The sequence below is a fragment of the Sporosarcina sp. Y352 genome, from assembly GCF_056786535.1.
On record NZ_JBXCJE010000006.1, the window covers coordinates 172,283 to 229,953 of the forward strand.

Sequence of the window (57,671 nt, forward strand, 5' to 3'; positions counted from 1 at the left end):
CTCAGTGTACGTACGATTGCATATATCTGTACTTTCACTTACGAAAACCCTTTCCCAAGGGACCAATACATTTTCAAATGAAATGATTGCGTCCCCCTCATCAAACCTAGCGCCTAGTGGATGATCCCATCTGCTTTTCCCATAGTCGAATGATTCGCGAGATAGAAATTTTAAACCTGCCGTATTATTTGGTATTGCAAATGCAAATGCGAATGGATCATCCGTCGTTCCCGGTGTCCTGTTGATAGTCGACGGGAAAACGACTAGCTCATCAGTAATGCCGCCTAGCGTTGCCAAGAGCCGGCAACCATTTACAACAATCCCATCAGGCGTTTTTTTCGTTATACGTGCAGAGAGAAATGGATCTTTTTGTTCTGCTTGCGTAAGCATCGACCTATTCACTTGTGGGTGAATTAATGTATGGGTTAAACTAATATCATTTTCCCTTGCATATTCATAGTAGTTTGCTGCATTTTTAGCGAATTGTTCACTTCCCCCGCCTTCTTGTGCAAAAAATTGACTAGCAGTACCGAAGGCCATAATGCTCGTGTTCAAATAATCTGGAGTTCGTCCCATCATCCCCCCAGAGAATGTGGCCCACTCCATATGCATTTCACGTCTTTTAAACAAATCATCTTTCGTTTTAGGAGCAATAAAGGAAAGCCCCACCTTGTTCCCTGATGACGGTGATGTATATAACATTTTTTCCGGTTTCTCATGTTGTAAATCATATAGACCTGCAACACTTTCCACTACATTTTTAAATGCTGGATGTATGGTTACATCTTCTACTTTTTCTCCGTGAATCCATACTTCTGCATTTCGTTCTTTAATACCGTCCACATATTCTTTACCCGTTCGTGCACCCATTCGATTCCCTCCTCATTTCGGATAACAGTTTGGCGGTCTACTTGGCAATAGATGTCTACTTTTTATTAAACCTTGAGTGAATATTATTTTGTTTGTACGTACCAGCATCACTAAATTCAACCAATTCCATAGATAATGCTAAATAACGTCTAGACATTAAAAGCGCGAAATGTTCTTTCATCACCTCAAATAGAGCTTCACAAATTTCTTTCTTTAATTCCTCCGAACGTCCAGCACCAATTTTCAACACTGCATGGATGAATGCGTCATCTTCTAAACCATCTGCAACTCGATAGTCATTAAGTTCAATCGCTCTTGAACGAAGACCACCTATCGGAAAAATAGAGTCCCGTGCAATAAGTACATTATGAATATCTTCAAATAACTTTGCCATATTCGATTCTTCTTTAATATTATCTGTGTACTCAACAATAAAATGTGGCATTCGAGTCCCCCTGTTCCACACTATCGGTTTGTAAAGAATTCATCTCCGATAATGGTATTTATCAAACGTCCAATCCCTTCCACTTCTGTGACCACAATATCTCCAACGACCGTATCAACCGAACCTTTTGGAGTACCAGTAAGGATTAAGTCATTTTCACTCAATGTCATAAAGCTACTTAAATACTCAATCAGTGTTGGAATATCAAAAATCATATTCGATGTACTTCCTTCCTGAACAAGTACATCATTGACATGTGTTGTTAGCTTTAAATTCATTGGATTTTCAACATCGATTGCATCGACAATCCACGGTCCAAATGGGGTACATCCATCACGGTTTTTCACTCGTAAGTTAGGACGATAATAGTTTTCCAAGTAATCTCTGATTGCATAATCGTTCACGACGCTATACCCTTTAATATAGCTATATGCATCTTCTTTTTTCACATTTCGTGCCGTTTCACCGATGATTACAGCCAATTCGCATTCATAATGCATATACGTTACATCTGCGGGACGATGAGTAAATGCTTGGTGCCCAATCAACGTATTCGGACCCTTTAGAAAGACTAGCGGTTCGGATGGTGCAACAAATGAAAGTTCTGCTGCATGATCCGCATAGTTAAGCCCCAAAGCAAACACCGTACGAGGTTCTATGGGTGTAAGCCAAGTTACTAAACTCTCATCTACTATTCGGCCATCCTCTAATTTGAGTTGCCCTTCCCATTCAACCGCATCAAAAATGGCACCTCCATATGCTAATCGAGCTCTTCTCATATCGGCTCCCTCCAAGTGGATTTACTTTCTTCTACAATTACGTTCTCTAAACTTCCTATACCTGCTATTTCGATTCGAACTATATCGCCAACTTCGGCTAGTGGCGCATCTTCAGGGACACCTACCAGTAATACATCTCCTGGACTTAATGTCATAAACTCAGTTACATCTGCAATTAAACGGGAGACTGAACGGATCAAATTCGATGTTGAATTTTCTTGTTGAAGGTGATTATTGATGAAAACACGGATATCTAAATCATCGGGATTATCCATTTCACGCCTATCAATAATCCATGGTCCGATGGGACAAAATCCATCACGTCCATTATGTTGAACCGCCGGGCGGTATACGCTTTCATGCGGCACACTGATATCGTTTACAATCGTATAGCCTGCAACATAGGTCAATGCATTTTCTTCATCCACAGCGACGGCTTTCTTTCCAATTACTATTCCAAGTGCCGCACCCATTTCTAATTTTGATATCCCAATTGGCATCGGGATATCTGCACCATGTCGACTTAATGTATTCATCGGTTTTATATAAAGAACAGGTGAAATTGGAGGTGAATTATATGGTTCTTCATGAACTGCATCGCCGAGTTTATCAAGCACCCCCTTGTAGTTCAGCAACGTACCAAAAACCGTACCTGTAACGGGGGTGTCGAATTGTATTTCATTTGCACTTTTTACAATCCCCCCTTTCACAACGGAATTTGTTCCAGTAATCACATTCACTGATATTAGTTCACGTGCTCCTAACACTTTAACTTTTGCTCTTCGCAACCATTTCACCCCATAAGTTTGTAGACTTTTTTTCATAGTGCAAAAACGGCAATTCAAAATTGACCCTAAAATTGATGCACAAAAGGGCACCCTTTTTGTAGATTGGAGTATTCAAACCACAAACTAGCTAAAGAAGCGCCCACACATTTCTGAACTCGTATTTTCAATGTCTTCATCGTTAATATTCTGTCTCTATTTACAATTGGAAATAAATCATACTGATAATAAAGCTTTATCACTGGTTAATTTTTCACCACGTATGCGTTGGAATTCATCCATCAGTTTTTGAATCGTTAATCCCTTCTTTTCTTCGGCATCTATTTCTAAGATAATTTGTCCTTTATCCATCATAATAAGTCTGTTACCTAGGTCTAATGCTTGTTGCATATTATGTGTGATCATCAGCGTCGTTAGTTGATCCTTTTCAACAAGTTGTTTGGTTAAATTCGTAATTAACTCTGCCCGCGATGGGTCTAGCGCCGCAGTATGCTCATCAAGAAGCAAAATTGATGGTTGAGTAAATGTTGCCATCAATAAAGAAAGAGCTTGCCTCTCCCCACCAGAAAGCATTCCTACTTTTGCATTCAATCGGTTTTCAAGGTTTAAATGAAGCGTTGCAAGTGATTCACGAAACAGTTCACGACGTTTCTTATCAACAGCTCGTTTTAATACTCGTTTTTTGTTTCTTGAATAGGCCATAGCAAGATTTTCTTCAATTGTCATTGTTGGAGCTGTTCCCGCCATTGGATCTTGAAAAACCCTTCCGATCATTTGTGAACGCTTATATTCCGGTAATTTTGTTACATCTTTATCGGCAATTTCAATTGTTCCAAAGTCAGGAGATAGTGCACCAGAAATCATATTCAGCATCGTCGATTTTCCTGCGCCATTGCTCCCGATTACAGTCATGAAATCACCGATTTGTAACTTAAGATTAATTTGGTCCAATGCGATTTTTTCATCAGGTGTTGCTTCATTAAATAGTTTGTTAATCTGACTGAGTTTTAGCATCGGCATTTCCTTCTTTCATCAGCAAATGTGTATGCTCTACTAAGCGCTCAGCATGGCGTTTTGCTTTTCTGCTCTTTTCTCGTTTCTTTTCCAAGTATTGCGGCAAGATCAATGCGCCGATTACAATGACAGCGGTAATTAGTTTCATATCACCCGTATCGAGAAAGTCGACTCTAAGCGCAAGACCGAGTACTATTCTATAAATAATTGCACCTGCAATTACGGCAAAAGTGGTTCGCATAATCGTTTTTGTTCCAAATATTGCTTCACCTATAATTACGGAAGCCAGTCCGATAATAATCATTCCAATTCCCATTCCAATGTCAGCAAACTTCGAGTATTGAGCGATTAGCGCCCCAGAAAAAGCTACGAGTGCATTGGAAAAGCCTAAACCTATAATAACGAGTGTGTCTGTATTAGCAGATAAACTTCTAATCATTTTTTTATTATCACCGGTAGCTCTTATTGCAAGACCGACTTCCGTTTTCAGAAACCAATCGACGACAAATTTAATTAACAAAACAATGATTATCATGATGAACACTGTTCCCCAGGTGGAAGGCAAGAATTGAATCCCAAGCTTGCTGAAGAAATTATTAATAGCGTTGTCAATACCTAAAGAACCCCAAAATGTCTGGAATTGAACAAATAGTGTTTCGGCATTTAATAATGGTATGTTTGGACGACCAATTGAATTCTCAGAGGTTAAACCCATTATGCGTAAATTTATGGAATACAAAGCAATCATCATTAATATTCCAGCCAGGAGTGCATTAATCTTGCCTTTTGTATGTAGGAGGCCTGTTACACATCCAGCAAGAAAACCAATAACAATGGCTACTGTAGTAGCTACCACTGGATGATATCCAAAGATAATCATAGTGGCAGCTACTCCAGCTCCTGTTACAAAACTTCCGTCAACTGTTAAATCTGGAAAGTCCAAAACTCGGAATGAAATATAAACACCAAGTGCCATAATCGCATAAATAATTCCTTGCTCTACTGATCCAAACACAGCTGAAAACATATTGATTTACCTCCAATCTATTCACTAAACTCAACTTTCCATTCGTCTTTAATCTCGAGACCGAGAGTAGAAGCAGTATCTTTATTCATGATTAACTTTAAGTTTTGTGGGATTTGAACAGGTAAATCAGCCGGTTTCTTTTCGCCATTCAAGATTTTGACTGCCATTTGCCCTGCTTCATAGCCAATGTCAAAGTACTCGAAGCCATATGCTGCTAAGCCGCCTCTTTTCACAGAGTCAAATTCACCTACCATCATTGGAATTTCATTGGCATTGGCAACTGAAATGACAGATTCAAGTGCAGAGACAACTGTATTGTCTGTAATAATGTACATAGAGTCTACTTTACCTAGCAATGACTCAGTTGCTTGTTTCACATCAGCAGATGTAGCGACCGATGCCTCCACTACAGTCATGTCCATCTCTTTCAGCATTTCTTTTACTGCATCTACCTGGGCACGAGAGTTTTGTTCTCCAGAGTTAAACACCATTCCCACGTTTTTTGCACTTAATTCTTCTTTTAGAAACTTCATTGTGTTTGAAATGGCGTCAGGATGAGCGTCAATTGTACCCGTTACATTTCCTCCTGGGCTTTCCATTGAGTCAACAAGCTCTGCTCCAACTGCATCTGTTACTGAAGTGAAAATGATAGGTATTTCTGATGTCGCGCTGGCTGCCGCCTGCGCACTAGGTGTTGAGTTTGCGAATATTAGATCTACATCTGCACTGACCAGATTCGTCGCAATGGTCGTGTTGGCGCTGTTATCACCTTGAGCAATTTGAACATCATATTCCGCATCGATTCCTGCGTCTTCTAACGCTTTCTTAAAGCCGTCATAAGCTGCATTTAGTGACGGGTGCTCTACAATTTGGCTGACACCTATTTTATATGTCTTCGAGGATGATTCACTTTCCTTCACTTCTTCATCGCCACATGCCGAAAGTATTAATGCAGTGCCAAGAATAATAGCCACCACTTTTTTCCACCCATTATTCATTCCATTTCCCCCTTATTTAACTATTTTAGGTAGTATTTCTTGAAGATTCCGTCTATTTAAATGTTTATTTTATACTAGATGCAATTTCAAAATTATTAATTTTAATTAAAAACCCTGACATTAACTATATTTTATTATTGATTTTTCGTTTGCATGGATGAGTTCCGTCGATTGTAACGGAAGTCGGAGACTCCACGTTTAGGGTCATAAGATTTTTAATAGGTTCTTCTTTTAGCAGGCGAAGCGTGAATTGCTTGTCCGATTAACCCCTCAACCGCTTCAAGGAGTCCTTCATTGAAACCTGGATGTGCATAGTGTGGGAACTTTATATCTTCTTCTTTTGCCGCCATTTCAAGCAACTGCACGAAGGAGCCTGCCATTTCAACAGCTCCTTCTCCAATCATATGAATGCCTTGAATGATTTCTGTTGTTGAATCAGCTATAACCTTAATAAACCCATCTTTTTTACCGGTAATCGTTGCATAACCATTGCCGCCAAGTGCAAATTGACTGACTCGAATCTGAAGACCCAAATCCTTTGCATTTTGTTCTGTTATCCCTACAGAAACGATGGGTGGAATTGTATGGGCAACTATTGGCATAAAAGTAAGATCTACTTCCGTTTTTTCTCCTACAATTGATGCAACAGCAGCTTTTCCTTGTTTAATGGCTTTTACAGCAAGCATTGGACCTTCCGTTACATCACCAATTGCATATATAGAAGGTATCGATGACTGCATATTCTTATCTACTTTTATAAAGCCCTCAGCTGTTTGTTCAATTCCAAAACGACTTATTCCTAAAGTCTTCAAATTGGGTTGCCTAGTTCCGGACATGAATAGATGTGAACCTTGAACTGTCTCTTCTATATTTTTATCAGTTAAAAACCTTATTGTAATTCCGTCTTCAGTCTCATTTGATGAAATGAATTCATGTTCTTTATACACTTTAATTTTACGCTTTTTAAATAGACGAGTTAACTCTTTATTGATGGACTCATCGAAAGGAAAGCCAACTTTGTCATCAATGATTATACTGACTTGTGCCCCTAGTGCTGCAAAACTAGAGGCAACTTCCAGTGCAATGTAATCTTGACCTCTTACTACAAGATGCTTTGGTATTTCTTCCAGATTAAACAGCTTATGTGGCAATAGAATTCTTTCCCCTTTCTCAGTCAAAATAGCTGGCCACGTTGGGGAACTTCCTGTCGCAATAATTAGTTGTTCAAATTCAAAAATATCGAATTGATGTCCATTTTCCACACCGATTTTGTCTATTGCGAGAAATGTAACTTTTCCACGGATTATTTCAATTTTATTTTCATTACATAGACTTTCAATACCAGACCTTAGCTGATTGATAATTTGAGCTTTATAACCAAGTAGCTTTTTTAAATCGAAAAAGTTATCCGAGCTAACAATCCCAAGTTGTTGCAAATGAGCTGTTTCAGATCGTTTCATTGCTGCGTGTGTAAAAACTTTAGATGGGATACATCCTTCAGTCAAACAAACACCACCCATATCAGCCTGTTCTATTAAAGTGACCGAAAGTCCAAGCTGCGCGCCTCGTATGGCAGCCGAATAGCCACCAGGTCCGCCTCCAATAATAATTAGACTTCTTTCCTGAGTGATTTCGCCAACAACCATTTCATATCATCTCCATCAGCAGTTTGTGAGGTTGTTCAATTAGACTAGCAAAGCGATTCGTAAAAGCAACGGCTGTCGCTCCATCAGCAACCCGATGGTCAAAAGCCATGGAGAGTGTCATGATATGCCCAATAACGATTTCATCATGCTCATTGACAATTGGCTGTTTTTTGGTTTTATGGAATGCAATTAATGCAGTTTCTGGATAGTTGATAATTGGCGTTGCACCCGTACTTCCGAGTGGTCCAACATTACTTACCGTAATTGTACTATTTTGCATTTCAAATGATTGTAATTTACCTGCGATTGCTCTTTCTGTTAATCCTTTAATGCATTTGTTAATCTCCTTGATAGATTTCTTATCGGCATCATGGATCACGGGAACAATTAGTCCACTCTCAGTATTTGTTGCAATTCCAATATGATAGTTTTTCTTAAGGAGTATTCGATTATTTGCTTCATCTAGTTCGGCATTGAATATTGGGAAGTCCTTTAATGATATGACTAATGCTTTAATAAGAAATGCTGCTACACTAACTGATTCCCCAGCTGCTTTCATTTGTTCCCTTATCATAAATAAATTCGTCATACGGACTTCATCAAAATGTGTGACATGGGGAATGGTGAAAAGTGATTTTGTTACTTTTTCTGCAATCTTTTTTCGAATCCCATTGAAAGGGATTTCATCCGGAATCGAATGATTAACTGCTTCCTGCCTAACGTCTTCCACTGTTTCTATTTTAGAGTGCGCCCCTTTCAAAAACCGAACAACGTCTTCTTCAGTGACTCTTCCAGAGGGATCAGTAGCATGGACATCTTCAAGATAAATATTATTGTCGCGGGCCAATTTACGTGTGTACGGGGTTGCAAGTACTCGTTTAAATGGAAACGGTGAAGACTTTTCATCGTTATTAGTAGAACGTATCACTTTTTCCTCGGTAACTCTTTCCGTTTCCACTTGTGAACTTTGTACTGTCCCCTTGGCTCCATCAGCTTCAATATAAAGTAAACTCGTTCCCACTTGAACAGTTTCGCCTACTTCAATTCTAATCTCTTTCACAATACCTAAGCAGGGTGAAGTTAGTTCAGCTATCATTTTATCAGTTTGAACTACAACCAGCGGCTGATCTGTAATAACCTGCTCTCCAACTCTGACTAAGTATTGGAGCACTTCCCCTTCTGTCATGCCTTCCCCGATATCATGCAACTTTACCTCGTGCATTTCATTTCCTCCTTAAAAATGAACCACTTTTTCAATTCCTTCAACGACTCGAGCGGGTGTTGGCAAATAGTGTTCTTCCAATGTGAAGAATGGAACGGGTACGTCAAATCCTGTGACACGTTCAATTGGGGCACGTAGATAAAGGAATGCTGTATCATTTATAATCGACACAATATCATTTCCGAGTCCACCCGTATTATGCGCTTCATGAATAATGACAGCTCGCGTTGTCTTTTGTACGGACTCAGCAATCATGTCACGATCAATTGGATACAATGTTCTTAAATCGATAATTTCACAACTGATCCCTTTCTTCTCGGCCAGTTCAGCTGCTTTCTCAGCAATTGTAATCATAGCTCCCCAGGCAATAAGTGTGACATCCGTGCCATCACGTACGATTTTCCCCTTTCCGATTTCAACACTATATTTCCCAATCGGTACTTCTTCTCTTTTTGAACGATAGATTTTCATCGGTTCGAGAACAAGGACCGGGTCAGGATCTTCCATTGCCGCTATCAACAATCCTTTTGCATCATATGGATTAGAAGGACACACTACCTTGATGCCTGGCATGTGAGTAAATAAGATCTCTGTACTATCAGAATGTATTTCAGGCGCACGAATACCTGCTCCGTATGGGGCTCTAATGACCATAGGCACAGTAAAACGAGACATCGATCGCATTCGAATTCGAGAGACATGTGTCATTATTTGTTCATAAGCAGGATAAATAAAACCGAGAAACTGGATTTCCGCAACTGGTTTAAAACCATTCACAGCAAGACCAATTGAAGTTCCAATAATCCCTGCTTCTGATAACGGTGTATCGATTACCCGATCATCACCAAACAAATCCTGGAGTCCTTCTGTCGCACGGAATACGCCTCCATTTTTACCGATATCTTCTCCGAGTAAGATAGTTCGTTCATCCTCTTCTAACATTAAACGCATGCCATCATTAATCGCTTGAATTAGCGTCATTTTTTTTGTCGTTTCATTTTTATATTCAGACTCTTTCAATGTTGTATTCATTTACAGCCTCCCTAAATGTGCCAGGTATGCTTCTTTTTGTTCAACTAGGTGTGCAGGCATTTCAGCGTATACATGATCAAAAACGTCTTCTACGTTCGGCGGTGGAAACTGCTCCATCTCTTCCACAGCTAATTCGATTTCACGAGTCGTTTCTTCTATAGTCGTTTGAATCCATTCATCCTTCCAATAGCCATAATTTCTCATAAATAATTCCAACCGGGTAAGAGGGTCAACAAAGTTCTCTCCTCGTTTTTCAGAACGGTATTTAGTGGGATCATCTGCAGTTGTATGGGCTCCTTTACGCCATGTAACTGCCTCTATCAAAGTCGGGCCATTTCCACCCCTAGCATGGTCAAAAGCCTTTTTAGTTTCAAAATACACTGCGAAACAATCATTACCATCAATCCGAATCCCCGGCATTCCATAGGCAACTGATTTTTGTGCGATTGTTGCAGAATTCATCTGTTTTTCAATTGGAACTGAGATTGCATACCCATTATTTTGGTTAAAAAAAACGACTGGTACTTTGAACACGCTTGCAAAATTCAATCCTTCATGAAAATCGCCTTCCGAAGTAGCACCATCCCCGAAATATGCAATTGCTGCATTTTGTGTACCTTTCCTTTTTTCAGCCCATGCAGCCCCCGCAGCATGAGGTATCTGAGTCGCAATGGGGACAGCTGGTGGAAAGATATTTCTATCCGCGGGAGCAACACAACCTTCTGCTCTACCATTCCAGTACAAAAACGTTGTTGTCATATTTTTTCCGAACGTTAATGTTGCGCCATGATCACGGTACGTAGGGAAAACCCAGTCGTCAGGGTTTAATGCAAGTGCACTACCAACTTGAGCCGCTTCCTGCCCTTCAAAAGGTGCATAAGTTCCTAGACGCCCTTGTCTCTGCAAATTAACAGCTTTTCTATCAAATGTACGAATTCGTAGCATATGATAGTACAAATCTTTAACTAATTGCTCATCTATTTGTTTTTCAATACTCGAGTCTACAAGAAAGCCCAAGTCATCTATTATTCTTTTTATAGGGTAATCTTCCATTTAACTTGCCCCCGTCATGATAGATTTCGAATCGACCACTTTGGTTTTGCTGGTGCAGTGTAAAAGCTATTTCGTTTTCCTCTATATGCAATTCTTTTCTCACACATTGCATTTGCCGATTCCTCTGTTGTTTCCCCAGTGTTAGCAGCTTCCTTGTATACTTCCAAAATCGCATCGTAGATCTGTTTTGTTTTGGCAAGCACCCGTTCATGATTAATACCATACAATTCATCTGCCACCTGGATGAGTCCACCCGAATTGACGATATAATCCGGTGCATATACAATGCCTTTATCTCGCAACATTTTTCCATGTCTATTATCTAGCAGCTGATTATTAGCCGATCCGACGATTGCTTTTACTTTGAACTGAGGAATTGTAGCGTCGTTAATAATTCCTCCAAATGCACACGGAACAAATATATCTGCTTCCTGTGAATAAATATCTTCGTTAGCAACGAATTGTACTTTACCTGTTGTTTGTACGGCCACTTTTTCAATTGCCCTTACATTCTCTTTATTAATATCGGTTACATAAATGTGAGCACCTGCTTCGAGTAATCCACTTGCAACCTTGAAACCAACCTTTCCTAGACCTTGAACTGCATATATCTGTTGACCTAATTCATCATGACCATTGAGCATCTGATTGGTAGCTTTTATTCCGTACAAAACACCCTCCGCCGTGGGTATAGATGAATCGCCACCGCCTCCATATTCCTTAGGGAGACCGTTAACGAAATTCGTTTCTTTCTTGGCATGAATGAAATCATCCATCGTCGTTCCCATATCCGTTCCCGTATAAAAACGGCCACCTAGAGAATTCACAAACTGGCCGAATACGCGGAATAATTCCGGTGATTTGTCCGTTGTGGGATCGCCAATAATAACGGCTTTCCCACCCCCGAAATCGACATCTGCAGCTGCGCATTTATACGTCATACCTTTAGATAGGCGGAGAACATCCTCCAAAGCTTCTTCCATGCTGCCATAAGGTTGCATGCGACATCCACCGAGTGCGGGTCCTAGAGTTGTATCATGGATCGCAATAATTGCACGTAGACCTGTTGAAGGATCATTGCAAAAAACGACTTGTTCATGCTCACTCATTCGATCGAAAAGTTCAAATTCCTTAGTAATTGAAGTTCTATCAGCTAGCATCACTCAAATTTCCCCCTTAGGATTGGACATACAGTATCTCTATTAGGATGACGCCTCTTTCAGTTTCTCAGCAATCTTTTCCTTAGGCAAAATGACTTGCATCACTTCACCTTTTCCAATTACACCTAAATTGTTTTCTACTGTTACACTGGTTACAACCCTATTGGCATGAAGATTGACTAAAACTGCAGTTATTGTAATGACAGATCCAAGCGGAGATGCAGCAAGATGTTTCAACTGAATAGATGCACCCATTCCCTCTTCATTGTCTTCCAAAAATGGAAGAATTATTTTCCGCGAAACCCACTCCATATGATATGTCATCGCTACCGTTGAATAGACAGGATGTACAACTTGACCTTCAAATGAAGCAAACATATCTTCCGTTACAGTAATCTCAATCGATTCTTCTCTACCTACTTTCAAACCTTGCTTCATCTTCTATCCCCTACTAACGTTATAGTCTGAACAACTCAAATTAATACCGAAAACCAGTAAAAAGTAGATACATTCTTTATCCTATCCGAAACCAAATTGAAAGCGCTTACAAAAAATAAATTTGAAATAATGTAGTCAGTTATATGGAGTCTACGGAAATAGAAAATACAATACTCGAATTTTCTTATTCATAATTCAAGATTTTAGTAGAGCTACTTCTATTGGTTAGCGATTCATAAGATTTTTAGTTAGAAAAGTTACAGAGACAAAACTGGAAACCGCTCGGGTCATAAGCAATCAAGCTATGTGGCAAAGTGCGCCACGCCGTGCCTGCAAGGAGGCAGGTATGCAGTCGTTGCGACAGGACGTCGCGATCTTAGGCTGCCTTCCTTTTGACTTATGCCCGTCGTGGCTAAACTGCGCCTTACGCTTTTCAATTATAGTCCGAATGGATTTACTGGACGGCTGCCGAAGTACGACATGATGCTTTTTGTTTCAGTGTAAAGATCAAGCGATCCGACTGATAGTTCACGGCCAAATCCGGATTGTTTATAGCCACCGAATGGTGTACCTGGGAATGCAGAGAATGGTGTATTAATCATAACGATTCCTGCTTGAATTTGGTTCGCGACACGTGTTGTTGTTGCATTATTTGTTGACCAGATTGAAGAAGCTAGACCAAATTCCGAGTCATTCGCTAATGCAATTGCCTCTTTTTCGGTTTTAAACTTCGATACTACAACAACTGGTCCGAAGACTTCTTCACGCACAACCTTCATTTCTTGTGTTACGTTTCCAATAATTGTCGGCGCATACCAATACCCGTTTTCAAAGCCTTCTGGTTTCAATTCTTTCCCACCAGTAAGGATTTCCGCACCTTCATCAATCGCAGATTGAACATACATTTTCACTGTGTCCAACTGTCCTTGATCGATAACCGCACCCATATGTGTTCCTTTATCAAATGGATCTCCAATTGCTAGTTTTTCTGTTTTAGCAATAAACTTCTCAACGAACTCATCGTACACATTTTCATGAATATAGATACGCGTACGTGCATCACAAGATTGACCTGTGTTATTGAATGCACCATAGAGTGAACCATCAACGGCCGCCTCAATGTCTGCATCTTCAAAAACAAGGCTTGGAGATTTCCCACCAAGTTCTAGTGTTACGCGTTTTACAGTTCCTGCTGCTCTTGCCATAATGTCTTTTCCGATTGGTGTAGAACCCGTGAACGCAACTTTATTCACTAAATCATGTTCTACCAAGTAGTTACCAATTTCAGAACCAGAGCCTGGTAAAATGTTAACAACGCCGGCTGGAACGCCTGCTTCGAAACAAATTTCCCCAAGAATAATAGCTGTAAGCGGCGTTAGTGACGCCGGTTTAATAACAACCGAGCAACCTGCTGCAATCGCCGGAGCAATTTTCCAAGCAGCCATCATTAGTGGATAGTTCCACGGAATAATCTGCGCACATACACCTAGTGGTTCTTTTTCTGTGTAGTTATGGAATTGACCAGGTACATTGTTTACAGATCCACCGTGGCCAACAATTGCGCCCGCGTAAAATTCAAAGTCTTCAATTGCTTGTGATATCTGGCCTTTAGCAGCTGCGAGTGATTTACCTGTATTCAAAATTTCAAGTTCCACCAGCTCATTAAAGCGTGAGCCCATAATTGCTGCAATTTTGTTGAGTACACGTGCACGACGTCCTGCAGGCGTTATTTTCCATTTCCCATTATCAAATGAATCTCTGGCAGCTTGAACAGCTCTTTCAGCATCTTCTTGTGTTGCTTTTGCTACTTCCGCAAGAAGTTCACCCGTCGCAGGATTGTAAATTTTTGTGCGTTCGCCATTGCTACTTTCGACTTGTTCACCGTTAATGAAAAGTTTGTAAAAGTCACGTTTCATTGATTCTGGGTCTAATGTCCCTTCTTGATTTGTCGTCAATGGTTTTTCCTCCTATTGTCCTGTGAAAACAGGTTTACGTTTTCCCATAAATGCCGTGACACCTTCATGGTGATCATTCGTTAATCCAGCTAATCGCTCCCCTTGCGCTTCATGCCCAAGAAAATCCTCAAAAGATAATTCACGCGCTGCTTTCAATAAACGTTTAATCAAGCCAATCGCTTTTGTAGACATAGTTGCAAGTAGAACAGCAAACTTAGTAACATCTTTGTTCAATGTGCTCTCCGGTATATGTTTGCTTGCAAGACCCATTTCAACTACCTTAGGTGCTGTTATCTTTATTCCTAGAATCGCAAATTCAGTTGCTTTAGCAAGTCTAACGAGCTGGGTTAGGTTAGGTAATATAGATTACCAGAATCCGGAACGAGGCATGACGTCATGGCCAACTTCGGGAAATGTAAATTCTGTGCACTGGCTGAGATTAATAGGTCACAACAAAGGGCAAGCTCGAACCCTACACCAAAAACAAACCCTTTAACTACACCGACAATCGGCTTTTTAATAAGAGCTAAGCGGTCCCAATCAGCAAATTGATTCATCAGGTAAAGACTGATTGAATTATCATTCGCCATTTTATCAATGTCAGCTCCAGCTGAAAATGCGCGTCCTTTTCCAATCAACACGATGACGCGGACTTTATCATTTCGGTCAAACTCTTCCCAAGCAATCACTAGCTCATTAACCATTTTTCGATTCAATGAATTTAACTGGCGCGGGCGATTTAATTCAACCACCACAATACTTCCCGTTAATGTGGATTCATTGAATTCAAAACTGTTCATTACGCACCTTCACCAATCATTAATGTGACTAGATCTCCCGCGACTCCCATAAAGTCTTTGCCAAATGCTTTCCCTTCTGGAGAGCGTCATCCTTGTTGTAATGCTTCAAAATCGTCATACATCATTTCACAAGTGAGGTAGTATTTATATTCTCCTCCCTTTGGTATTCCCATTATTTTTGTAACTTTCATTTCACGTAGTCCAGAAATTTTTACCGTTAGCAGTGAGTGCATTGAAATAATGTTCATCAAAAGCCTCTTTGTTTTCAGGGTGATTGTATAATGAGATTAGCTTAGCCATTTTTCTTCTCCTCATTTTACATTAATGTAGATACCGGTTTCATTGCCTCAAATACGTTTTTACAGCTTTTGCAGTACAATATACTTCTGCAGGCTGTCGGTCCAAAGATGTTTTCCATCGTTACGTATTCAGAACCACAATATGCGCAATTCACATGCCATGAACCGTCTTCCTCGATATAGAGGGGCGGAGGGGCGATTCCAAACTTCCGCAAATTCACATGTCCTTGTTCCGTTATGCGGTCTGAAGTCCACGGTGGATGAAAAACGAATTCAACTTCAACACTCTCCGCTCCCGGCAGTTCCTTTACAGCATTTACCGTATTTGTCTTAATGAATTCTAACGCTGGACATCCTAAAAAAGTCGGTAATAGAATGATTCTGACGTTTTCCCCTTCGATAGTGACTTCACTTACCATACCAAGATCAATAATACTCACTGAATCAATTTCCGGGTCTTTAACATTCATTAGTACTTCAAAAACTTGTTGGGTTGAAAGATTAATAGAAGCAGTCATACTATTCACCTCTTTCTATTTGGAGCCAGTAAACTAAATTGGTAATGAAATGCTGAGTTCGGTGTTCGCATGCTAAAAACTTCATATTCTTGATAAAACGTTTTTTCATCATTCATTTTACTGACTCCTTCCATTATTCAACGACTGCACTTAATGCATCACGCACCCATGCATTATTTTCATAAGAAGTACGGCGTAAATTCAGACGTTCCTTTGACCGAGGGCCTTCATTTCGAATGATTTTCTTGAATTCATTCCAGTCCGGTTGTTTATACGTCCATATTTTACTTTTTGCATCGTAGTGTATTGACTCATCCGGAATTATCAAACCGAGGGATAAAATTCGAGGGATATATTTATCAAAAAATTTTTGCCTAAACTCCTCATTAGTTTTCGTCCGAATTTTATATTTTATAGTCAAGTCTTGTTTAGATGAACCCGTTGTTTCTTTGCTCGCGGGTCCAAAGAACATTAACAGCGATTCCCACCAATAATTGAGTGAATCCTGAATTATAGCTTTCTGATAATCTGTACCTTCCGCAAGTGCCATAATAATCGATTCACCATGCTGTGCGTGAAACACTTCCTCTGCGCAAATACGCTGTAATGCTCTACCATAAGGTCCATAAGAAGCGCCAAGCATATTTGTTTGAGTAATGATTGCTGCTCCGTCAACAAGCCAACCGATAATTCCGGCATCTGCCCATGTAGTTGTTTTCATGTGAAATACATTATGGAATTTCAAATCTCCATTGAATAAATCCTGCATTAAATCTCCACGATTCTTGTCATATGGCTTGAGTAAGTCTTCTGTAACTCGGAGAAGCAACTGACCATGTCCCATTTCGTCCTGCACCTTTGCCATAATGCCTAATTTTCGTGATAGGGACGGAGCTTTTGGTACCCATTCTTTCTCAGGGAGAGCCCCCATAATTTCGCTCATTCCATGCATCGATATCAATTTAATCAATGTTTCACGATATTCTTCGGGCATCCAATCGTCTGCTTCGATTTTATCTCCTGCTTCAATTCTTCGCATGAAATGGGCATGTTTTTCTTCCAAACTATACATTTCCATCATCTCTAACCCCCTCCTGTAAGGTATGTGTTTTAGTCACTTTATATAACAAAACAGTAACGTATATATTCGTGCCCGTTATGTCTAATCACATAAAGGCCCTTTATATCCGCATACATTTCCTACATTGAATTTCCACAAAATCACTATCTACCGCTTAAATTTTTATCAATTCTATAATGAAACTGATTTCAAACGACACTCTGCCTTAGAGTAATAAATATAGATTAATAGCCTTCAGTTCATAAGTCAATATTAATTTCTGAACGTTGTAAACATTCAGACACCAATTTAATCACAGTGGCTATGCATACATTTAGTCAGGACAATAAAAAGAGCTGTCTTTAAGTCTTCTTTCGACTAAAGACAACTCTTCTTATTGTGAATTTAAGATATCGTGCATATAATCCTAAAAATAGAATCTAGTTATTATCTGCGTAGTGCAGATTGCCAAAGGATGAAATTACAGCTACCATTAACTAGACTTGAGGTGCTCCTGTTCATACAGACAATTTAACAGGTCACTCACAGCTACTTCGCCTGCATGAATCCATCTGTTTTTATTTATGATTTTCCCGTCTTTATCAATCGGTTCCTGAAATTGACTAAACCCAGTAGCATCTAGTAATGAACTTCCATCGCTATCTAGACCGACATGGACGACATGTTTGATTACGTAAGGTGTTTCGAACTTGATAGAAGCATCGAATTGATCAAGTTCTCCTTGCGTGACAACAAATGGAATTCGGATATAGATGGTTTCACCGCCTTCGCTACATAAAATGTAGTCAAAACTGCCTTTATGGTAATCCCAGTTCCCGCCCAAATGGTAACCAAGCTCCCGTACACATTCGTTTACAAGCCCAAAAGAGGCACTTTGCCCTTCAAGCTCAGTTTGTAATTTCAACATATTTTTTCCTCCTTCTACTTCGTTCTTGTAACAGCATTCACATGATATGAAGGAAAAATACGTTAATGGCTACAATGTAAACATTTGGATGCCTTTCAATTCTTTCTAAATGCTTATTTTGATTTTTACCGATAAGAATGATTCTAGTCAATTAATTCATTTAAAGAGCAATGTCTCTCCCCTATTCTTCATTGGGAAAGGCATTGCTCAATTAGGAAATCTGAATAGTACTTCTGTGTTAAGTGTTCTACATGCAGTCTATTCTATTTAGTTCTTTTCGGTCCTGTGATACTCAGCCAGTTGAATAACTCTAACATCTGTCGTATTTAACTCATGATATATTCCTCTACTATCTTGGAATGTAATATATTGATCTCGTTCGCTTTGAATTAATTTTTCTGCTTTTTCTTGGGACTCCATATGGATAAATCTTCTGATGTAATGCTCTTCACAAAAAAAGTAAGTCACTTTAAATTCTTTCATGTTAGTCATCTCCTGTAACCCCATCTCCTTGAACATGTACTGGAACCCTTTCATTCATATTTGATATTCATTCTCCCACTTTCAACACCCACATATACCTATTCGAATGGAAAGGAAATAATATTGTTATGCTTTCAAAGGATTTTTTCAAAAATCGACTGTAAAGATATTTGCCAATCGTTCAAACGTGCACGCATTTTCTATATTAAACACTATCCTTCGAATTCCCGTACCAGTATGCGGCTCCTATGAACAAAGCTCCACCGATTATATTTCCTATTGACACGGGTACTAAGTTTGCTGCCAACCCTGCCAATGTTACCGTTTCAGGATGAGGTATCATCAACGAAATAGATAGCAAGGTCATGTTTGCTACACTATGTTCGAAACCTGAAGTGATAAAAGCGAATAAGCACCAAAAAATGACTATCAATTTTGCGGTTTCTTCTTTTAATTTAAATGCGCACCACACAGCTAAACAGACAAGTATATTACAAAGAATGCCGCGAACGAGTAATTCCATGAAAGGTAGACTCATTTTGTCACTTGCTGCCATATTAATAAAGTCGGCTGTACTACCGGTGGCCAAGCCCGAAAAGAAAAAAAGTGCTGCAATGAGAATCGACCCTGCGAAGTTGCCTACATAACTAAATGTCCAAACTTGTATTGTTTCAGTCCAAGTCGTTTTTTTGGTCAAAGTGCCAATGGTCATAATCATGTTATTACTTGTAAACAGGTCGGCTCCCGCCATTAAAACCAAGCTTAATGCGATTCCAAATGAAACTCCCATAATAATTTTCGTTCCTGGAAAATCTACTGGCGCTAGTAATCCCCCGATTGTAAAAATCAAAATGATTCCAAACCCAACAAATACTCCAGCCAACATTGTCATAGTTAAGTATCTACTTTTACTAGTATGTAATTGACTTACTTTTGAAACGGCTGTATCACCTAAAACAGCGATTGTTGATTTCATTTCTATTCCCTCCCGTATATCCTAACCCCAAACGATGGATATCTAACAATCTCCTAGGACTTGATTTTGTAGCTCACATTGCCTGTCGTGAATAAATTGCTATCTAACTAGTCCCCTAATCAACTACGATTGTATTCACATTCCTCAATTTTCCACCTCTCGAATACTTAATATCACTCGCTACAACTGTGAAAGCCTTTTCTTTCATCATTGACTCTTCCACAAGGAATTGTGCTCCCTGTATGGTCCTTTATTAATAACATAATGAATACAGTTCCCACTCTTATTGTATACCAGTGTCTTTCATTCGTATAATAAGGACAAATGGATTATGTCTATCTTTTAAGGAGTATTTCATGCCATGTGTTAGGATAAATGTCAAATACTACTCTTTTGTAATCCCATTAAATTGTTGGCTCAAAAGTTAAGATTAGATTCGTGATAAAACCCATAAATATCACCTGCATGGGGTAGACTTTTATTGTATTTAAGAAATACATATATAGACTGACTGAGACAGGAGGAATGACCATGAATATTTTAATCGAATGGATTTACAGAACACCAAAAGGCGCAGAAACAATCTTTCGTTCTGAAGAAATGCCGGCAGCACAAGCACTACTTTTTGCAGAAGACCTTGAGCGAATTGGGCGAGCTAAAAGCATAGCATTCATTGACCGATTTGACAGCATGTGGACGGTGAAAGAGATGAAGGGCTATTTGAAAGGAATCGAAACTGAACCCCATAACGTTAAGGTCTATTTCGATGGAGGCTTCGATCGGACAACGAGCAGTTCAGGTATGGGCTGTGTCATTTATTATGAACAAAGTGGAAAATCATACAGGCTCCGTCGTAATGCTCCTTCCGCCGAACTTATGTCGAATAACGAAGCAGAATATGCCGCACTCCACTTATGCCTGCAAGAGCTTGAACTGTTAAATGTCCATCATCTACCGGTTCGGTTCATCGGAGATTCACAAGTAGTCATCAACCAACTGACTGGAGAATGGCCGGCACTCGAAAAAGTTCTGTCAGGCTGGGCGGACCGAATTGAACAGAAGATGAAAGACCTCGGTATCCAGCCAGAGTACGAACTGGTGCAACGAAAACTGAATTCAGAAGCCGATCGACTGGCGACACAGGCGCTAAATGGAGTCTCTATTACAGCGACAAGTGAGGTTACAGGATAGGTCTATTTTCGGTAATTGACTTAACAAAAATCTTAGATTAGCAATCGGTTTTTCATAAATTCAGTACACTAATCCCTAACACAGATTCATTCATTTGAAGTCAAAAAAACACTCTATTTCCACATTTCCTGGAAATAGAGTGTTTAGTTAATGTTCATGCTTGCCGATGCATCGCTCACATTCATAAAGTACCGATTCATGCTTCTCAACGATTTCATTTCCACATTCTGTACACTGCTTTTCAGTATTATTTTTGATTTTCTCCATAATAGATCTCCTCCATTTTTTATTGTTGTACTAACCTTGTTGTGAAACAGTTAGTATTCTTAATAACTACTATATAACAGAGGTTTATTTTTGTCTTCACTTTCCGACAAAACGTCATATTAGTGGATGAAGAGCAATATACGGCGACGAACAGAGATTGTTTTTAGGACTTAATAAATAACTCTTCCGTTAACTATCTAGTTTGTTTCTCCTTTCAATCGTTTTACTTCTATTCGCCATGAAAAAAATCACCTCTCCTCCCTTTCACACACATTTTCAAAATAAAGAGACAACTAAATTCTACAAATAGTTTTTGTCGATTTGGGAACGCTATCTCATGAAGGTTTCTATAAAGAAGGAGGAAGTCGATTGTCCAAAGTCAATCCCAAACCGAACGATTCAGCCGACAATGAAGACAGGTTAAAGAAAACAATCAGTAACCTAGAAGCTGCAGAAGCTGCTATGGAATTCGCCGAGGGGAAAGAACTCGCTACAATCCAGGAAAAAAATGCACGACGCAAAGAAAGCATTGTAGATTTACAAAATGAAGTAATTGAAGAAGACAAATCACGAATTAACGGTTATCTATAACAGCACAGGTGATTGCTTTTCAAATGAGATTAGAGGTATTGAAAATCAGAAAAAAACGAGTCCATTCAATTATTTCATTATTGAATGGACTCGTTTTTTCAATATATACCCGACGTCATTTCGATTTTCAATCAGTCATCTGTAATTCATTTGTTTAAACGCTTTTGTCTTCAAACAAGTACAAGAAAGTAGAAGCAATAGTGCAGAACAATACCCAAGACGTTGCTGCTTCAGCTACAAATATGATCATTTTATGTACTGTTATTTATTAAGTTCTTTCTTAAAACTCTTCCTTCGTATTCCGTAAACGATAGGCAACAATAGAGGAAATATAATTCCAACGACCAACGATAGAGTTTTCCCCGTCGTGTTATCCCATTTTTGTTTTAACAGGGTGAGTTTTGTTTGAAGTAGTCCATTCACATTCTAGTAAGCTTAAAATACCAGCTTGTGACTATTCTTTCAGTCAATATTCGCCCCATTTCCAAAAAATACAACACTTTCAGAATGGAAATCTGAAAGTGGTGTATTTTTATTTCTGATTAATTAACTACAAAATATCTAGCATCTGGATGAGCGAATACCATTGCTGAAACCGAAGCTTCCGGTTCCATCATGAATTCTTCTGTTAGTTCTACGCCAATATCCTCGGGTTTTATCAAACCAAATAACTTAGCTTGATCATCTAGATTTGGACAGGCTGGATAACCGAAGGAGAATCGTTGCCCTTGGTATTTGGCAGCGAAACGATCTCTCATTGTAAAGTCCGTTGGATCTGAGAAACCCCACTGATCTCTAATTTCTTGGTGAATCCGTTCAGCATACCCTTCAGCTAGTTCAAGGGCAGTCGCCTGGAATGCATGGCTTTCTAAGAACTTTCCTTGTTCTTTTAGTCTAGCTGCTTCCGCACGCACGCCATGACCTGCAGTAACTTGCATGAACGCAACATAGTCCATTTCTCCACTTTCCACTGTTCTTAAGTAATCAGCTAGACATAGAAAAGGTTCTACAGATTGGCGCGGGAAAGTAAAACGTTCGATCTCTGTTTTAGCGTCTGCAGGATCATAAATAATTACATCATCTCCATCTGATTGCGCAGGGAAGAATTGATATATGCCCCGGGGTTTTAATAGATCCGATCGTAAGTAACCAGTTACTAGTTCATGGAGCCCACTTGCACGCTCATCTCCCCGTTCGATTAATTTATCATTATATCCTTTTAGACCCAAATGATGGCCAATCAATGTGCGCATATTTACATAAGGATGAAGGTGAGCAACTGAATAATCTTTCATCACATGACGACGAAGATCTTTCGGTATGTAAACTTGTACATCTTCTCGAACCGTTTTCACAGGCCTCTCCAAAACAGCAACTGCCTGTTTAGATGCACGAGTTGCCTCTGATATAATACGCTTCTCTGCTGAAATAACAAGTTCCTCTAACAAAAGCTCTTTATCTTCCTTATTTTGTAATCGATTGGCTAGGTCAAGTCCTTGCATCGCATCTTTTGCATATAACACTGGCCCATCATATTCAGCTGAAATCTTCGTTTCCGTGAAACGACGAGACAGCGCTGCTCCACCTACAAGTATCGGTACATCGATACCCGCTTCTTTGAAATCTTGCGCTGTAATAACCATTTGATGAGCGGATTTAACGAGTAACCCAGACAAACCTATCATATCGGGCTTTTCTTTACGAATGACTTCAATCAGTGTAGCAGGTGTCACCTTAATACCGACATCAATCACTTTGTAGCCGTTGTTACTCAGTATGATCTCAACCAAGTTTTTCCCAATATCATGAACGTCGCCTTTGACAGTGGCAAGTACGATTTTCCCCTTACCAGAATCATCTTCTTTTTTCTCCATGAAACCTTCTAAGTAGCCTACTGACGCTTTCATAACGCCTGCACTTTGGAGTACTTCAGCAACAATGAGTTTATTTTCATTGAACAACCGACCTACCTCAGCCATCCCTTTCATCAGTGGTCCGTTGATAATATCAAGCGGGGTATCATACATTTGAAGCGCCGCTTCCAAGTCAGGAATAAGCCCTTCTTTTGTTCCTTCAATAATATAATAAGCAAGACGATCAGGAACCGTTTTAGGAATATCATCTTCTGTTTTTTCTTTTTTCTTACCACGGTAAAAATCTGTGAAATCAGCGAGAGTTTGATCCGTTGTTGTGAATAAAAGCTCGTTCGCCATAGCAATTTCCTGTTCAGGAATAGAAGCAAAACGTTCTAGTTTCTCAGTATTCACAATCGCGTAATCAAGACCTGCTTGTGTACAGTGGTATAAGTAAACGGCATTCAATACTTCACGTCCAACCGGCGGAAGTCCAAATGATACATTACTTACACCTAGTGTCGTTAAACATCTGGGCATTTTTTCTTTTATCAATCGAATACCTTCTATTGACTCTACTGCAGCACCAATATATTGTTGATCGCCTGTTCCTACTGGGAATACGAGCGGATCGAAAATGATATCTTCCGGCGCTAACCCCCATTTATTCACAAGTAAATCATATGAACGCTCTGCGATTGCAAGCTTTCGTTCGCGTGTAACACCCATTCCAATTTCATCGATCGTCCCTACTACTACAGCTGCACCATACTTTTTCACAAGAGGCATCACGGCATCAAATCGTTCTTCCCCATCTTCTAAATTGATGGAATTAATAATTGTTTTACCTTGTGAATACTTTAACGCTTCTTCAATAACCTTTTCGTCAGTTGAGTCAATAACGAGAGGCACTTTCACTTTTTTCACAACTTCCTTCATGAATTGTGCCATGTCCTCCAACTCATCGCGATCCGGGTTCGCAAGACAAATGTCAATGACATGTGCCCCACTTTTCACTTGAGCGCGTGCAATTTCAGATGCTTCTTCAAACTTTCCTTCTATAATAAGCCGTTTAAATTTCCGGGAACCAATGACATTTGTACGTTCTCCGATTAATAAAGGACGCATCGATTCATCATATTGTAGCGGCTCAATTCCAGATATAACGTGACCATGACTTTCATCCACCGGTTTACGTGGAGCCAAATCTTTTACAGCTTCTCGCAAAGCTTTAATGTGAGCTGGAGTCGTTCCACAACATCCACCTACCAAGTTTAACCAACCCTTTTCTGCAAAGCCTCTTAGCTTTTGAGATAGTGATTCTGGTGACTCATGGTAATGTCCTTCTTCATCGGGTAATCCTGCATTGGGATAACAACTGACATAGCCGTCAGATATCTCTGATAGTGAACGGATATGATCTCGCATGAATTCAGGACCCGTTGCACAGTTTAAGCCTACAGAAAGTGGTTTCACATGCTCAATGGAAATATAGAAAGCTTCTATGCTTTGTCCGGCTAGCGTCGTACCCATTGGTTCAATTGTTCCTGAAATCATGATGGGAAGTTCTATTCCAGTCACTTCAAACGCCTCTTTAATACCAAGTGTAGCAGCCTTTACGTTCAGCATATCTTGACTTGTTTCTAGCAATATCAAGTCACTTCCACCATCAATCAATGCCTTCGCTTGGATATAAAAGTCATGTTTCAGCTCATCAAATGTAATGCCACCTGTTACAGAAAGTGTTTTTGTCGTCGGTCCAATTGCTCCTGCTACAAATCGAGGCCATTCATTTGTCGAGAATTCTGCAGTACATTTTTTTGCAAATTGGGCTGCACGATAGTTAATCTCATGCGCTTGGTCTCCTAAATTATAATCATTCAATACAACTGGCGTGCCACCAAACGTATTCGTAGAAATAATATCAGCACCTGCTTCTAAATATCCACGGTGTATGTTTTCAATAACTTCTGGATTTACGATATTTAAATATTCATTACATCCATCATATTCTTCCCCGCCGAATTCTTCCGGAGAAAGGTCCGCATTTTGAATCATCGTTCCCATTGCACCATCAATAATTAATATCCTTTTTTGAAGTTCTTTCTCAAGTAAACTCTTAGACATAACTGTGATCTCTCTCTTTCTGTGCATCTATTTCTTTAATATAATGAATCAATTCAAGTGACGTATCATATCTGAGGAAAGGCGTGATAATGTAAATTCCATTAAATAATTCTGCCGCTGTATCTATGAGTTCCTTCGCTATTTGAATACCTTCTGCAGTCGCTCTGTTTTTGTCATCTCCACACGCACGCATTCTTTCAAGTGCATCTTCTGAGAGCTTGATTCCGGGTACTTCGTTATGCAAAAACTCTGAACTTCTGATGCTAGTGAGTGGCATAATACCGATGAAAATAGGTGTAGGTAAATGCTTTGTCTGCTCGTGAATTTCTCGGATTTTTTCTTTTGTGAATACGGGTTGCGAGATGAAATAATCTGCACCCGCTTCAATCTTCTTCTCTAAGCGTTTTACTGCACGATCCAGTACACGTACATTCGGATTAAATGCTGCAGCTACAGAGAAATTCGCTTTCTTGCGGAGAGGTTTACCAGAGAATGAAATGCCCTCATTCAACTGTTTAATCAGTTGAATGAATTCCATACTAGACACATCGTATACACTTGAAGCCCCTGGGAAATCGCCCACTTTCGTAGGATCACCGGTTATTGCTAGGACTTCATGCAACCCAAGTGCATCTAACCCCATTAAGTGTGATTGGAGACCGATTAGATTGCGGTCCCGACATGTGATATGTACAAGAGGATTAATCTTATGCTCAAGTTTTAACATCGAACCCATCGCCAAATTGCTAATGCGCGGAGAGGCTAATGAATTATCAGCCATAGTGAGAGAGTCTATGCCTGCTTCGTTTAACGCCTTAGCACCTTCAATGAATCCAGTTATATCTAAATGACGTGGCGTATCCAACTCCACAATAATTGTTCGTTCTGTCATTACCTTGACATGAAGTGGCTTTGTTTTTTGCGGTTCTGCCTCTCGAATTACAATCGGCTTTCTTGGAGTCACTATTTTTTCCGAGATGGGCGCTAGATTTCCAATGTATTTTTTCGCAGCCTCAATGTGCTTTGTCGTCGTTCCACAGCATCCACCAATTAAGCGCACGCCCTCTTCCCGGAGTCGCAATGCAGCTCTCCCGAAATAATCAGCTTCTGATTCGTAGACAATCCGTCCATCCTCAACATCCATTAAACTTGCGTTTGGAGAAGCGGAAAGAAATGCTTTTTCAGGAAGTGTTACTTGTTCGAAAGCTTGAATCGTATGATGTGGCCCCAATCGGCAATTGACTCCTACTATGTCCGCACCCAGTGCTTCAAGCTGATGAAACGCTTCGTTAAGTTGCATTCCATTTTGCAAAATGCCTGGATCATGCATTGATACTTGGGCAATAATTGGCGTATTTGTTAGTTTGCGTAAATGCTTTACAGTAGCAACAAGTTCTTCAAAATCATAATAGGTTTCTAGGAGTAAACCGTCCGGATCCCCTGCCAATAAGTGATTGGCTTGCTGATCAATCATTTTTATTATTTCTTCAACCGTCGCATCACTTTTACGAATCCCACGGATACCGCCTATCGTACCAAGTACAAACTGTCCGCCTGGTGCAGCAGCTCTTTTTGCAATTTGAATTGCTGCTTCATTAATTTCTTTTACTTGATTTTCTAAACCATAACGCTCCAGCTTAAGAAGATTGGCTCCATATGTGTTGGTCTGAATAATATCTGACCCAGCCGTAATATAATCTAAGTGAATTTTCTCCACAATCTCCGGTTTCTGTAGATTCAGTTCTTCGTTACAGTACTCAATCCCATATGAATAGAGCAGCGTCCCCATAGCCCCATCCGCAATTAATATCTTTGTCTGCAGTTCTTCCAGTAAGCCCATTCCACCCAATCCCCCTTTAATACAAAAAAAGCCTTCCATGAAAAGAAGACTTAACGATTTAAAATTCGTTCTTCTTCATCTCTCAGGACATTTCTCTCCTGCTGGAATTAGCACCTGACCATATTATGGCTGGTTGCTGAAGCGTCATTGGGCCAGTCCCTCGACTTCTCTCGATAAGAATTTAATATTCAGTTTTACTAACTATGATTATCCTATCGTTATAACTCGTATCAGTCAAGGACTTTTTCGTAAAATGCGAATATTCTTTTCCTTATTATTTTTATTTTTCAGATTTCGAAAAAATAAAAGCTGCTAACACAATAATATAATCATGTTAGCAGCTTTTACTCGTATTATATTATTGTATAGAGTGTTTTGTTAACCATTCTTCAATCAACGGAAACGTATTGTTAATGGCTCTTCTACCAGCAACCACTGAGACATGACCAGTATCCGTCAGATGGAAAGTCTTATCTCTACTTGAGATTTTAGCGTTTAGTGGTTCTACTTGGTTAGGAGAAGCGATGACATCATGCTTTCCGGCAATATTTAATACATTTGCCGTAATCTTGCTTAACTCCACTTTCTGTCCTCTAATATAGAGTTCATCATTAATTAATTTATTCTCTTGATAAAACTCACCAATCCATTGCCTATAGGCTTCACCTGGAAACGGAATTCCGTCATTCAGCCATTTCTGCATCAACTTCCAATTGTTAACGAATTCCTCATTATCCGCGCGATCCGCCAGACTGATATAAGGACCATAAAAATTGGCTATCGGATTTAACAGCTTGTTGCCAAAATCAATCATATCATGAGGAATCAAACCAAGTGTGTCAACTAGTTTATTCAAGTTAAAATGACGTTTGTCTAACCAGCTCGTATATAAACCTGCATCCGAAAAATCAAATGGGCTCGTCATGAAGATTAAATTACGAATTGGCAGTGTAGGATGTAGTGCCGTAAAAATAGAAGTCATCGTCCCACCCATACAATAACCAAGCAAACTGATTTCCTTGGCATCCGACGTTTTCAATACTTTCTTAACAGCGCGCGGAATATAATCTAAGATATAATCATCTAATTTCATATATCGATCTTCATAACCCGCAGTACCCCAATCCAGTAAATAAACGTCGTGGCCTTTGTTTGTAAGATGTTCGATTAGACTATTGCCAGGTGTTAAATCCAATATATAAGGTTTATTGATCAATGCATAAACCATTAATATAGGGACGCTATTCGTTTTCTTGACTGTTGATTGATAGCGATATAGTTTCGCTTTATTCTTTGTCCAGATAACTTCTTTAGGTGTTTGACCGACTTTTGGTTCAGGCTCATTTGTCAGTACCGACGTCATCCGTTGAATTCGTTCAAAACCTACCTTCAAATCATCAGGCATTGTATCCATCCATTTGTCAGCATCTTTTATACTAGAATAACCCATTTTTTTCCTCCTATCAAAATTCAATCATTTATAAGGGCTTCCTTGCAGAAGACCCTTTCCACAAGTAAAAAATGGTAGGTTATTACATGTATAATCCGCCATTCACATTGATTGTTTGCCCCGTAATATACTTAGCCTGTGTAAGGAACAATACAGCTTCTGCAATTTCTTCCGTTTGGCCCAAACGTTGCATTGGAATTTTTGCAATAATACCCTCTTTTACATTTTCAGGCATTTCTCCAACCATTTCCGTTTCGATAAATCCAGGACAAACAGCATTGACAGTAATTCCACTTCTAGCTGTTTCTAATGCCAGTGATTTCGTTAAACCAATCAATCCCGCTTTTGATGCCGCATAGTTTGATTGACCGAATCCGCCAGCCTGTCCGATGATTGAGCTTATGTTAATGATTCGTCCAGACTTTTGCTCCAGCATATGATTAATTACTTCCGATGTTGTATAGAAAACACTGTTTAGATTGACATTGATTACCTCATTCCATTCCTCATTAGAAAGTTTACGGAATGTACGGTCTCTTGTAATACCTGCATTATTCACGAGAATGTCAATCTTCCCAAAACGATTGATAACTTCAGCCATGAAATTCTTTACATCGTCCGCTTTAGATACGTCAGACTGAATTGCACAAGAAATTCCACCTTGTTCTTCAATTTCCTTTACAACTGCTTCTGCACTATCAATTCTAGATTGGTAATTAATCGCAACAGATGCACCATTTTCAGCTAATACTTTAGCGATTGTAGCACCAATTCCGCGTGAACCCCCAGTTACTACTACCACTTTCCCCGCAAGTGGTTTGCCAATCGTACTTTTTTCAGTTACTTCGTTTATTTGTATAGTCATATTCCCACACACTTCCCATCACTCTATTTTTTACCCCTTAAATTGAACAAATCTACTATTACTTTTTCAACTCTTTCGGTGCGACCACCGTTTTTTCTTTCTCTATACCTTCAAGCACCTCAAGAACTTTATCCAGTTTTCTCTCCAAGTTTAGGACAGACCTTCTTAACTGACTAATTTCTTTTGTCGCATCTAATTTACCTAATTCTTCTTCGAATTTATCTTCAAGATTGTCAACTTTGCCTTCTAAATTAATGACGAGAGATGCAACATCCGCAAGTTCTGCTCGCGTAGGCATATTCATTTGTTTCAAATAAGACTCAGTCGCCTCATTTGAATACTCCTGAAATTGCAGGTAGTAGTTTAGGGTCTCTCCCATTCCTTCAGAGAAAGATTCCTTCTTCAACGATTCTTGGATTGCTTCGTTCCAGTTCGCCTCTGTTTGTTCGTAAATGTTTTTCCACATTTTAAACGGATCTAGTGGCAATGTTTGTGACAATAAACTTCATCTCCTTTTAAGTAATAAGCTCAGCAAGTACCAACTGACCCCCTGTACATAATTATACTGATTGACGATTTTTAAATGAATAATCAGAAAGGGCTATCTATTCTCACTTCTACTCGGTTATTCAACACAATTCGACATATAACGCGATAAGATAGGGTTTTATCACGTTCTTACAAAATGAAAGTTAAGCTCCGTTTCACTTCTTGACGACTTTACCAATGTATGAGTGTTGGCTCATACATATGCGTAAGACAATAATTTAGTTGAGATTTTTTTACTTCTATACAATAAACCAGAAATAACCAGTGAATATCTTAATCATACACTGGGCACTACGTGTATAAGCTTTTTTGGATCACTTTGGACTTAACGACTTCTAAATTATTTTCGAGCACTTCCGCTCTATATAGAAGCTAATCTACTTGTTTCTTTCAGAGCAACTGTATTTTCACTAGAATATTGGAGGAATGCGACAGACGATTAATTACAACAGACTTATCCCTCCGTTAAAGTGTCGTGATTAATTCGCCGAAAGCGGGCCGGAAATAGTACAGTGGAAATTGCATTCTTCAATCCCTACTCACCAACGTTTTATATTAGTAAACGTTTAATTCAACAGATGTAACATTCTTTACGTACTCGATTTTATATTTTTCCAATATTCATGTTTGACAAAATAAACATATAGGTGTAAATTACATCTATAGACATTTACTGTGATTGGAGGTGATAAACGGTGGATTCAAATCAGGGGACATCCAAGAATGACAAAACTACCAATTTAGGAACTCCAAAAAACTTCCTAATTCCAATCATGCTATTACATCTACGCGATTGGAATTCACATGGCTATGAATTGATGCAAAAGATTACGCAATTCGGGTTCGATTCAGTCGATCAAGGGAACCTTTATCGGATTCTACGACAACTTGAAAAAGATGAGATGGTCACATCAGTTTGGGATACGACATCCGGTGGACCAGCAAAACGTATTTATTCGATTACAGCAGCCGGTGAGCAATATTTAGAGGTTTGGGCAGGTTCGCTTGGGCATTACCAAAAAATGCTAGATCAGTTTTTCACTTTATACAATCCATTTTTCACTCCTTTCATGTCGCCTTCGAAAGACACAGATAAGGAGAATTAAAAGAGGGTCCAATGCACATTCGTTGCATGCAACCATATAGGGTTCTATGTTTCACGTTTATACTAAAAAGGGGGAATTATTTATGACGAAGAAATTAACAGAAGCTCAAAATTCACTTGTTGCGGTAGATTCACTTAACGAGGTACAATCACCTAATGCTATCGATTCTATCTGGAATGGCTGGTTGAATAGTTTTAAAACACTTCAAGGATTCCAAACTGAAATTGATGAAAAGTCATTACAGGCAATCGATAGTCAAAAAGAAGTGTTAAATTCTACACGCGGAACACTGAGCAAGCTAGAAGAAGAGGCTAATAAGATAACTGCAGAAGTAAAAGAAAGTTTGCAAAATACTTTAAAAACGATTGAGATAAATCAAGTCGGGTCACCTGTTTCCACTTGGATAAACCAAATTGAGGAGATTAACAATTCGGTTCAAGCTCTTTCTTGGAACCCTAGCAAGATCATGTTGGACTTTGTTTCGAAATCTCAAGACCAGTTGGAATCTAATGTGAAAGAAGCATTGAAGCAACAACAACAAGTGCGTTCTGAAGCATTGAAAACAGTTGAGAAATTAACTGAGCAAATAAAAGAATCGCAAAAAGGACTTCTACCATCTATTTAATCATCCAAACAAGTGAACTACTTGTAACTGAAATTCAGGTTTACTAGGAGGAGTTAGGTAATGCCAACATATGATGAATTAAAAATCGGTGATAAGGCAAACTTCTCCAAAACCATTTCTGAATCTGATATTTACCAATTTGCCGGAATTACAGGAGACTTCAATCCTTTGCATATTGACGATGAATATGCGAAAAAGACAGTCTTCAAAGAACGCATCGCACACGGCATTTTAACGGCTGGATTTATTTCATCTGTGCTAGCGATGAAATTACCGGGTCCAGACACCATTTACTTATCACAAAATCTTCAATTCAAAGCTCCCGTTAAAATTGGTGATACTGTCAATGCGGAAGTTGAAGTGTTAGAGAAGAGAGATTCAAAAAATATTATCAGACTTCGTACAATTGTAAAAAACCAACATGATGAAATTGTCATTGATGGTGAAGCCATCGTTATGAAGTGATATGCTATTTTGTCGAACAAAAGGACGCCATTCAAGGAACATGGCGTCCTGGCAGTTCAATCTCCCTCACTTTTTCGACTTGAAGCTATTGGTTCGAAGCAATACTAAGAGATAGTAGAACGTAAAACATACTGCCTAAGTATGTTTTACGTTCTATTTTTATTAGGTAAGCGCGTTTTGCTGCATGTATTTGGAAGATTGTTTAGTGTCCACTAGTTAACTACATTTTGATTAGCCCTATAATTTCCATACTTTTCCCCATGACCTTCAAGTATTATTCGCCTTACTCACTTTAAGCTTCTTCCCTTTGATAGTTAACTCTTCCATTGCCAACAAGACAATTGAGCCTTTTCCATTATGAATATCGACATACGTCAAACTATCCTGAATGCTGATAATACCAATATCATCCGCTGTTACTCCAGGTATTTTCGCGATCGTTCCTACGAAATCCACAGCTCGAAGTTTCTTCTTTTTTCCACCGCTAAAATGAAGTTTCGTGATGCTTTTGTTTTTTGGTACCGTTTTTTGATTTGCGTGATTCGACGATAAAGCATTTTTTCTTGGTGCTACTTCACGTTGTTTCGGAACTAACATTCGTGGTATCTCAAAGCCAATATATTGTTCAATTACTGTTAGGAGTTTACCTTCATTAGGAGTTGCAAAGGTAATCGCTTTACCTTTCTTACCCGCACGACCGGTTCTGCCTGTTCGGTGAACATAGCTCTCTTTTTCCAAAGGGACATCGTAGTTGATCACAAGTGTTATATTATCTACATCGATTCCCCTTGCAGCTACGTCAGTCGCCACAAGATAACGGAAATTCCCCATTTTGAAGCCTTCCATCACTGAAAATCGATTTTCTTGTACAACTCCACCATGTATTTTTTCACAAGAATAGTTGGATTTCTCTAGTTCTGCAAACACCGCATCGACATGTTTTTTAGTTTTGCAAAAGATTATACAGCTAGCAGGATTTTCAACAAGTGTAACGTTTTTAAGCAATGCTATTTTCCCCGCTTCTTTCACTTCTATAACATGATGTTCAATCGTGCTAGTTGTCGTTCCTGCAGAAGCAATTTGAATGGTTTTAGGATTTTCCATATATTTATGGCAAAGATTTTCAACACCCTTAGGCAATGTAGCGGAAAACACCATCGTTACTCTATTTGAAGGGAGCCTATTCAATATGGTTTCTACCAATTTGATAAAACCCATGGAAAGCATCTCATCGGCTTCGTCTATAATGAGATAGTTTAAATCATTTAAGATTAATGTGTCTCTATTAATATGATCCAACACACGCCCAGGTGTACCGACGACGATATGTGTTTTTTGTTCTAGCTCTTCAGCCTGTATTGTAAATGAATCTTTGCCGTAAACTGCCAAAGATTTAATTCTTTTAAATCGTCCGATATCTGCTAAATCCTCGCGAACTTGAACAGCAAGTTCGCGAGTAGGTGTCAGAACTAATGCCTGCGGGTTTTCTCCTTCCCATTCAATCATTTCACAAAGTGGAATTCCAAAAGAAGCTGTCTTGCCACTACCCGTTTGAGACTTCACAACGAGATCCTGACTTTTCAATGCTTTTGGTATCACTTCACTTTGAACCTTTGTGGGGGCTTCGTATTTTAATAGAATCAGTGCTCTTTTTATTTCATCACTTAAGTTAAAATCTTCAAAACTAATTTCATTCATGTTAATAACCTCTTTTTATGATTTGACTTAACCTAATTATTAGTTTGTCCTTATCCACTGATTTCCACGGACCACTTCACGAAATGATGTAGCTAAATTCGAATTCCCTAGATAAAGGATTCGATTTCCTCTTCAATGGGTATTTTACAAGATGTGGTTTGTTTAATAGGAGGGAAATAGAAATATGTTTGGACTTGCAGATTTAGTATCCTTAATTATATCAGGATTTATAATCTTACCGGTTGTTATATTTTTAAGGGAACTCGGTTACCTTATCGTTAGCGCTATTTTCAGGGTTAAGAACCCAAGACTGACGATTGGATCTGGCCCTCGGATTTTCAAGTTAAGCGTTTTCGACGTACGCAAATATTATCATGTGTATAGTTGGTTTTCCTACGACTCGTTAAAAAAGAATAGTAAATTTGCATATATATGTATTTACGCAAGTCCGATTATATTCAATCTCGTACTTGCTGTCACTATCAATGCTCTTCTAGCTAACGGAATGCTTCAAGAATACAAAACTTTTTGGGATCGGTTTGTTTTCTATGCCTTCTATTATTTACTTTTCGACATTATTCCTATGATAACCGTAAATGGGAAGCCCAATAACGGAATGATCATTTATGAAATGCTGCGGTATGGTAAACGTACCGACTACAATGATGAACCGTTTATTCCCGCGACAAGTGATGTAGAAGAGCAATATCAAATAGAAATGAAAATTAGACAGGGAACCTTTGATAATGGAAAAGAGGCGGAACAAGCTATTCTAAAGGAAATTCAAGATTTAAAGAAGAAGGAAAAGGATGAATGAATACGACTGCTATGTGTATGAAATGTCTTGCAAAAAAAAGGAATTCAACAAAAATTTTTGGTAAACTTCCTCTTCCTGAATTGCATCGTCACAACAAAATTAGCTAAAAGCATGTTTTTCAATCAGCATAATCCAGGTTCCTGTATAATAGTCCGAACTAGAATTGGATTCTATTATATGAAGAGTATATCATTATCTTTTCAGTTTTTTATATAGGGAAATTAATAGTTCTTAAGATTTCACAAGTACTATTCACTGCAATTGTTCAACTTCACCAAATCAGAATCCAACACTTTGCTAATGAAGGTAAAAGCACAACATTAAAACTCTATTCTAGTATGTAATAGAATAGAGTTTTCGCCACTTCATATTAAATTGACATACCTTCTTACAACAGCGTTTGTTCTTGCAGCTTTGAGGCAAGATATTTACGCGCTTCGGCGGTAAGAATCTGCAAACAGACTTCTTCTTCTTCCAGCCGTTCAAACTCGACAAACATACCGCTTAAATTCTCAGACACATAATGAACTTTATAGCCCTTATCTAAATAGTCATCTACTTGTTTCATTTCATCCACGCTTAGTAAATAATCCGACATACACATACCTCACTTTTTTTATTTAGCACCTTTTTCTTCAATTTCTTGCACGGCGATATCGTCCCAATCGCGACCAACTGTAATACCTAAATACTTGGCGTCACTAGGATCGTCTAGTTCGGCTTGCGGGTACTTTTTGAACCACCAATATTTCGCCAAGACATAATACACAAGTGCCCCCACGATAAAGCCCACTAAAGAAGAATACGTTAGGAACATATTCGCTATGACACCACCAATCACCCAAGCGATTAACCCCGCTAAGTTAAAGCCATTCATATATTTATATTGACCGTCTAACTCGTACAGATCTTTTACGTTCACACGACGTTTACGGATTAAATAATAATCGGCAAATAATATCCCCACTATTGCTGTTAAAATACCGCCAATGATTAATAGCGCATTCACTAAGACGTCAAATAAGCTCCAAGGTTGTGCCAAAGTCCCAATAACCCCTGTGACAATAACCCCGACCCAGAACGGCACTTTTGGTCCACCAATGTTCGAGAAAATCGTTGCCGCAGGAATAACGTTTGCAGATGTATTTGTCGACCATTGCGCTAACACAATCATCAGCAATAAAATTCCTAACACAAATCCACTTGCACTTTGCTGCAAGGCATTTATCGGATCAGCAGATGCCACGGCCATATAACACACTGCACCAATGGCTACGATAAATGTATTCGTAATCGGCATTACGATTAAAGAGCCTACTAACTGTGTTTTATTGCGCTTGAACCAATTGCGTTCATTTTTTGGCGCTTTAAAGAAACGTGATAGTGATGGCATATCAGCTGCTAACGTTGCCCAGAATCCCATGTTCGCCATAATCAAGACCATGAATGCTGTAAAAGCTGCCATCCCTGTCGTCGGCGATTCCACCCAAGTCCACACGTCTTTCCCTGAAGCCGTTGCGTGATCGGCAAGCGTAATGTACATCCAGCACGATATTAAAATAATAATCGGCGCCGCAAAATCCGCAAAGCGCTCAATGGATTTAATGCCGAGCGATGTGTTAAATAACTGTAATGCCGCAAAAACAAGGAAACATAAAAACCAATTATTAAAGCCGAATAATAAATTCAAAATCCCATTGATGGCCATTGCGCCAAAATAGGTGTTAATCCCGAACCAACAAGCAGCCGTCACCCCACGAACGAGCGATGGTAAATGCGTGCCAATTGTACCGAATGGGGCACGCATATAAACCGGGAAGGACAAGCCATGTTCAATACCAATATCACCAATTAACGTCATAAATACGCCGATTAATACGGAACCTATCATTGTCGCTAAAATTACCATCGGCAATGACAAACTCATTATACCTGTTCCGCCAATTGCAAAGGCGGCTAAAACGATGGCCATTCCCACCCAAATCACTGAAAAACCAAACGTCCCGATATTTCTTTTTTGATGTGTCACTGGAAGTAAATCTGGTGATTTTAAATAATTCCCACCATTCGCCATTCATGCCTCTCCCTTATATTAGATTTCCAGTTAACAAACAATTGACTTTCTTCATCTTGCAAAATTGCTAATAAGTGATTGACGTTCGTTCCAAGTCATTGGCGTAATAGAGGACTTTCTTTCGACCATCGAAATTGCACCGTCTACTGGGCACACAATCGCACATAAATTACAGCCTACACAATCTTGTTCACGTACCTTGAGCATCGGACGACCACTCTCTGTGTACAGGTCAATACATTGATGTGACGTATCTTCACACGCAATATGGCATTTATTGCAATTAATACAAACATCATTATTAATTTCTGCAACAACTTTGTAGTTTAAATCTAAGTCACCCCAGTCAGAATAACGTTGGACCGACTGACCGACTATACCCATGACCGAGGCAATTCCTTTGTCATCCAGATAATTATTAAGTCCGTCAATCATATCTTCGACAATGCTAAATCCGTGGTGCATTGCTGCTGTACAAACTTGTACTCCTGTTGCACCCATCAGCATAAATTCCGCAGCATCCTGCCAATTTGAAATCCCACCAATGCCTGAAATAGGTACATTGACAAAAGAATTTCGCGCACATTCTGCTACCATATTTAGTGCAATCGGCTTGACGGCAGGCCCACAATATCCGCCATGTGAACCCTTTCCACCAACATGTGGCACCGTATTCCATGAATCTAAATCGACACCTGCTAAGCTGTTAATTGTATTAATCATACTAACGGCATCTGCACCGCCACGCACTGCCGCTTCTGCCGTCATCGTAATATCCGTAATATTTGGCGTTAGCTTGACGATAACTGGTGTACGTGCAACTTCCTTCACCCAGTGCGTTTGCTTTTCAACCAATTCAGGGACTTGACCAGAGGCAGACCCCATTCCTCGTTCTGCCATTCCATGTGGACAACCAAAATTAAGCTCAAGACCATCAACCCCCACAGCTTCTACTTTTTTGACAATCTCATGCCATTTTTCCTGCTGTGGCTCTACCATTAATGAAGCGATAATGGCATGATTAGGAAACCTCTTTTTCGTTTCAAGAATTTCCTGTAGATTAACCTCTAACGGACGATCCGTAATGAGCTCAATATTATTAAAGCCCGCTACTCTCTGTCCGTTAAAGCTGACAGCCGCAAAGCGCGATGAAACATTTAAAATTGGTTCGCCCAATGTTTTCCAAACTGCGCCACCCCAGCCCGCTTCAAATGCACGTTGCACTTGATAGCCCGAATTAGTTGGTGGTGCCGATGCTAACCAAAATGGATTCGGTGATTTAATCCCCGCAAAGTCAATTCGTAAGTCTGCCATGCTACATTCCCCCTATGCGATCTCGCTCGGTTTTCTTAAACGCTCATGAATGATGTAAGCAGCATCTTTACCTTGCTGCGCAGCTTGTACCACCATTGCTTCCCCTTGACCATTGCCGAACACGACATCTCCACAGGCAAACACTTTGTCATTCGATGTTTGCATAGTTGTTTCGTCAATATCTACTACTCCGTTCGTATGCTGCAATCCAAAAGTTTCAATGAGCGAGACAAAGCGCGTTTGTCCAATTGCTTTAATGACCGCGTCCACCTCTATAACAAACTCAGATCCTTTAATGGCTTCAGGTCGTTGCCTGCCGTCTGCATCCGCCTCTCCGAGCTTCATCTTGACACATTCAAGTCCCACTACTTTCCCAGCCTTATCACCGATAATTTGTTTCGGCGCTGTCAGCCATTTAAATCCAATGCCATCTTGCTTGGCAAATTCATATTCAAATTGGTAGGCAGTCATCTCTTTTTCTGTTCTTCTATAAAGAATGTCCACTTGCTCCGCACCTAGACGCACAGCACTGGTTGCACCATCGATGGCTGTATTACCAGCACCAATAACCGCAACACGTTTACCGACCAATTCTTCTGTCAGTGCACCCATTTTCGTGTGCTTTATAAATTCAATGGCATCATGAACGCCATCTAGTTCCTCACCTTTAATGCCGAGATTAGGCACGGCCCCCATACCAACCGCTAAAATAACGCTGTCAAATTGTGCTAAAATTTCCTCAGCAGTAATATCCACGCCTACTGTTGTGTTTGTTTTAATGTCCACACCAAGCTTTACAATTTGCGCCACTTCCCAATCCACGACATCATTCGGTAACCGGAATGACACGATGCCGTAGCTGCCCAAACCGCCCGCCTTTGCTTCTGCTTCAAATATTGTGACACTGTAGCCGAAGCGACTAAGCTCACGCGCTGCCGATAAGCCAGCTGGACCAGCGCCAACAATTGCTACCTTTTGTCCATTTTTTTGACCTTTCTCAAATAGCTCGACGTCTGATTCCATCGCCCAATCTGTTGCATAACGTTGCAAGTGCCCGATTTTAATAGGCTTTGTTGAGGAATTTAACACACATGCCCCTTCACATAATTCCTCGGTCGGACATACTCGCGCACAACTTGCACCAACCGGATTGGCCTCCATAATCGTCATAGCTGAACCTTTCATATTATTAGAAGCAATTTTTTTAATGAAATTCGGAATTTGAATACTTGTCGGACAAGCTGTAATGCAAGGTGCGTCATAGCAATACAGACAGCGATTAGCTTCTTCTAGTGCTTCATTTTTAGTCATCCTGCTATTCATTTCCACAAAATTTCGTTCGAGTTGCGAACTCACTGATATATTCCCCCTCATGGATTGATGTTTACTTGTTGATTGTTTGTTCAGTCGTCGGCTGAAGTGCACGCTTAATATATTGGCCACTGCCGAATGCTCCTACAAATCGTTTGTTTTTAATGACGTATTCACCACGCACAAGTACACTGATAGGCTCTCCTGTCACTTCCCAGCCCTCATACGGGTTGTAGTCGACATTCATATGGTGGGTGTTCGCCGAAATTTCACGTTTTACTGTCGGATCAAAAATGACGATATCCGCGTCAGAACCAATAGCAATCGTTCCTTTTCGTGGATATAAGCCGAAAATTTTTGCGGCACTTGTCGAAATCATATCGACAAAGTCATTGATGGAAATTCGCCCTTTCGCCACACCTTCAGAAAACAAAATGCTGAAACGATCTTCGATAAACGGTCCACCATTTGGGATTTTAGAAAAGTCGTTTAACCCTAATTGCTTCTTCCCGTTAAAGCTAAATGAACATTGGTCCGAGCCAATTGTTTGCAGTTGTTTGGCTTTTAAAGCATTCCACAAATGCACTTGATGATATTTCGGGCGAAGTGGTGGTGACCAAACATATTTTGCTCCCTCAAAGCCTGGCTGTGCTAACGCTGACTGATCGAGCGTTAAATAAGGTGGACATGTTTCCCCGTAGACGTCATAGCCCTTTTCACGCGCTGCGATAATTTCATCTAGTGCCTCTTTACACGTCACATGTACAACATAAAGCTTGGCTCCTGCGACATGAGCTAGTTCAATAGCCCTTTTCGTCGCCTCGCCCTCTAATTCTGCGGGACGTGTCAGTGCATGATAAATTGGCGCAGTCTGTCCAGCTTTCTTCGCCTCCTCTACTAATTCGTCGATGACCGAGCCATTTTCACAGTGCACCATGACAACTGCGCCCATGTCTTTTGCGATTTTAAAGGCTTTGAACAGCGTACGGTCTGAAGCCTGGAATTCTTTCGCGTATGCCATGAACACCTTGACAGACGTTATCCCTTCCTGCTCTAGTATCAAAGGTAATTCGGCCTCTGTTTCGGGCGTTAATTCACCAATCATTAAATGGAAACCGTAGTCAATGGCTGATTTCCCCTTTGCTTTTCCATGCCACTTCTCCACAGCCGTCGCAAGTTTTTCTTCACCCGCAGATAAGCAAAAGTCCAAAATAGTCGTCGTCCCACCGAATGCAGCCGCGATTGTACCTGACTTCCAATCATCGTCTGTCACCGTATTGTTGAACGGCATGTCCAAATGCGTATGCGGATCAATTCCACCAGGCATCACGTATTTTCCCGTTGCATCTACAACTTCCGCTTCATCAGATGATAAATTTTTTCCGATTTGCACAATTTCCCCATTCTCTATTAATATATCTGCCTCATACATATCTGTTGCTGTCACAATGAGTCCACCTGTAATCACTTTTTTCACACTACCCTCACCTTTCAATTAATGAATGTAAAATTTAACATCATCTGTTAATATTCTGGGCCATCACCATGCCGGATAGGCTGATTTTCCCCCATGCTAAACTTCTTTTGTAGTGTCAACACGGTTTCCAGTAACACGTCTGCCCCTTTTGCACAGTCTTCAATTGTCGTTTCTTCCTCCTCACAATGACTTTTCCCCTTGATACTTGGAACAAAGATCATTGCCGAAGGGATAAAGCTCGCGATATATTGTGCATCGTGTCCCGCACCGCTGAACATTCGATGGGAGGAATAACCAAAGTCATGAGATGATTTTTCCACTTCATTGCAAATTGCTGCATCAAAAAATACCGTCTCTCGCCCCCATAGCTTGACCGAGCGAATTCGGCAACCATTTTCCTCTGAAACTAAGCCTGTCAATAGACTCTCCACTTGGCGTATCACTGCTGGATTTTGATGACGCGAATCTAGGGTAAACACTACTTCGTTCGGAATGACTGTATGGATATTAGGTGCTACGTGCATACGCCCAAATGTGAACACAAGCGCTTCGTCGATTTTCCCCAACTGCTCATGCAAAGACAAAATTATACGAGACGCCACAATCATCGGATCTTTACGCATAGACATCGGCGTTGTTCCAGCGTGATTTGATTCACCTGTTACGGTTATTTCATAGCACACCATGCCTAAAACGCCTTCGACCACACCAATTTCACATTGCTTTGCTGCCAATACCGGTCCTTGTTCAATATGCAGTTCAATATAGGCAAGGGCTTCTGTTAAGCGATTTCCTGTCTCCCCCGCGTAACCACTTGCCTGTAATGCTTCTTGAAAAGTAATGCCATTTTTATCAAAAGACTGTAGCATTTTTTCTTTATCGAATTTTGAAGCAATAACACCGGAACTCATCATCGCCGGATCGAAGCGCGCACCTTCTTCATTCGTAAAATTCACAAGCATTAATGGAACCTCGAGCACAATGTCGTTTTCCTTTAACGTTCGTATCGCCTCTATTGCTGTTAAAATACCTAAGACACCATCAAACTTGCCACCTTTTTCAACTGAATCTAAATGTGATCCCATTACGATTGGCGGGCAATCTTTTTTTCCTGGTAGAATCGCATAGATATTTGCCATATCATCTACTTGAATATCCATGCCTAACTCAATGCAAATTTCACAAAAATAGTCTCTCGCTATTACATCCTCTTTTGAAAGGGACAAACGAGTTACGCCCCCATTGGCAGTTGCGCCAAATTGACTGAACTGTTCTATTAACCCCTGCAATCGATTACTATTACATTTATACATATGCAAGTCCTCTCTTTCATAGTTATTAAAAAGTGGTTGTTTATGAAAATGATAAAATAGAAGGCATTTGGTAGATTAAAGAAATTGCTATAAGATATGGATGCCATCAACCAGGCAATATGTATATGGCCTTTTTAATAGCAAATGTGTTAACACATCAATAAATATGCGTAATAGGAGGAAGTTATGAATAGATTCCCACTCACTTTAGTAGATGTATGAGGTTTCTTACCAACAGGTGTGCCTATGGGTAAAGAAGTTTGTAGTAGTAAATTATGTAAGTAATACTATGATAAATAATCGTGGACTTTCAGAAACGAAAAAACGGCTTAAGCCCTTAAGAATACAGGGCTCAAGCCGTTTAATTCACTTTTATTATTTACCCTATCAACTTGACAGGGAACGTTCACTCCGTGAGAAGTAAGCGAATCATTAAAACATTTTGGTCGTCCAATTTTCACCATTCCAAACGTCTGTCACAACGCCCTCATAAAATTCAGGTTCGTGGGAAATAAGAAGGATGCTACCTTTGTATTCCTTCAGGGCGCGTCTCAATTCCTCTTTCGCTTCATGGTCAAGGTGATTTGTCGGTTCATCGAGGACTAGCAAATTCGTCTCCCGATTAATTAATTTACAAAGTCGTACTTTCGCACGTTCTCCGCCGCTTAACACTTTCACCTTGCTTTCAATGTGTTTCGTTGTCAATCCGCATCGAGCCAACGCCGAACGAACTTCATATTGTGTGAAATGTGGGAATTCCGCCCATACCTCTTCCAAGCATGTATTGTTGTTTTCTGCTTTTGCTTCCTGTTCAAAATACCCAATTTCCAAATGCTCTCCACGTTCAACAAAACCTGAAAGTGCAGGGATTTCTCCAAGAATACTTTTTAATAACGTTGTTTTCCCAATCCCATTTGTACCGGACAAAGCAATTTTTTGCCCACGTTCCATCGTAAGATTCAGTTCCTTCGACAATGGTTCCTCATATCCGATGACGAGTTCCTTTGTTTCAAAGAGAAATCTTCCAGGCGTCCGTGCCAGTTTGAAGCTAAATTGCGGCTTCGGCTTTTCCGCGTCCAATTCAATGACATCCATCTTGTCCAATTTCTTCTGGCGCGACATGGCCATTCTACTTGTTGCCGCATTCGCCTTGTTACGAGCCACGAAGTCCTTGAGATGTGCAATTTCCTTCTGTTGTTTCTTAAAGGCGGATTCCACTTGCTGTTTCTTCATCTCATGCACACGTAAAAACTCATCATAATCGCCCGAGTACCGGGTGATCTGTTGGTTTTCCATATGGTAAATCAGCTGAATAACACTATTCAAAAACGGAAGATCATGGGATATCAAAATGAACGCATTCGCGTAGTTCTGTAAATAACTGCGAAGCCAATCGATATGCTCTATGTCTAAATAGTTTGTCGGCTCATCTAAAAGAAGGATGTCCGGTTTTTCCAGCAACAACTTGCCGAGAAGAACCTTCGTCCGCTGCCCCCCGCTCAAATCATGAACATCCGTATCCAGACCGAATTCATCCAGTCCGAGTCCATTCGCCACTTCTTCCACTTTAGAATCAATTATGTAGAAATCATTGTGTGACAGCTCTTCCTGTATTTCACCTGTCGTTTCCAGAAGCGCTTCCAGTTCATCCGCATCGACCTCGCCCATTTTGGCAAAGAGCGCGTTCATTTCCGTTTCTTGATCATAAAGATATTGAAAGGCGGTTCGCAGTACATCGCGGATGCTCAAACCCTGTTTCAACGCGACGTGCTGATCCAAATAACCGACACGCACCCGTTTCGCCCAACTCACCGTTCCCGCATCAGGCTCCAGCTTGCGCGTGATGATATTCATGAATGTGGACTTCCCTTCACCATTTGCACCGATCAACCCAATATGTTCTCCTTGCAATAGACGAAAAGAGACGTCTTCAAAAATGGCACGATCCCCGAAGCCATGGCTTAAATTTGTTACAGTCAATAAACTCATATGTATTACACCTTTTCTTTCACTAAGTATGGTTCTACCTTTCCAACACTTTCTTCAACTAAGAAATGCGGAATTCTCTCCATTATATAGGGATTTCACCGATGAGGAAAGGGTTTATAGGAATAACGGCACAATAAATAACCATGAAAGAGAAACAATTTCACGATTGATTTTTACACTGTGCTTGGAAATCCGAAACATATATTTTTCCAGATATTACTTTTGTAAAAATATAACGGATTGGACAAATCATTCTCTTGAAGCATCCATGTCAATATCATCTACTCTATAGGGAGTCTAGCTTCGTTTCCTTACAAATGCGCTGGTGTACCACATTATCCTGAGATACGGTTCAATACTTCCAACGACGTCAAAACATGTTTTAGAAAATCTGCAATATCGCCCATATGGTCCTCATTCATTTTAGACTTGAATTTCACTTCAATACTGTCCAGGTAACTTGCCGTTTCTTGTTCAAACACGAAACTCAATGTTTGAGTTACCTGGATTTCAGTTTCCCAAATAGTCTTTAGCGCATGCTCAATCTGTTTACACTCTAAGGATACATGTTGTACGCGTTTGTTAAATCGTAGGGACAAAGAACAACCAAGTTTTTCCCCGGGGAGTTCTAATATCTCACCTGCTAAATCTTTTACTGATGCTTTTAATACAATTTCCACTGTCACGGTCGGTTGATTGACTATTGTGAATTGAATAGCGAAATCTCTTGCAAGCACAGAAAAATCCATTCGATCTACCCGGTTTGTAATTGTTATTTTTCGATCTATATTATCTAAATCATACACATGATTTTCAAATGCCACTTTCAAGTTTTCAAAAATTGTTGGATCATACACATGAAGTCCTCCAAAAAACATTATCTATCAGGTCAGGAACCACCTTTATTTCCTTCATCATTTTACTACAAATTCATTTCAAATAAAATAATCCACCATTGATAATTTCAACTTTTATTCTCGCTTCGTATTGTTGATCCATAGCTTCTTTCTCTATCTCGTAACAATCCGGTTTGTTTTCTATCCCTTCATAGAAGTATTCCAAGACTTCTCTATCCTTTTGCCATCTCATTTTTGCTTCTTCAGCCCATGTGTGATCATCTTGTTGGATGGCATCTTCAATTACCGCATCCAGCCGTTCCAGGGCACGAATCGGCTTTATAATATACGGTAAATTAAATGTATTTCCTGACATGCTTGATTCCAATTCCACTTCACTTAACGATTCCTGAAAACCTTCTTTAAGGATACCTGTCATTAAGTTAATGCCTAACGAATAAAGAATTTCTTTCGTTTGATCACTGTAATACGATACTTTATAATTAACCCCTAACCATGGTGTTAATATGGTTTGCGCTCCATCATTCTCTGATACCTTTTCATACATCTGCACAAACGAGCCCAGCTCTTTCGTTGCTTGGAACAATTGATTGAGTCGAGGGGAGCCGAAGTGGATGACTTCCCCATTTACATCTTCAACAACTTTATTTCTATCAGTAATAAATGTTAGTCGTGCTGGATCTGGTACGCCATCCGTACTTTCTAGGTATTTCCAGTAAAATGGACGGTTCATAATTTTTTTATCCATTTCAATTGTTAATTGTACGCTGATGTAGTGATCATGGTCGCTTACTATTTGACAATTGTTTTCTCTAAAAAATTGTCGCAAATACCCGTGAATTTGTTGTGGATACATGTCCGTCCTCCCTCTCTGCCTTCATTTCAAATGGTCTTTTTGAAAGGAGTTAAAATATCATCTAACTCACCCACCACTTTTTCAAAGACCCCTATTTTAACGTAAAGCAGGTCCAATATATGGTCTTCAATTGTATTTTGGATGGCTAAATTGTAAATATGCACGTCATGCTCTTGCCCCAACCGATGGACACGTCCAATTCGTTGCTCCAACTTCATGGGGTTCCAAGGTAAATCATAGTTTATGACATGGTGACAAAACTGCAGATTTATCCCTTCACTACCCGATTCCGTCGCAATCAGTACTTGCGCTTTTTCCTTAAAGAGTTGTTTCATCCATTCTCGTTTACTCTTGCTGAACTTTCCGTTAAATGGGACGCTAGTGATTCCTTTTGATTGTAAATACCACTGCAAATAGGTTTGACTACCGCGATATTCGGTAAAGAGTATAACCTTACCATCTGCCTCTGAAATAATTTCATAAGCCTTTTCCGCTTTTGAGTTCATTTCCAGTGCCATTAATTTTTGAATAATGCTTTCCAGATAAGAAATATCTTCCGGTCGAGTGCATTTTTCAAGCATTTTAGTTAAGGTTAAAGCTGTAGCTTCCTTACTGCTGCACATTTCTCTTTGTAGAGTAAGCATAGAGAAAGCATCCGAAAAATCAGGGGAAACATTTTTAAGTTCTGAAATCAGGTTGTAGACTTCTTTTTCTTCAGTCGTAAAATCGATGGGTATGATTTGAACATGACGATTTGTCCATTCGATTCCCGTATCCTGTCTCCTATTTCTCACCATCACTTGATTGACCAATTTTTTTAAATATTCATCGTGTTCTACATTGTGTTTGCTTGCGGAAAACGCTGATTGAAACGTCTCATAATTACCTAGATGCCCTGGTTTTAATAACGATATGAGGTAAAACAGTTCAAAAACATCATTTTGAATTGGTGTAGCAGTTAATAACAAACAAAACTTTTTCTTTAAATTCTGCGCGAACTCGTAGTTTTTCGTTTTATGGTTTTTTAATTTATGCGCTTCATCAATTATGATCAAATCAAAATCTTGATCATAGATGGTTTCTTTGTGCGGACTTCTTTTTGCCATATCCATACTCATGACGACAATCGTCAGATGGTTCATGTCGTAATTTTTTTTATACTGCATAGCAGGAATATGAAATTTTTGATTCAATTCTTCAATCCACTGACCAACAAGTGATGCTGGAACCAAAATTAGCGCTTTCTTCACGAGACCTCTAATTAAATATTCTTTCAGGATCAAACCCGCTTCAATGGTTTTACCGAGCCCCACTTCATCCGCAAGAATCGCTTTTCCATTCATCCTTTCAATGACCGTTTCCGCCGCTTCCAATTGGTGCGCAAGTGGCGTGAGATTGGGCAAATAGTTAGGGGATTGAAGTCCATGGAAATCAGTGATCAAATTCGTTTTTGCAATCTCATAACTCATTTTATACAATTTCCAGTTGTCCCACGTTTCCCGATTTTCCAAACGTTCGATAAAGCCCTCTTTCCACGCAGATGACTTTTCCAAAATCATTTCCATCACCTCATTCCTTATTTTCTTTGTTCGTAGGTTGTCCAAAATTGAAGTTCCTATGATAATGGAATTGCAAGTGAAATGGATGTCACTTATTTTTATAAGAAACAAAAAAAGACATGAAACGCTTAACCTTGAAGGTCAAGCATTCCATGTCTCACACGTAATTCTTTTACAATTTTAATTCAATATCGGCAGCTGCTTTTAGTTCTTCAACATGAGCAACAAGCAGTTTTTGCTGTTTTTCTTGATTAATCATTCCTTCGATTTCCTGACTCACTTCTTCAAGCGGCGGCATCTCTTGTCCAGCCTCTTTTGAAGTAGCTGCAGCTTGATCATAGTATTCTTTAATTTCCTTTTCTGACACTTTTCCAGCTGGAGCTACTTTTTCCAGGTACTTGTCAAATATAATGGATTCAGCGATTTGACCTTTCAATGTTTCAACATCCATATTTTGGCTTTCAAGTGCTTTTTCCATTTCTTTTTCACCGCCAAATTGCTGTTCAAATGCTGAATACTCTTTGTCAATTTCAGATGTAGATGCTTTTAATTTCGCTTCTTGTGCTTTTTGAAGAATCAATGTCTGGTTCACAAGTGACTCAAGAACTTGCGCTTTTACTTGTTCAGCCACTTCTTTGCTTGACGGGTCTTGTCCCATTTGTTGCATTTGACCTTGGATTGCCGTCAATGCTGTATTATAGTCCTCACCTGTCAGTTCTTCTTCATTTACAACAGCCACAATCGTTTTCTTATCAACTTGCTGTTCAGCTAGTTTCGCTTGCATCTCTTTCGCAGCTTCTTCTAATTCTTTAGTTGATTCTTGTTCATTAGGTGCTTCTTGCTTTGCTTCTTCTTTAGGTGTTTCTTCTTTTGCTGCTTTATCTTCATCACCGCAGGCAGCTAAACTAATTGCAAGAGCACCTGCTATAAATGGAAGTAGGACTTTTTTGTACTTCATATCGTTGAACCCCTTTCAAATCTTTCGCTTCTTAATTATTAAAGCTTAAATAGCATCTTACACGAGAAGTGGTCGAAAGATAAACCGATATCCCTCCATGACACTAAATTGTCACCTAGATGTATAGTAACTAACTGATGGATTACTACATTTGGTAAATGTTGTTTATTTTAATGTTATCAATTATACTGAGTTTGTTCGAATTATTAATTATCCACAATTACTAGGTAGGGGGAAGGAAAATGAAACTAGGTGCATTCTCTGTAAGTCTAAGTGTAAAAGACATTCATAAATCAAAATCATTTTACGAAAACCTAGGATTCCAAGTCTCAGGCGGGGATATTACCCAAAATTGGCTTATTTTGAAGAATGAAAGTAGCGTAATTGGACTGTTCCAAGGAATGTTTGATCAAAATATTCTGACCTTTAATCCAGGCTGGAACCAAGATGCCAACAATCTCGATTCGTTTACGGACATTCGGGATCTTCAAAAACAACTTAAAGCAAAAGGAATTGAAATGCTGACTGAAGCAGATGAATCAAGTTCAGGGCCTGCGAGTTTTACAATTGAAGATCCAGATGGTAATCCCATTCTTGTAGACCAACACAGATAGATAGCAGTACCCACCACGCCTCTTTACAATGCGGACCACGGTGGGTCGTTTTGTTTTAGGGGGATTCGCAGAAAAAGCAAAAACACCAGTAACTACCACTTTTCTTATGTAGTTTACAAACCCCCATTGTCGGCAATGATTAACGTGCATAGATTAATCATTTAAACGAAGGAGCATGAACAATGGCCAATCAAAAACAAGATATCGTCACCTATTTCAAAAAACTGGACCGTGGCTTTTTCATGGATGCGCTCAAAGAATTCGCCTATATGGATGAGGCTATTCCAATCGGCCATGAACAAACGATTTCCCAGCCTTCCCTCGTACTCGAAATGACATTGGCTCTCGATTTGCAGCCTCATTCAAAAGTGCTTGAAATTGGAACGGGATCCGGCTACCAAACCGCCCTACTCGCTGCTTTCTCGAACTCCGTTTATACAATTGAACGGATTGCTGCCTTGCATGAACAAGCTAAAGAAAGATTGAAGAAAGCTGATTTCACCAACGTCCATTTTAAGCTAGATGACGGTAGCACTGGGTGGGACGAGCACGCTCCTTATGATCGAATTATGGTGACCGCCGCTGCTGCCCAAGTGCCACGCGAGTTAATAGATCAACTTGCTGTCGAAGGAAAAATGATCATCCCCGTAGGAACACCCCTCCTACAGGAACTCTTGCTTTTGGAAAAAGACAAAGATGGAGGAATCCAGACGACAGTTTTGGATGAAGTGAGGTTTGTTCCACTGAAAGGGAAATATGAGTAAGTTACAGCATTTATGCAATTACCTCTCTATCCAAAACCGTCGAACTACCGTTACGTCATCTTCAATAAAGCTTTTGTCCTCAACCCCACCATTCTTTACAATTGTCTTAGCAGATCCGATATTATCATCATTACAAGTTACCAGTACTCGACGGATTCCCAACTCATCACATTTCTTTAATGCATCAGCAAGAATCCTTGTAGCATGTCCTTTTCTTCGTGCTGCAGGCCGCACTCCATACCCGATATGTCCACCGACATTCTGCAGATAATCTGTCAGTTCGTGCCGTATATCAACCATTGCAAGGACTCTGTTATTTTCATTCACTAAGAAATAATTCGTGCTAGGCACCCATTTCCCGTCCCCAGTCTCCCGGATCTGCAGAGCTTCCAAATAAGCTTCATAGCTCTCGTAGCCTGTGAGATTGAAACTACTAGGAGTCATCCGAGGTTCATCCCATTCTTTCATATAAGCTTCATGCTCGTTTTTCCATTCAATGGAAGGTCTAACCAATCGCATATCCATTCCTCATTTCCACTTGAGTAACTTACGAAGTAAGGATGACTCCTGCAAATCCCCCTGTCAAAACTACCTTATTCTCTTGATTTCTGCAGCTGAAGGAAGCCGTGATGGCGATTCGGTTGTTTTCCTGTTTTTCGTATCGTTCAATTTCCACGTCACAGATGATGGTATCTTCCGTAAACACCGGTCTCAGAAACTCGAAATTCATCTTGCGGGCTAAAACATTATGGTCCCCACCCACTTTTGTCGGCAAAGTTGCTGTCAATAAACCCTGAACAACGAGTCTTCCTTGTTCTTCCGGAGTTAGATGGTGATCTCCTTCATCACGGGAAACCTTCGTAAATAATTCCACGTCCTCTTTTGTGAACGTCCGTTCAAATGAAATGATATCCCCTACTTGTAAAAGCAACTCCATTCCTCCCTTTTGTCCTTTTAATAGTTCCAAAGCACGACTTCGTTCCAATTCACTATCAGTTACGTAAGAAGTTTTGATAATCCCCAATTCTTCAGCTTGACGTTCTGATTCATCCATTCCTTATCGGGTGCCTGATATGGAGCGGAAGCCATCAATCTTCCATCCTGCCATTCAGCCGCGCCGGAACGAAGCATCTCATCCAGCAGAATTCCCACGAACTCTTTTGGTTGGGCACGGAAAGCGTGACGTGCAAAATCCTGAAACCAACCGCATTGCAGCAGGTAGTTTTCGAGCTCCTCTTCAGCCAATCCGTCTTTTATAATTAAAGTGAACGAGAAAATCCGTTTGCAGGCATGCCATGAAACTTTTTCAGGCGCGCCGAGCCACTTATCAAATCGTTTTCTCGCTGCATCAATGGCAGCTTGAGGATCGTCTATTTGAGATCCATGTCCAGAATATGCCTGTCGAACCGGGATCTTAGACAACCGTTCCAAACTCTCCATAGACCGGTGGATCGATGCAACACCCTCCCGAAAAATATTTAACCAGCCAATATCTTTTTGGTGAAAAAGATCTCCTGCTATCAATATCTCCTCTTCAGGGTCATATAAAGAAATATGTCCCAAAGTATGCCCAGGTGTGTGGAGGACCTTTAAGATTCTGCTCCCTGTATCAATTTCATCGTTATCTGACAGCTTTCGATCTACCCGATAAGGTTCCACAGGTTGGTCTAACCATTCCGCACTGCAAGCTTCAGGGTCACTAACATTAATCAAATGGGCTTCCCATTTATGCGCGGCAATCGTTATGCCATAATTTTTTTGAAAATGAAAATTGCCACCTACATGGTCACTATGATAGTGCGTGTTCACAATTAGATGCAATTCTTCCGGTGAAACACCTGCTTTTTTAATCAATTGCTCGGTTTCTTTCACATCACTTCCAAAACCACTATCAATAAGGATCGGTAGTTTATCCTTGATAAGGATCATATTTGCACTTGGAAATCTTCTTTCAATTAAGATAATATCGGATTGTTTCACAGCTGCTCCCCCTTACATTCATTGACTAGAAAGGTGTTCGAATAGTCAATCACACACATCATATCAAATTGAAAGAATATTTGATATATAGTTCCGAATTCTAAATTAAAAATAAGGAACTATTGAGCTGTTTTAATGTGGCATGCACGGTTTCCATTGAATTCTTCAATGATTTTTGTAGACTTACTCCTCACTACTAATTATTTGATACTCAGGATACTTTTTCTGAAATAATGCTAGTATCGTTTCATCATAAAATCGAGCTAATTCTCTTTCTTCGTCAAAAGCCTTTGCAAGTACAGGTGGTGTTTCTATGTCTACTGGAAAATAGGTCGGCATTATTTTCGAAACTCGTTTGTAAAATAATTTCCCTATTCTCTGCGTTTCTTCTACGTCTAATCGATATAATCCTTTAAACACGTACTCGAAACCACCCAACTCACTTTTCACATGTGCAAATAGTGCTAATTGATGACGCAGTTTGTGAAGTCGTTTTTCTAAGTATTCTTGGTTTTTCACCGGATCAAAGTTAAACTCCGTAAAATGCTCGTCATCCGCTTCCAACTGATTATTCCAGTCCCCATTCGGATAAAACTTTAACCCTTTAATGTCAATCTCACTTTGAAACTTATGGCCTGCTCCACTATGTTGAAGTCCATTATAACCAGCACCAAAACAATTACAGCAATCACTTACTGTTTTAAATACAGGATGATCATTGGCATCTATAAAGCCTTTTCGAATATAAGTAATTGGATTATATTCTGCTTGCAGATCCCAAGGTGTAAATCCTTCTTCCGCAATTATCTTATGAATCTTGGATACAATAGAATCCACTTGCATATTAACTTCTACTATATTATTCGATATAGTCACTCGGAACACTTCACAATCTAAAGCTTGTACAATATCATTCTGACGTATCTTATCCCTTATCAACATTTCCCCCGTCTGATGATAAGGCTCATCGACTTCTACAATAATACCAAATTGGGGAAAGTAGATATCCGCGAGTGCATAACTCTTAGTAGCCAAATCCCGAAGAATATACTGCTGCGTAATCATTTTTACATCTACATTATTTATTAAATGCCAAATACGTGAAACAACATAATTCTCATCATTCTTTTTATTTGTTTTAGATAGTTGTTTTTTTATGAATTGATACTTATCCAAGATAACTTCCTACTTTCGACTATTTATAGTAATGACTTACACTAGAAGTTAGATAAGTTTAACACCATATATAAGAACAATGGTAAATACTTTAATGCTGTAACATTTATAAATAGACGCGATTCGTCTATACTAAATGTATCCCCAACAATTTAAAGGAGGTTTCTCAATGGCGTATGTATTACAAGTCGATTTCTATCAAGAAGGACCTTTTGGCGCAGAGATGGTTGGCGCGTTTAAAGATTTGGCAAATAGTATTAACGAAGAAAAAGGATTCATCTGGAAGATTTGGACGGAGAATGAAGAAACCAAAGAAGCCGGCGGTATCTATTTATTTGAAAGCAAAGCAGATGCCGAAAATTATTTAACAAAACATACAAAACGATTGAATGGTTTTGGCATTACGAATGTCAATGGAAAGATCTTTGAAACAAATGATGCATTGACAACAATCAATCACGGCCCATTGGAATAAGGGATGAGTATCTAATAACATTTTTAGAGTAAACTGTAAAAACAAAAAAACGCACAGTTTTGTGCTTTTTTTTGTTTTTGAGAAAACAGTTTCTCTTAATATACTTGTGAATTCAAAAGATTTAATTCGTTTTATAATAGTTGAAAACTTATGCTAAAACGTTCCTATTGCTCTAACCCACTCTACCTTAATAGATTGACCCCATCGATTGAAATCATGTGTAAACTTTGCTTCTTTTTCATTTAACACTTGTGCATTACATGAAACGATTTCGTTGTTATAATGTAAATTCACTTCATATTGGCCAGGTGCTGGTAATGAGTAAAATGGGTATAGTCCATTTTCGGGGCACCAATTCACTGAATAGAATTTGCCTAGCAACTTCCGGAGTATGGGAATATTCCCTTTTTCCAAAGCTTGACGAATACGTGTTGAACTAATCTTTTCCCCATCATATTCCATCAACTCTAGTGCTGACACTTTAAAATGTCCCGCTCCTTGTTTTTCAAGTGACTGAGTACACCCACTGCCACGGGATCCATAATGAAAATCAACCCCACACACAACATGCATCGCATTCAATCCTATCAAAAAGCTTTGTACGAAATCGGCAGATGAAAGACTTGCGAGGTCTTGGTCAAAGTGAACTAAAAACAATGTATCAATACCAAGCTCCGCAAGTACTGCTTGTTTATCTTCAAGCGGCATTAAATACTGAAACGAATTTGGTGAATTGGTTACGATTGTTTTCGGATGTGGAAAAAAGCTCATTACTGCTACTGGAACTCTATTAATCTCTGCCAATCGTTTAGCCTCTTGAATGACGGATAAGTGGCCTTTATGCAAACCGTCAAAAAAGCCAATTGCAAGTACTTGCTGTTGAAATTGATTTTGCCATTGTTTAATCGTTTGACTTGTTAAATGAATTGTTTGCATAAAAAGCCCTCCCGCATTAAATTTGAACCGCTAACCTCTGGGCAACATCATAGATTAAATCCTCTTGACCACCAACCGCCTTCATGCGACCTAATTCAACCAAAATATCCCGTTCGTCAACACCAAAACGTTTGGAGGCAACCTGAGTATGCAAGAGGAAACTTGAATACACACCAGAATAGCCCATGATTAAACTTGAACCTGTTATTTCTTGTGGTCTTGGCATATATTTTGCAACAACATCATTTGCGACATCCATGATTTTATAAAAATCAATGCCTGTTTGGTACCCTAGACGATCTAGAACGGCAACCATCACCTCTGTTTGTGTGTTCCCACTTCCAGCGCCTAAAGCACGTAAACTGCCATCGATATATGTAGCACCCGCTTCAACTGCTGCAACTGTATTCGCCATAGCCATTCCTAAATTATTGTGCCCGTGGAAACCGACTTCGCAGCCAACCGATTGCTTTACTGCGGAAATACGATCAGTAACATCCTGTGGTAACATATACCCTGCAGAATCAGTTATATAAATGATCTCCGCACCATAGCTTTCGAAGAGTTTTGCTTGTTCTACAATCTTCTCTACTGACGCCATATGAGACATCATCAGAAAACCAACTGTTTTTAGTCCTAACTCACGCCCTAATGCAATATGCTGAGCGGCAACGTCTGCCTCTGTAACATGCGTTGCGACACGGACCATTTTCGCACCTGCTTTTACGGCATCTCGCAAATCGCCCTTGACACCTATTCCAGGAATTAACAGCACTGAGACTTCCGCTTGCTTACACGCATCTGCTGCAACTTCGATTAACTTTAACTCGTCATGTGCAGACAAACCGTACTGCAAAGATGATCCGCCAAGGCCGTCTCCATGGGATACTTCAAAATAACGAATGCCTGCTTCATCTAACCCTTTTGCTGTTTCAAGCACTTGTTGCGGAGTAAAAGAATGAGACATCGAATGGCTTCCATCACGAAGTGTTACATCTAATATTTCAAATGATCTTTTTTCCATTTGTCCCTCTCCTTACGCATTAGTCGCCGCTAGTTCTTTTGCCATTTCATTGGCTACTTTAGCTGCTGCAGCAGTCATAATATCCAAGTTACCTGAATAGGCAGGGAAGAAATCGCCCGCACCTTCAACTTCTATAAAGACCGTTACACGCTGCCCATCAAATTGTGGTGCCCCTCGTAAACGATAGCCTGGTACATACTCTTGAACTTCTATTACCATTTTCTTAATAGAAGCAATAACTTCTGCTTCATCGAAATTCGCATCTTTGATCAATGCATTTACTGTGTCACGCATAATAACTGGTGGCTCTGCAGGATTCAAAATAATAATCGCTTTTCCTTTTTCAGCTCCACCCACTTCTTCAATTGCACGTGCTGTTGTATGTGTAAACTCGTCAATATTGGCACGTGTACCTGGACCGGCGCTTTTACTAGCAACCGTTGCCACAATTTCCGCATACGCTACAGGTGCAATTCGACTAATTGCATAGACAATTGGAATCGTTGCTTGTCCACCACACGTAACCATGTTGACATTTGACGATGCGAAATTCGCTTTCAGATTAACAGGTGGTACAGTGAAAGGACCGATTGCTGCAGGCGTTAAATCAATTACTTTCTTTCCAGCAGATGTTAGTAAATCGCTATGCGCTTTATGTGCATATGCACTCGTCGCATCAAACACGATATCGACTAAATCTAAACGCTCCATTAACCCATCAATACCAGTAGAAATAACTGTATAACCTGCATCTTTCGCGCGTTTTAGCCCTTCAGAATCTGGATCAATCCCTACCATGACACTCATTTCGAGTGAATCGCTGCGTTCGATTTTATACATCAAATCCGTGCCAATGTTACCTGAACCTATGATTCCTACTTTTAATTTCGTCATACTTTCACCTCTGCCGCTTGAAATGAAATGCTTACTTCGCCTAACTCACCGAAATCTGCTTTAAAGTGGTCACCATTAGTAAATGGTAGCGCTTTAGATAATGCACCTGACAGGACAAACATGCCTGGCTGAATGCTAATGTCATAACGACTCACTTCGTTTGCTAACCAGACTACTGCTTTTAAAGGGTTTCCTAGTACCGCATCACTGGTCGCTTTGTCGATGCATTCATCATTTTTATATACCGTCATGCCGATCTTAGCGATATCAACATTCGACAATAGCGTTTTTCGGGCACCTAATACCGAGCCAGCTGATGATCCATTATCTGCAACTGTGTCTTCAAACTTAATGCGCCAATCTTCTATTCGACTATCAATGATTTCAATTGATGGTACGACATAGTCCGTAGCATCAATCACGTCTTGTATCGTCACATTCGGTCCTTTTAGAGCTTTCTTAAAGACAAAGGCAATTTCAAATTCTACTTTTGGCTGTATGAATTGTTCTGTATCAACAGCCAAATGTTCATCAAAAACCATCGTATCTAAAATGAATCCGTAATCTGGTGTATGCACATTTAACATTTCTTGCATTACTTTGCTCGTTAAACCAATTTTCAAGCCTTTTACGACGGCTCCTTCACTAACTTTTCGCTCTATTTGATGCAGTTGAATGCGGTAGGCATCATCAGCAGTAATATTTGGTTCTATTTCAGTTAAAGGGGCAATGGGCTGTTTAGACAGCTCTGCATTTAGTAGCTTTTGTGCTATCGCCTGAATTTCCATGATCTCACCTACTTATAATTTATTTGTTTCAAGTGCTTTTACTTCGCTGTATTGTCCGCCAAAGAAGAGAAGAGGATTTTTTTCTTCTAGCTTAAGATCTGTTACCCTCCCGATAAATAGTGTATGGTCTCCTTCTTCATATACAGATGCGACTTCACACGTTATTTGTGCAATTGCACCATCTATTACAGGTAGACCATCTAAAGTTGCAAACTGTACTTCTCCTTGAGGCTTCCCAGCAAAATGCTGTGATACCTGTTGCTGATCCTCAGCTAAAATATTGACTGCAAATCGTTTTGACTGTGTTACTTTATCTAAAAAACGTGCATTCTTGCCAACGGAAATCACAACTAATTTCGGTTCTAGCGAAACAGACATAA

57 protein-coding genes, 2 pseudogenes and 1 riboswitch (2 of these 60 running past the window's edge) are annotated in these 57,671 nt (G+C 39.7%); of the genes and pseudogenes, 9 read left to right on the forward strand and 50 right to left on the reverse strand.

Features of this window, described 5'->3' with window-relative positions; translation table 11 throughout:
- From hpaB to AC1TO6_RS12670, 23 genes and pseudogenes are all read right to left on the reverse strand, one after another.
- On the reverse strand, positions 1 to 870 hold the 5' portion of the coding sequence (gene hpaB / locus AC1TO6_RS12560; RefSeq protein ID WP_482101946.1) for a 4-hydroxyphenylacetate 3-monooxygenase, oxygenase component. Its footprint begins 615 nt before the window's first position; only the first 870 of its 1,485 coding nucleotides appear in the window; it begins with the start codon at positions 868 to 870; its stop codon lies off the left edge, out of view.
- A gap of 55 nt (positions 871 to 925) precedes the next feature.
- Positions 926 to 1,315: a 5-carboxymethyl-2-hydroxymuconate Delta-isomerase gene (locus AC1TO6_RS12565; RefSeq protein WP_482101947.1), complete on the reverse strand. Its 390-nt coding sequence runs from the start codon at positions 1,313 to 1,315 to the stop codon at positions 926 to 928.
- A 20-nt stretch (positions 1,316 to 1,335) separates the two neighbouring features.
- The gene (locus tag AC1TO6_RS12570) at positions 1,336 to 2,094 is read right to left on the reverse strand and encodes a fumarylacetoacetate hydrolase family protein (RefSeq protein ID WP_482101948.1); all 759 of its coding nucleotides are present in this window, start codon (positions 2,092 to 2,094) and stop codon (positions 1,336 to 1,338) included.
- Entirely contained in the window at positions 2,091 to 2,882 is a 792-nt protein-coding gene (locus AC1TO6_RS12575) for a fumarylacetoacetate hydrolase family protein (protein ID WP_482101949.1), read from the reverse strand. The genes AC1TO6_RS12570 and AC1TO6_RS12575 overlap by 4 nt, the downstream gene beginning before the upstream one ends.
- Positions 2,883 to 3,095: 213 nt before the next feature.
- Positions 3,096 to 3,893, reverse strand: a complete 798-nt coding sequence (locus AC1TO6_RS12580) for an ABC transporter ATP-binding protein (protein ID WP_482101950.1) — start codon at positions 3,891 to 3,893, stop codon at positions 3,096 to 3,098.
- Entirely contained in the window at positions 3,871 to 4,920 is a 1,050-nt protein-coding gene (locus AC1TO6_RS12585; RefSeq protein WP_482101951.1) for an ABC transporter permease, read from the reverse strand. The genes AC1TO6_RS12580 and AC1TO6_RS12585 overlap by 23 nt, the downstream gene beginning before the upstream one ends.
- Positions 4,921 to 4,937: 17 nt before the next feature.
- Positions 4,938 to 5,918 carry an ABC transporter substrate-binding protein gene (locus AC1TO6_RS12590; RefSeq protein ID WP_482101952.1) on the reverse strand — a complete coding sequence of 327 codons (981 nt, stop codon included), beginning with the start codon at positions 5,916 to 5,918 and terminating at the stop codon, positions 4,938 to 4,940.
- 215 nt (positions 5,919 to 6,133) lie between these two features.
- Positions 6,134 to 7,564, reverse strand: a complete 1,431-nt coding sequence (locus AC1TO6_RS12595; protein ID WP_482101953.1) for a dihydrolipoyl dehydrogenase family protein — start codon at positions 7,562 to 7,564, stop codon at positions 6,134 to 6,136.
- Position 7,565: 1 nt separating this feature from the next.
- Positions 7,566 to 8,786 carry a dihydrolipoamide acetyltransferase family protein gene (locus tag AC1TO6_RS12600; RefSeq protein ID WP_482101954.1) on the reverse strand — a complete coding sequence of 407 codons (1,221 nt, stop codon included), beginning with the start codon at positions 8,784 to 8,786 and terminating at the stop codon, positions 7,566 to 7,568.
- Positions 8,787 to 8,798: 12 nt separating this feature from the next.
- On the reverse strand, positions 8,799 to 9,818 hold the full coding sequence (locus AC1TO6_RS12605) for an alpha-ketoacid dehydrogenase subunit beta (RefSeq protein ID WP_482101955.1): 1,020 nt from the start codon (positions 9,816 to 9,818) through the stop codon (positions 8,799 to 8,801).
- Entirely contained in the window at positions 9,819 to 10,871 is a 1,053-nt protein-coding gene (pdhA, locus tag AC1TO6_RS12610; RefSeq protein WP_482101956.1) for a pyruvate dehydrogenase (acetyl-transferring) E1 component subunit alpha, read from the reverse strand.
- A 14-nt stretch (positions 10,872 to 10,885) separates the two neighbouring features.
- Entirely contained in the window at positions 10,886 to 12,031 is a 1,146-nt protein-coding gene (locus tag AC1TO6_RS12615) for a Leu/Phe/Val dehydrogenase (protein ID WP_482102023.1), read from the reverse strand.
- Between the two features lie 42 nt (positions 12,032 to 12,073).
- Entirely contained in the window at positions 12,074 to 12,469 is a 396-nt protein-coding gene (locus AC1TO6_RS12620) for a thioesterase family protein (RefSeq protein WP_482101957.1), read from the reverse strand.
- A 437-nt stretch (positions 12,470 to 12,906) separates the two neighbouring features.
- Positions 12,907 to 14,385: an aldehyde dehydrogenase family protein gene (locus AC1TO6_RS12625; protein WP_482102024.1), complete on the reverse strand. Its 1,479-nt coding sequence runs from the start codon at positions 14,383 to 14,385 to the stop codon at positions 12,907 to 12,909.
- Between the two features lie 51 nt (positions 14,386 to 14,436).
- The gene (locus AC1TO6_RS12630; RefSeq protein ID WP_482102025.1) at positions 14,437 to 14,787 is read right to left on the reverse strand and encodes an enoyl-CoA hydratase-related protein; all 351 of its coding nucleotides are present in this window, start codon (positions 14,785 to 14,787) and stop codon (positions 14,437 to 14,439) included.
- Positions 14,772 to 15,224: an enoyl-CoA hydratase/isomerase family protein gene (locus tag AC1TO6_RS12635; RefSeq protein WP_482101958.1), complete on the reverse strand. Its 453-nt coding sequence runs from the start codon at positions 15,222 to 15,224 to the stop codon at positions 14,772 to 14,774. The genes AC1TO6_RS12630 and AC1TO6_RS12635 overlap by 16 nt, the downstream gene beginning before the upstream one ends.
- Positions 15,224 to 15,524, reverse strand: a pseudogene (locus tag AC1TO6_RS12640) (EthD family reductase). The gene AC1TO6_RS12635 and the pseudogene AC1TO6_RS12640 overlap by 1 nt, the downstream one beginning before the upstream one ends.
- Before the next feature lie 16 nt (positions 15,525 to 15,540).
- A complete protein-coding gene (gene paaD / locus AC1TO6_RS12645) occupies positions 15,541 to 16,041 on the reverse strand; it encodes a 1,2-phenylacetyl-CoA epoxidase subunit PaaD (protein WP_482101959.1) in 501 nt (166 codons plus the stop codon).
- Positions 16,042 to 16,058: 17 nt separating this feature from the next.
- A pseudogene (locus tag AC1TO6_RS12650) lies at positions 16,059 to 16,157 on the reverse strand (1,2-phenylacetyl-CoA epoxidase subunit PaaB); the annotation flags it as partial.
- A gap of 17 nt (positions 16,158 to 16,174) precedes the next feature.
- Positions 16,175 to 17,122 (reverse strand): 1,2-phenylacetyl-CoA epoxidase subunit PaaA, encoded by a 948-nt coding sequence (gene paaA / locus AC1TO6_RS12655; protein WP_482101960.1) that lies wholly within the window; start codon positions 17,120 to 17,122, stop codon positions 16,175 to 16,177.
- A gap of 472 nt (positions 17,123 to 17,594) precedes the next feature.
- On the reverse strand, positions 17,595 to 18,029 hold the full coding sequence (locus tag AC1TO6_RS12660; RefSeq protein ID WP_482101961.1) for a YugN family protein: 435 nt from the start codon (positions 18,027 to 18,029) through the stop codon (positions 17,595 to 17,597).
- A gap of 267 nt (positions 18,030 to 18,296) precedes the next feature.
- Positions 18,297 to 18,512 carry a hypothetical protein gene (locus AC1TO6_RS12665; protein ID WP_482101962.1) on the reverse strand — a complete coding sequence of 72 codons (216 nt, stop codon included), beginning with the start codon at positions 18,510 to 18,512 and terminating at the stop codon, positions 18,297 to 18,299.
- A gap of 205 nt (positions 18,513 to 18,717) precedes the next feature.
- Entirely contained in the window at positions 18,718 to 19,488 is a 771-nt protein-coding gene (locus AC1TO6_RS12670) for a formate/nitrite transporter family protein (protein WP_482101963.1), read from the reverse strand.
- A 531-nt stretch (positions 19,489 to 20,019) separates the two neighbouring features.
- On the opposite strand from AC1TO6_RS12670, the gene AC1TO6_RS12675 reads away from it, so the two are divergent.
- The gene (locus AC1TO6_RS12675; RefSeq protein ID WP_482101964.1) at positions 20,020 to 20,679 is read left to right on the forward strand and encodes a ribonuclease H family protein; all 660 of its coding nucleotides are present in this window, start codon (positions 20,020 to 20,022) and stop codon (positions 20,677 to 20,679) included.
- A 147-nt stretch (positions 20,680 to 20,826) separates the two neighbouring features.
- On the opposite strand, the gene yhfH is transcribed toward AC1TO6_RS12675, so the two are convergent.
- Positions 20,827 to 20,946, reverse strand: a complete 120-nt coding sequence (gene yhfH, locus AC1TO6_RS12680; protein WP_482101965.1) for a protein YhfH — start codon at positions 20,944 to 20,946, stop codon at positions 20,827 to 20,829.
- Between the two features lie 369 nt (positions 20,947 to 21,315).
- Between yhfH and AC1TO6_RS12685 the strand changes: the two genes are divergently transcribed.
- Positions 21,316 to 21,537 (forward strand): small, acid-soluble spore protein tlp, encoded by a 222-nt coding sequence (locus AC1TO6_RS12685; protein ID WP_482101966.1) that lies wholly within the window; start codon positions 21,316 to 21,318, stop codon positions 21,535 to 21,537.
- A 542-nt stretch (positions 21,538 to 22,079) separates the two neighbouring features.
- On the opposite strand, the gene metH is transcribed toward AC1TO6_RS12685, so the two are convergent.
- The 5 genes from metH to AC1TO6_RS12710 all read right to left on the reverse strand — a co-directional run bounded on the left by metH (position 22,080) and on the right by AC1TO6_RS12710 (position 30,171).
- Positions 22,080 to 25,517: a methionine synthase gene (gene metH / locus AC1TO6_RS12690; RefSeq protein WP_482101967.1), complete on the reverse strand. Its 3,438-nt coding sequence runs from the start codon at positions 25,515 to 25,517 to the stop codon at positions 22,080 to 22,082.
- Positions 25,510 to 27,357, reverse strand: a complete 1,848-nt coding sequence (locus tag AC1TO6_RS12695; RefSeq protein WP_482101968.1) for a bifunctional homocysteine S-methyltransferase/methylenetetrahydrofolate reductase — start codon at positions 27,355 to 27,357, stop codon at positions 25,510 to 25,512. The genes metH and AC1TO6_RS12695 overlap by 8 nt, the downstream gene beginning before the upstream one ends.
- Before the next feature lie 72 nt (positions 27,358 to 27,429).
- Positions 27,430 to 27,537: riboswitch (SAM riboswitch) on the reverse strand.
- Between the two features lie 178 nt (positions 27,538 to 27,715).
- Positions 27,716 to 28,807 (reverse strand): class III poly(R)-hydroxyalkanoic acid synthase subunit PhaC, encoded by a 1,092-nt coding sequence (gene phaC, locus AC1TO6_RS12700; protein ID WP_482101969.1) that lies wholly within the window; start codon positions 28,805 to 28,807, stop codon positions 27,716 to 27,718.
- A gap of 82 nt (positions 28,808 to 28,889) precedes the next feature.
- On the reverse strand, positions 28,890 to 29,672 hold the full coding sequence (fabG, locus tag AC1TO6_RS12705) for a 3-oxoacyl-[acyl-carrier-protein] reductase (protein ID WP_482101970.1): 783 nt from the start codon (positions 29,670 to 29,672) through the stop codon (positions 28,890 to 28,892).
- A gap of 58 nt (positions 29,673 to 29,730) precedes the next feature.
- Positions 29,731 to 30,171: a polyhydroxyalkanoate biosynthesis repressor PhaR gene (locus AC1TO6_RS12710; RefSeq protein ID WP_482101971.1), complete on the reverse strand. Its 441-nt coding sequence runs from the start codon at positions 30,169 to 30,171 to the stop codon at positions 29,731 to 29,733.
- 745 nt (positions 30,172 to 30,916) lie between these two features.
- Here AC1TO6_RS12710 and phaQ point away from each other — a divergent pair.
- From phaQ to AC1TO6_RS12725, 3 genes are all read left to right on the forward strand, one after another.
- Complete coding sequence (gene phaQ, locus AC1TO6_RS12715; RefSeq protein WP_482101972.1) at positions 30,917 to 31,327, forward strand: poly-beta-hydroxybutyrate-responsive repressor; 411 nt, start codon at positions 30,917 to 30,919, stop codon at positions 31,325 to 31,327.
- A gap of 82 nt (positions 31,328 to 31,409) precedes the next feature.
- A complete protein-coding gene (locus tag AC1TO6_RS12720; RefSeq protein ID WP_482101973.1) occupies positions 31,410 to 31,952 on the forward strand; it encodes a hypothetical protein in 543 nt (180 codons plus the stop codon).
- Between the two features lie 60 nt (positions 31,953 to 32,012).
- A complete protein-coding gene (locus AC1TO6_RS12725) occupies positions 32,013 to 32,417 on the forward strand; it encodes a MaoC family dehydratase (protein WP_482101974.1) in 405 nt (134 codons plus the stop codon).
- Between the two features lie 267 nt (positions 32,418 to 32,684).
- Here the strand turns inward: AC1TO6_RS12725 and AC1TO6_RS12730 are convergent, their stop codons facing one another.
- The gene (locus AC1TO6_RS12730; RefSeq protein ID WP_482101975.1) at positions 32,685 to 34,115 is read right to left on the reverse strand and encodes a DEAD/DEAH box helicase; all 1,431 of its coding nucleotides are present in this window, start codon (positions 34,113 to 34,115) and stop codon (positions 32,685 to 32,687) included.
- Positions 34,116 to 34,299: 184 nt separating this feature from the next.
- On the opposite strand from AC1TO6_RS12730, the gene AC1TO6_RS12735 reads away from it, so the two are divergent.
- Positions 34,300 to 34,932, forward strand: a complete 633-nt coding sequence (locus AC1TO6_RS12735; RefSeq protein WP_482101976.1) for a hypothetical protein — start codon at positions 34,300 to 34,302, stop codon at positions 34,930 to 34,932.
- A 388-nt stretch (positions 34,933 to 35,320) separates the two neighbouring features.
- Here the strand turns inward: AC1TO6_RS12735 and AC1TO6_RS12740 are convergent, their stop codons facing one another.
- The 11 genes from AC1TO6_RS12740 to AC1TO6_RS12790 form a co-directional block, all read right to left on the reverse strand.
- On the reverse strand, positions 35,321 to 35,530 hold the full coding sequence (locus tag AC1TO6_RS12740; protein WP_482101977.1) for a hypothetical protein: 210 nt from the start codon (positions 35,528 to 35,530) through the stop codon (positions 35,321 to 35,323).
- Between the two features lie 18 nt (positions 35,531 to 35,548).
- Positions 35,549 to 37,006 (reverse strand): NCS1 family transporter, encoded by a 1,458-nt coding sequence (locus tag AC1TO6_RS12745; protein WP_482101978.1) that lies wholly within the window; start codon positions 37,004 to 37,006, stop codon positions 35,549 to 35,551.
- Between the two features lie 51 nt (positions 37,007 to 37,057).
- Positions 37,058 to 38,320 (reverse strand): NAD-dependent dihydropyrimidine dehydrogenase subunit PreA, encoded by a 1,263-nt coding sequence (preA, locus tag AC1TO6_RS12750; RefSeq protein ID WP_482101979.1) that lies wholly within the window; start codon positions 38,318 to 38,320, stop codon positions 37,058 to 37,060.
- Between the two features lie 12 nt (positions 38,321 to 38,332).
- The gene (locus AC1TO6_RS12755; protein ID WP_482102026.1) at positions 38,333 to 39,694 is read right to left on the reverse strand and encodes an NAD(P)-dependent oxidoreductase; all 1,362 of its coding nucleotides are present in this window, start codon (positions 39,692 to 39,694) and stop codon (positions 38,333 to 38,335) included.
- Between the two features lie 10 nt (positions 39,695 to 39,704).
- Positions 39,705 to 41,108: a dihydropyrimidinase gene (gene hydA, locus AC1TO6_RS12760; protein ID WP_482101980.1), complete on the reverse strand. Its 1,404-nt coding sequence runs from the start codon at positions 41,106 to 41,108 to the stop codon at positions 39,705 to 39,707.
- Between the two features lie 47 nt (positions 41,109 to 41,155).
- Positions 41,156 to 42,421, reverse strand: a complete 1,266-nt coding sequence (locus AC1TO6_RS12765; protein WP_482101981.1) for an allantoate amidohydrolase — start codon at positions 42,419 to 42,421, stop codon at positions 41,156 to 41,158.
- Positions 42,422 to 42,853: 432 nt separating this feature from the next.
- Positions 42,854 to 44,410, reverse strand: a complete 1,557-nt coding sequence (locus tag AC1TO6_RS12770) for an ABC-F family ATP-binding cassette domain-containing protein (RefSeq protein ID WP_482101982.1) — start codon at positions 44,408 to 44,410, stop codon at positions 42,854 to 42,856.
- Between the two features lie 335 nt (positions 44,411 to 44,745).
- Positions 44,746 to 45,267, reverse strand: coding sequence for a hypothetical protein (locus AC1TO6_RS12775; protein WP_482101983.1), 522 nt, complete (start codon positions 45,265 to 45,267; stop codon positions 44,746 to 44,748).
- A 73-nt stretch (positions 45,268 to 45,340) separates the two neighbouring features.
- A complete protein-coding gene (locus AC1TO6_RS12780; protein ID WP_482101984.1) occupies positions 45,341 to 46,123 on the reverse strand; it encodes a YqhG family protein in 783 nt (260 codons plus the stop codon).
- Between the two features lie 26 nt (positions 46,124 to 46,149).
- Positions 46,150 to 47,688 (reverse strand): DEAD/DEAH box helicase, encoded by a 1,539-nt coding sequence (locus AC1TO6_RS12785; protein ID WP_482101985.1) that lies wholly within the window; start codon positions 47,686 to 47,688, stop codon positions 46,150 to 46,152.
- Positions 47,689 to 47,854: 166 nt separating this feature from the next.
- On the reverse strand, positions 47,855 to 48,640 hold the full coding sequence (locus AC1TO6_RS12790; protein WP_482101986.1) for a SurA N-terminal domain-containing protein: 786 nt from the start codon (positions 48,638 to 48,640) through the stop codon (positions 47,855 to 47,857).
- Positions 48,641 to 48,882: 242 nt separating this feature from the next.
- On the opposite strand from AC1TO6_RS12790, the gene AC1TO6_RS12795 reads away from it, so the two are divergent.
- The gene (locus AC1TO6_RS12795; protein ID WP_482101987.1) at positions 48,883 to 49,254 is read left to right on the forward strand and encodes a VOC family protein; all 372 of its coding nucleotides are present in this window, start codon (positions 48,883 to 48,885) and stop codon (positions 49,252 to 49,254) included.
- A 182-nt stretch (positions 49,255 to 49,436) separates the two neighbouring features.
- Positions 49,437 to 50,018 carry a protein-L-isoaspartate(D-aspartate) O-methyltransferase gene (locus AC1TO6_RS12800; protein WP_482101988.1) on the forward strand — a complete coding sequence of 194 codons (582 nt, stop codon included), beginning with the start codon at positions 49,437 to 49,439 and terminating at the stop codon, positions 50,016 to 50,018.
- A gap of 18 nt (positions 50,019 to 50,036) precedes the next feature.
- On the opposite strand, the gene AC1TO6_RS12805 is transcribed toward AC1TO6_RS12800, so the two are convergent.
- The 4 genes from AC1TO6_RS12805 to AC1TO6_RS12820 form a co-directional block, all read right to left on the reverse strand.
- On the reverse strand, positions 50,037 to 50,543 hold the full coding sequence (locus tag AC1TO6_RS12805; RefSeq protein WP_482101989.1) for a GNAT family N-acetyltransferase: 507 nt from the start codon (positions 50,541 to 50,543) through the stop codon (positions 50,037 to 50,039).
- A 22-nt stretch (positions 50,544 to 50,565) separates the two neighbouring features.
- Positions 50,566 to 50,949, reverse strand: coding sequence for a hotdog family protein (locus AC1TO6_RS12810; protein ID WP_482102027.1), 384 nt, complete (start codon positions 50,947 to 50,949; stop codon positions 50,566 to 50,568).
- Positions 50,950 to 51,014: 65 nt separating this feature from the next.
- A complete protein-coding gene (locus tag AC1TO6_RS12815; RefSeq protein ID WP_482101990.1) occupies positions 51,015 to 51,998 on the reverse strand; it encodes an MBL fold metallo-hydrolase in 984 nt (327 codons plus the stop codon).
- Positions 51,999 to 52,181: 183 nt separating this feature from the next.
- On the reverse strand, positions 52,182 to 53,174 hold the full coding sequence (locus tag AC1TO6_RS12820; RefSeq protein WP_482101991.1) for an AbaSI family restriction endonuclease: 993 nt from the start codon (positions 53,172 to 53,174) through the stop codon (positions 52,182 to 52,184).
- Positions 53,175 to 53,343: 169 nt separating this feature from the next.
- Here AC1TO6_RS12820 and AC1TO6_RS12825 point away from each other — a divergent pair, with 169 nt between their 5' ends.
- Entirely contained in the window at positions 53,344 to 53,649 is a 306-nt protein-coding gene (locus AC1TO6_RS12825; RefSeq protein ID WP_482101992.1) for a monooxygenase, read from the forward strand.
- Between the two features lie 153 nt (positions 53,650 to 53,802).
- Here the strand turns inward: AC1TO6_RS12825 and AC1TO6_RS12830 are convergent, their stop codons facing one another.
- The 5 genes in view from AC1TO6_RS12830 to AC1TO6_RS12850 are tightly spaced (at most 16 nt apart) and all read right to left on the reverse strand, a layout consistent with a single transcriptional unit that may run on beyond the window.
- On the reverse strand, positions 53,803 to 54,585 hold the full coding sequence (locus AC1TO6_RS12830; protein WP_482101993.1) for an adenylyltransferase/cytidyltransferase family protein: 783 nt from the start codon (positions 54,583 to 54,585) through the stop codon (positions 53,803 to 53,805).
- 16 nt (positions 54,586 to 54,601) lie between these two features.
- Complete coding sequence (gene dmpG, locus AC1TO6_RS12835) at positions 54,602 to 55,609, reverse strand: 4-hydroxy-2-oxovalerate aldolase (protein ID WP_482101994.1); 1,008 nt, start codon at positions 55,607 to 55,609, stop codon at positions 54,602 to 54,604.
- Positions 55,610 to 55,621: 12 nt separating this feature from the next.
- Positions 55,622 to 56,503 carry an acetaldehyde dehydrogenase (acetylating) gene (locus AC1TO6_RS12840; RefSeq protein ID WP_482101995.1) on the reverse strand — a complete coding sequence of 294 codons (882 nt, stop codon included), beginning with the start codon at positions 56,501 to 56,503 and terminating at the stop codon, positions 55,622 to 55,624.
- On the reverse strand, positions 56,500 to 57,291 hold the full coding sequence (locus AC1TO6_RS12845; protein ID WP_482101996.1) for a 2-keto-4-pentenoate hydratase: 792 nt from the start codon (positions 57,289 to 57,291) through the stop codon (positions 56,500 to 56,502). The genes AC1TO6_RS12840 and AC1TO6_RS12845 overlap by 4 nt, the downstream gene beginning before the upstream one ends.
- A gap of 12 nt (positions 57,292 to 57,303) precedes the next feature.
- On the reverse strand, positions 57,304 to 57,671 hold the 3' portion of the coding sequence (locus AC1TO6_RS12850; RefSeq protein WP_482101997.1) for a flavin reductase family protein. 106 nt of this gene lie beyond the right edge of the window; only the last 368 of its 474 coding nucleotides appear in the window; the start codon falls outside the window, past its right edge; its stop codon occupies positions 57,304 to 57,306.

What these genes read in the sequence shown, in the direction of transcription:
- AC1TO6_RS12615 (WP_482102023.1), bottom strand. Translation starts at nt 12,031, where the DNA reads ATGCTAGCTGATAGAACTTCAATTACTAAGGAATTTGAACTTTTCGAT.
- AC1TO6_RS12735 (WP_482101976.1), top strand. Translation starts at nt 34,300, where the DNA reads ATGTTTGGACTTGCAGATTTAGTATCCTTAATTATATCAGGATTTATA.
- paaA (WP_482101960.1), bottom strand. Translation starts at nt 17,122, where the DNA reads ATGATGGAAATGTATAGTTTGGAAGAAAAACATGCCCATTTCATGCGA.
- AC1TO6_RS12605 (WP_482101955.1), bottom strand. Translation starts at nt 9,818, where the DNA reads ATGAATACAACATTGAAAGAGTCTGAATATAAAAATGAAACGACAAAA.
- AC1TO6_RS12590 (WP_482101952.1), bottom strand. Translation starts at nt 5,918, where the DNA reads ATGAATAATGGGTGGAAAAAAGTGGTGGCTATTATTCTTGGCACTGCA.
- yhfH (WP_482101965.1), bottom strand. Translation starts at nt 20,946, where the DNA reads ATGGAGAAAATCAAAAATAATACTGAAAAGCAGTGTACAGAATGTGGA.
- AC1TO6_RS12830 (WP_482101993.1), bottom strand. Translation starts at nt 54,585, where the DNA reads ATGCAAACAATTCATTTAACAAGTCAAACGATTAAACAATGGCAAAAT.
- AC1TO6_RS12730 (WP_482101975.1), bottom strand. Translation starts at nt 34,115, where the DNA reads ATGAATGAAATTAGTTTTGAAGATTTTAACTTAAGTGATGAAATAAAA.
- AC1TO6_RS12755 (WP_482102026.1), bottom strand. Translation starts at nt 39,694, where the DNA reads ATGAGGGGGAATATATCAGTGAGTTCGCAACTCGAACGAAATTTTGTG.
- AC1TO6_RS12745 (WP_482101978.1), bottom strand. Translation starts at nt 37,006, where the DNA reads ATGGCGAATGGTGGGAATTATTTAAAATCACCAGATTTACTTCCAGTG.
- AC1TO6_RS12570 (WP_482101948.1), bottom strand. Translation starts at nt 2,094, where the DNA reads ATGAGAAGAGCTCGATTAGCATATGGAGGTGCCATTTTTGATGCGGTT.
- AC1TO6_RS12805 (WP_482101989.1), bottom strand. Translation starts at nt 50,543, where the DNA reads ATGGATATGCGATTGGTTAGACCTTCCATTGAATGGAAAAACGAGCAT.
- AC1TO6_RS12725 (WP_482101974.1), top strand. Translation starts at nt 32,013, where the DNA reads ATGCCAACATATGATGAATTAAAAATCGGTGATAAGGCAAACTTCTCC.
- AC1TO6_RS12765 (WP_482101981.1), bottom strand. Translation starts at nt 42,421, where the DNA reads ATGTATAAATGTAATAGTAATCGATTGCAGGGGTTAATAGAACAGTTC.
- preA (WP_482101979.1), bottom strand. Translation starts at nt 38,320, where the DNA reads ATGGCAGACTTACGAATTGACTTTGCGGGGATTAAATCACCGAATCCA.
- AC1TO6_RS12840 (WP_482101995.1), bottom strand. Translation starts at nt 56,503, where the DNA reads ATGACGAAATTAAAAGTAGGAATCATAGGTTCAGGTAACATTGGCACG.
- AC1TO6_RS12770 (WP_482101982.1), bottom strand. Translation starts at nt 44,410, where the DNA reads ATGAGTTTATTGACTGTAACAAATTTAAGCCATGGCTTCGGGGATCGT.
- AC1TO6_RS12795 (WP_482101987.1), top strand. Translation starts at nt 48,883, where the DNA reads ATGAAACTAGGTGCATTCTCTGTAAGTCTAAGTGTAAAAGACATTCAT.
- metH (WP_482101967.1), bottom strand. Translation starts at nt 25,517, where the DNA reads ATGTCTAAGAGTTTACTTGAGAAAGAACTTCAAAAAAGGATATTAATT.
- AC1TO6_RS12660 (WP_482101961.1), bottom strand. Translation starts at nt 18,029, where the DNA reads ATGTTGAAATTACAAACTGAGCTTGAAGGGCAAAGTGCCTCTTTTGGG.
- AC1TO6_RS12620 (WP_482101957.1), bottom strand. Translation starts at nt 12,469, where the DNA reads ATGAAGCAAGGTTTGAAAGTAGGTAGAGAAGAATCGATTGAGATTACT.
- AC1TO6_RS12665 (WP_482101962.1), bottom strand. Translation starts at nt 18,512, where the DNA reads ATGAAAGAATTTAAAGTGACTTACTTTTTTTGTGAAGAGCATTACATC.
- AC1TO6_RS12695 (WP_482101968.1), bottom strand. Translation starts at nt 27,357, where the DNA reads ATGGGCTTACTGGAAGAACTGCAGACAAAGATATTAATTGCGGATGGG.
- AC1TO6_RS12800 (WP_482101988.1), top strand. Translation starts at nt 49,437, where the DNA reads ATGGCCAATCAAAAACAAGATATCGTCACCTATTTCAAAAAACTGGAC.
- pdhA (WP_482101956.1), bottom strand. Translation starts at nt 10,871, where the DNA reads ATGGAAGATTACCCTATAAAAAGAATAATAGATGACTTGGGCTTTCTT.
- AC1TO6_RS12780 (WP_482101984.1), bottom strand. Translation starts at nt 46,123, where the DNA reads ATGTATCCACAACAAATTCACGGGTATTTGCGACAATTTTTTAGAGAA.
- AC1TO6_RS12625 (WP_482102024.1), bottom strand. Translation starts at nt 14,385, where the DNA reads ATGAAACGTGACTTTTACAAACTTTTCATTAACGGTGAACAAGTCGAA.
- AC1TO6_RS12790 (WP_482101986.1), bottom strand. Translation starts at nt 48,640, where the DNA reads ATGAAGTACAAAAAAGTCCTACTTCCATTTATAGCAGGTGCTCTTGCA.
- AC1TO6_RS12785 (WP_482101985.1), bottom strand. Translation starts at nt 47,688, where the DNA reads ATGGAAATGATTTTGGAAAAGTCATCTGCGTGGAAAGAGGGCTTTATC.
- dmpG (WP_482101994.1), bottom strand. Translation starts at nt 55,609, where the DNA reads ATGGAAAAAAGATCATTTGAAATATTAGATGTAACACTTCGTGATGGA.
- AC1TO6_RS12720 (WP_482101973.1), top strand. Translation starts at nt 31,410, where the DNA reads ATGACGAAGAAATTAACAGAAGCTCAAAATTCACTTGTTGCGGTAGAT.
- AC1TO6_RS12600 (WP_482101954.1), bottom strand. Translation starts at nt 8,786, where the DNA reads ATGCACGAGGTAAAGTTGCATGATATCGGGGAAGGCATGACAGAAGGG.
- AC1TO6_RS12585 (WP_482101951.1), bottom strand. Translation starts at nt 4,920, where the DNA reads ATGTTTTCAGCTGTGTTTGGATCAGTAGAGCAAGGAATTATTTATGCG.
- fabG (WP_482101970.1), bottom strand. Translation starts at nt 29,672, where the DNA reads ATGACTATACAAATAAACGAAGTAACTGAAAAAAGTACGATTGGCAAA.
- AC1TO6_RS12670 (WP_482101963.1), bottom strand. Translation starts at nt 19,488, where the DNA reads ATGAAATCAACAATCGCTGTTTTAGGTGATACAGCCGTTTCAAAAGTA.
- AC1TO6_RS12740 (WP_482101977.1), bottom strand. Translation starts at nt 35,530, where the DNA reads ATGTCGGATTATTTACTAAGCGTGGATGAAATGAAACAAGTAGATGAC.
- AC1TO6_RS12580 (WP_482101950.1), bottom strand. Translation starts at nt 3,893, where the DNA reads ATGCTAAAACTCAGTCAGATTAACAAACTATTTAATGAAGCAACACCT.
- AC1TO6_RS12635 (WP_482101958.1), bottom strand. Translation starts at nt 15,224, where the DNA reads ATGAACAGTTTTGAATTCAATGAATCCACATTAACGGGAAGTATTGTG.
- paaD (WP_482101959.1), bottom strand. Translation starts at nt 16,041, where the DNA reads ATGACTGCTTCTATTAATCTTTCAACCCAACAAGTTTTTGAAGTACTA.
- AC1TO6_RS12675 (WP_482101964.1), top strand. Translation starts at nt 20,020, where the DNA reads ATGAATATTTTAATCGAATGGATTTACAGAACACCAAAAGGCGCAGAA.
- AC1TO6_RS12565 (WP_482101947.1), bottom strand. Translation starts at nt 1,315, where the DNA reads ATGCCACATTTTATTGTTGAGTACACAGATAATATTAAAGAAGAATCG.
- AC1TO6_RS12825 (WP_482101992.1), top strand. Translation starts at nt 53,344, where the DNA reads ATGGCGTATGTATTACAAGTCGATTTCTATCAAGAAGGACCTTTTGGC.
- AC1TO6_RS12845 (WP_482101996.1), bottom strand. Translation starts at nt 57,291, where the DNA reads ATGGAAATTCAGGCGATAGCACAAAAGCTACTAAATGCAGAGCTGTCT.
- phaC (WP_482101969.1), bottom strand. Translation starts at nt 28,807, where the DNA reads ATGGGTTATTCTAGTATAAAAGATGCTGACAAATGGATGGATACAATG.
- AC1TO6_RS12595 (WP_482101953.1), bottom strand. Translation starts at nt 7,564, where the DNA reads ATGGTTGTTGGCGAAATCACTCAGGAAAGAAGTCTAATTATTATTGGA.